At 71.3% G+C, this 57,671-nt stretch carries 53 protein-coding genes and 1 tRNA gene (1 of these 54 cut by a window edge); 21 read left to right on the forward strand and 33 right to left on the reverse strand.

The features are described 5' to 3' along the window. Positions 1-346: 346 nt before the first annotated feature. Positions 347-3,784 carry a transcription-repair coupling factor gene (mfd, locus tag E6G06_13175; protein ID TML90155.1) on the reverse strand — a complete coding sequence of 1,146 codons (3,438 nt, stop codon included), beginning with the start codon at positions 3,782-3,784 and terminating at the stop codon, positions 347-349. An 88-nt stretch (positions 3,785-3,872) separates the two neighbouring features. Between mfd and E6G06_13180 the strand changes: the two genes are divergently transcribed. Beyond that, entirely contained in the window at positions 3,873-5,129 is a 1,257-nt protein-coding gene (locus E6G06_13180; protein ID TML90156.1) for a hypothetical protein, read from the forward strand. Here E6G06_13180 and E6G06_13185 read toward each other — a convergent pair. Genes E6G06_13185 through glmU form a run of 4 tightly spaced genes read right to left on the reverse strand, consistent with a single transcriptional unit; the run spans position 5,110 to position 8,523 of the window. Next, on the reverse strand, positions 5,110-5,712 hold the full coding sequence (locus E6G06_13185) for an aminoacyl-tRNA hydrolase (GenBank protein ID TML90157.1): 603 nt from the start codon (positions 5,710-5,712) through the stop codon (positions 5,110-5,112). The two genes, E6G06_13180 and E6G06_13185, sit on opposite strands and share 20 nt — an antisense overlap. A gap of 3 nt (positions 5,713-5,715) precedes the next feature. Beyond that, positions 5,716-6,414 carry a 50S ribosomal protein L25 gene (locus E6G06_13190; protein TML90158.1) on the reverse strand — a complete coding sequence of 233 codons (699 nt, stop codon included), beginning with the start codon at positions 6,412-6,414 and terminating at the stop codon, positions 5,716-5,718. 32 nt (positions 6,415-6,446) lie between these two features. Continuing rightward, complete coding sequence (locus E6G06_13195) at positions 6,447-7,418, reverse strand: ribose-phosphate diphosphokinase (GenBank protein ID TML90159.1); 972 nt, start codon at positions 7,416-7,418, stop codon at positions 6,447-6,449. Positions 7,419-7,434: 16 nt separating this feature from the next. Beyond that, positions 7,435-8,523, reverse strand: coding sequence for a bifunctional UDP-N-acetylglucosamine diphosphorylase/glucosamine-1-phosphate N-acetyltransferase GlmU (glmU, locus tag E6G06_13200; GenBank protein TML90219.1), 1,089 nt, complete (start codon positions 8,521-8,523; stop codon positions 7,435-7,437). Positions 8,524-8,613: 90 nt separating this feature from the next. On the opposite strand from glmU, the gene E6G06_13205 reads away from it, so the two are divergent. Together E6G06_13205 and E6G06_13210 are read left to right on the forward strand one after the other, a co-directional pair. Further along, entirely contained in the window at positions 8,614-9,003 is a 390-nt protein-coding gene (locus E6G06_13205) for a response regulator transcription factor (protein ID TML90160.1), read from the forward strand. Between the two features lie 559 nt (positions 9,004-9,562). Beyond that, positions 9,563-10,150, forward strand: coding sequence for a hypothetical protein (locus tag E6G06_13210; protein ID TML90161.1), 588 nt, complete (start codon positions 9,563-9,565; stop codon positions 10,148-10,150). A 22-nt stretch (positions 10,151-10,172) separates the two neighbouring features. On the opposite strand, the gene E6G06_13215 is transcribed toward E6G06_13210, so the two are convergent. Continuing rightward, positions 10,173-11,831 carry a PAS domain S-box protein gene (locus E6G06_13215; protein TML90162.1) on the reverse strand — a complete coding sequence of 553 codons (1,659 nt, stop codon included), beginning with the start codon at positions 11,829-11,831 and terminating at the stop codon, positions 10,173-10,175. On the opposite strand from E6G06_13215, the gene E6G06_13220 reads away from it, so the two are divergent. Further along, positions 11,811-12,983 (forward strand): NAD(P)-dependent oxidoreductase, encoded by a 1,173-nt coding sequence (locus E6G06_13220; protein TML90163.1) that lies wholly within the window; start codon positions 11,811-11,813, stop codon positions 12,981-12,983. The two genes, E6G06_13215 and E6G06_13220, sit on opposite strands and share 21 nt — an antisense overlap. Before the next feature lie 29 nt (positions 12,984-13,012). On the opposite strand, the gene E6G06_13225 is transcribed toward E6G06_13220, so the two are convergent. Together E6G06_13225 and E6G06_13230 are read right to left on the reverse strand one after the other, a co-directional pair. Then, complete coding sequence (locus E6G06_13225; GenBank protein TML90164.1) at positions 13,013-14,590, reverse strand: hypothetical protein; 1,578 nt, start codon at positions 14,588-14,590, stop codon at positions 13,013-13,015. Positions 14,591-14,720: 130 nt separating this feature from the next. Continuing rightward, positions 14,721-14,796, reverse strand: a tRNA-Gln gene (locus E6G06_13230). A gap of 75 nt (positions 14,797-14,871) precedes the next feature. On the opposite strand from E6G06_13230, the gene E6G06_13235 reads away from it, so the two are divergent. Continuing rightward, positions 14,872-14,970 carry an AURKAIP1/COX24 domain-containing protein gene (locus tag E6G06_13235; GenBank protein TML90165.1) on the forward strand — a complete coding sequence of 33 codons (99 nt, stop codon included), beginning with the start codon at positions 14,872-14,874 and terminating at the stop codon, positions 14,968-14,970. Between the two features lie 26 nt (positions 14,971-14,996). Here E6G06_13235 and E6G06_13240 read toward each other — a convergent pair whose 3' ends face one another. The 7 genes from E6G06_13240 to ychF are packed head-to-tail and all read right to left on the reverse strand — an operon-like array spanning position 14,997 to position 21,080. Then, entirely contained in the window at positions 14,997-15,719 is a 723-nt protein-coding gene (locus E6G06_13240) for a 4-(cytidine 5'-diphospho)-2-C-methyl-D-erythritol kinase (GenBank protein TML90166.1), read from the reverse strand. Beyond that, positions 15,707-16,522, reverse strand: coding sequence for a 16S rRNA (adenine(1518)-N(6)/adenine(1519)-N(6))-dimethyltransferase RsmA (gene rsmA / locus E6G06_13245; protein ID TML90167.1), 816 nt, complete (start codon positions 16,520-16,522; stop codon positions 15,707-15,709). The genes E6G06_13240 and rsmA overlap by 13 nt, the downstream gene beginning before the upstream one ends. An 11-nt stretch (positions 16,523-16,533) precedes the next feature. Continuing rightward, the gene (locus tag E6G06_13250) at positions 16,534-17,289 is read right to left on the reverse strand and encodes a TatD family deoxyribonuclease (GenBank protein ID TML90168.1); all 756 of its coding nucleotides are present in this window, start codon (positions 17,287-17,289) and stop codon (positions 16,534-16,536) included. Continuing rightward, positions 17,286-18,791, reverse strand: coding sequence for a methionine--tRNA ligase (gene metG / locus E6G06_13255; protein ID TML90169.1), 1,506 nt, complete (start codon positions 18,789-18,791; stop codon positions 17,286-17,288). The genes E6G06_13250 and metG overlap by 4 nt, the downstream gene beginning before the upstream one ends. 4 nt (positions 18,792-18,795) lie before the next feature. Then, a complete protein-coding gene (rsmI, locus tag E6G06_13260; protein ID TML90220.1) occupies positions 18,796-19,623 on the reverse strand; it encodes a 16S rRNA (cytidine(1402)-2'-O)-methyltransferase in 828 nt (275 codons plus the stop codon). 4 nt (positions 19,624-19,627) lie between these two features. Then, on the reverse strand, positions 19,628-19,966 hold the full coding sequence (locus E6G06_13265) for a DUF192 domain-containing protein (GenBank protein ID TML90170.1): 339 nt from the start codon (positions 19,964-19,966) through the stop codon (positions 19,628-19,630). A 25-nt stretch (positions 19,967-19,991) separates the two neighbouring features. Next, positions 19,992-21,080, reverse strand: coding sequence for a redox-regulated ATPase YchF (gene ychF / locus E6G06_13270; protein TML90171.1), 1,089 nt, complete (start codon positions 21,078-21,080; stop codon positions 19,992-19,994). Positions 21,081-21,214: 134 nt separating this feature from the next. On the opposite strand from ychF, the gene E6G06_13275 reads away from it, so the two are divergent. The 5 genes from E6G06_13275 to E6G06_13295 all read left to right on the forward strand — a co-directional run bounded on the left by E6G06_13275 (position 21,215) and on the right by E6G06_13295 (position 25,005). Further along, entirely contained in the window at positions 21,215-21,814 is a 600-nt protein-coding gene (locus tag E6G06_13275; protein TML90172.1) for a VOC family protein, read from the forward strand. Further along, entirely contained in the window at positions 21,811-23,388 is a 1,578-nt protein-coding gene (locus E6G06_13280; protein ID TML90173.1) for a methylmalonyl-CoA carboxyltransferase, read from the forward strand. Before E6G06_13275 ends, E6G06_13280 begins: the two co-directional genes overlap by 4 nt. A gap of 14 nt (positions 23,389-23,402) precedes the next feature. After that, entirely contained in the window at positions 23,403-24,242 is an 840-nt protein-coding gene (locus tag E6G06_13285) for an enoyl-CoA hydratase (protein TML90221.1), read from the forward strand. Between the two features lie 114 nt (positions 24,243-24,356). Continuing rightward, on the forward strand, positions 24,357-24,659 hold the full coding sequence (locus E6G06_13290; GenBank protein TML90174.1) for a hypothetical protein: 303 nt from the start codon (positions 24,357-24,359) through the stop codon (positions 24,657-24,659). Further along, entirely contained in the window at positions 24,601-25,005 is a 405-nt protein-coding gene (locus E6G06_13295; protein ID TML90175.1) for a lysophospholipase, read from the forward strand. The genes E6G06_13290 and E6G06_13295 overlap by 59 nt, the downstream gene beginning before the upstream one ends. Here the strand turns inward: E6G06_13295 and E6G06_13300 are convergent. The 3 genes from E6G06_13300 to E6G06_13310 all read right to left on the reverse strand — a co-directional run bounded on the left by E6G06_13300 (position 24,988) and on the right by E6G06_13310 (position 28,121). Further along, positions 24,988-25,407, reverse strand: coding sequence for a TIGR03668 family PPOX class F420-dependent oxidoreductase (locus E6G06_13300; GenBank protein TML90176.1), 420 nt, complete (start codon positions 25,405-25,407; stop codon positions 24,988-24,990). The two genes, E6G06_13295 and E6G06_13300, sit on opposite strands and share 18 nt — an antisense overlap. Positions 25,408-25,576: 169 nt before the next feature. After that, positions 25,577-26,563, reverse strand: a complete 987-nt coding sequence (gene bioB / locus E6G06_13305) for a biotin synthase BioB (GenBank protein TML90222.1) — start codon at positions 26,561-26,563, stop codon at positions 25,577-25,579. Positions 26,564-26,702: 139 nt separating this feature from the next. Further along, positions 26,703-28,121, reverse strand: a complete 1,419-nt coding sequence (locus E6G06_13310) for an aldehyde dehydrogenase family protein (GenBank protein TML90177.1) — start codon at positions 28,119-28,121, stop codon at positions 26,703-26,705. Here E6G06_13310 and E6G06_13315 point away from each other — a divergent pair. Next, positions 28,120-30,564 carry a hypothetical protein gene (locus E6G06_13315; GenBank protein ID TML90178.1) on the forward strand — a complete coding sequence of 815 codons (2,445 nt, stop codon included), beginning with the start codon at positions 28,120-28,122 and terminating at the stop codon, positions 30,562-30,564. The two genes, E6G06_13310 and E6G06_13315, sit on opposite strands and share 2 nt — an antisense overlap. A 7-nt stretch (positions 30,565-30,571) precedes the next feature. Here the strand turns inward: E6G06_13315 and E6G06_13320 are convergent, their stop codons facing one another. From E6G06_13320 to E6G06_13335, 4 genes are all read right to left on the reverse strand, one after another. Next, positions 30,572-31,816, reverse strand: coding sequence for a M15 family metallopeptidase (locus E6G06_13320; protein ID TML90179.1), 1,245 nt, complete (start codon positions 31,814-31,816; stop codon positions 30,572-30,574). An 81-nt stretch (positions 31,817-31,897) separates the two neighbouring features. Next, positions 31,898-33,763: a zf-HC2 domain-containing protein gene (locus E6G06_13325; protein TML90180.1), complete on the reverse strand. Its 1,866-nt coding sequence runs from the start codon at positions 33,761-33,763 to the stop codon at positions 31,898-31,900. After that, complete coding sequence (locus tag E6G06_13330; GenBank protein TML90181.1) at positions 33,753-34,919, reverse strand: sigma-70 family RNA polymerase sigma factor; 1,167 nt, start codon at positions 34,917-34,919, stop codon at positions 33,753-33,755. Before E6G06_13330 ends, E6G06_13325 begins: the two co-directional genes overlap by 11 nt. Further along, complete coding sequence (locus tag E6G06_13335) at positions 34,828-35,655, reverse strand: crotonase (protein TML90182.1); 828 nt, start codon at positions 35,653-35,655, stop codon at positions 34,828-34,830. The genes E6G06_13330 and E6G06_13335 overlap by 92 nt, the downstream gene beginning before the upstream one ends. Positions 35,656-35,720: 65 nt before the next feature. Here E6G06_13335 and E6G06_13340 point away from each other — a divergent pair, with 65 nt between their 5' ends. Continuing rightward, complete coding sequence (locus E6G06_13340; GenBank protein ID TML90223.1) at positions 35,721-36,380, forward strand: NUDIX domain-containing protein; 660 nt, start codon at positions 35,721-35,723, stop codon at positions 36,378-36,380. A 19-nt stretch (positions 36,381-36,399) separates the two neighbouring features. On the opposite strand, the gene E6G06_13345 is transcribed toward E6G06_13340, so the two are convergent. Further along, on the reverse strand, positions 36,400-38,952 hold the full coding sequence (locus E6G06_13345; protein TML90183.1) for a hypothetical protein: 2,553 nt from the start codon (positions 38,950-38,952) through the stop codon (positions 36,400-36,402). A 55-nt stretch (positions 38,953-39,007) separates the two neighbouring features. Here E6G06_13345 and E6G06_13350 point away from each other — a divergent pair, with 55 nt between their 5' ends. After that, positions 39,008-40,180 (forward strand): amidohydrolase, encoded by a 1,173-nt coding sequence (locus E6G06_13350; protein ID TML90184.1) that lies wholly within the window; start codon positions 39,008-39,010, stop codon positions 40,178-40,180. Between the two features lie 7 nt (positions 40,181-40,187). Here the strand turns inward: E6G06_13350 and E6G06_13355 are convergent, their stop codons facing one another. Then, positions 40,188-41,501: a DUF3089 domain-containing protein gene (locus E6G06_13355; protein ID TML90185.1), complete on the reverse strand. Its 1,314-nt coding sequence runs from the start codon at positions 41,499-41,501 to the stop codon at positions 40,188-40,190. On the opposite strand from E6G06_13355, the gene E6G06_13360 reads away from it, so the two are divergent. Next, positions 41,449-42,375 (forward strand): catalase family peroxidase, encoded by a 927-nt coding sequence (locus tag E6G06_13360; GenBank protein ID TML90186.1) that lies wholly within the window; start codon positions 41,449-41,451, stop codon positions 42,373-42,375. The two genes, E6G06_13355 and E6G06_13360, sit on opposite strands and share 53 nt — an antisense overlap. A 19-nt stretch (positions 42,376-42,394) precedes the next feature. Here E6G06_13360 and E6G06_13365 read toward each other — a convergent pair whose 3' ends face one another. From E6G06_13365 to E6G06_13395, 7 genes are all read right to left on the reverse strand, one after another. Continuing rightward, positions 42,395-43,570 carry an aminotransferase class V-fold PLP-dependent enzyme gene (locus tag E6G06_13365; protein ID TML90187.1) on the reverse strand — a complete coding sequence of 392 codons (1,176 nt, stop codon included), beginning with the start codon at positions 43,568-43,570 and terminating at the stop codon, positions 42,395-42,397. A 42-nt stretch (positions 43,571-43,612) separates the two neighbouring features. Next, the gene (locus E6G06_13370) at positions 43,613-44,383 is read right to left on the reverse strand and encodes a hypothetical protein (protein ID TML90188.1); all 771 of its coding nucleotides are present in this window, start codon (positions 44,381-44,383) and stop codon (positions 43,613-43,615) included. Beyond that, a complete protein-coding gene (locus tag E6G06_13375) occupies positions 44,380-45,315 on the reverse strand; it encodes an ABC transporter ATP-binding protein (protein ID TML90189.1) in 936 nt (311 codons plus the stop codon). Before E6G06_13375 ends, E6G06_13370 begins: the two co-directional genes overlap by 4 nt. A gap of 119 nt (positions 45,316-45,434) precedes the next feature. Then, complete coding sequence (locus E6G06_13380; GenBank protein TML90224.1) at positions 45,435-46,388, reverse strand: pirin family protein; 954 nt, start codon at positions 46,386-46,388, stop codon at positions 45,435-45,437. Next, positions 46,346-47,260 carry an ABC transporter ATP-binding protein gene (locus E6G06_13385; protein ID TML90190.1) on the reverse strand — a complete coding sequence of 305 codons (915 nt, stop codon included), beginning with the start codon at positions 47,258-47,260 and terminating at the stop codon, positions 46,346-46,348. The genes E6G06_13380 and E6G06_13385 overlap by 43 nt, the downstream gene beginning before the upstream one ends. Next, positions 47,257-48,402 carry a serine hydrolase gene (locus E6G06_13390; GenBank protein TML90191.1) on the reverse strand — a complete coding sequence of 382 codons (1,146 nt, stop codon included), beginning with the start codon at positions 48,400-48,402 and terminating at the stop codon, positions 47,257-47,259. The genes E6G06_13385 and E6G06_13390 overlap by 4 nt, the downstream gene beginning before the upstream one ends. Continuing rightward, the gene (locus E6G06_13395) at positions 48,347-49,807 is read right to left on the reverse strand and encodes an acid--CoA ligase (protein TML90192.1); all 1,461 of its coding nucleotides are present in this window, start codon (positions 49,805-49,807) and stop codon (positions 48,347-48,349) included. Before E6G06_13395 ends, E6G06_13390 begins: the two co-directional genes overlap by 56 nt. A 103-nt stretch (positions 49,808-49,910) precedes the next feature. Here E6G06_13395 and E6G06_13400 point away from each other — a divergent pair, with 103 nt between their 5' ends. From E6G06_13400 to E6G06_13415, 4 genes are all read left to right on the forward strand, one after another. Continuing rightward, entirely contained in the window at positions 49,911-50,861 is a 951-nt protein-coding gene (locus tag E6G06_13400) for an MBL fold metallo-hydrolase (GenBank protein ID TML90193.1), read from the forward strand. Then, positions 50,711-51,448 carry a DUF1211 domain-containing protein gene (locus tag E6G06_13405; GenBank protein ID TML90194.1) on the forward strand — a complete coding sequence of 246 codons (738 nt, stop codon included), beginning with the start codon at positions 50,711-50,713 and terminating at the stop codon, positions 51,446-51,448. Before E6G06_13400 ends, E6G06_13405 begins: the two co-directional genes overlap by 151 nt. A gap of 89 nt (positions 51,449-51,537) precedes the next feature. Next, the gene (locus tag E6G06_13410) at positions 51,538-52,137 is read left to right on the forward strand and encodes a DinB family protein (protein ID TML90195.1); all 600 of its coding nucleotides are present in this window, start codon (positions 51,538-51,540) and stop codon (positions 52,135-52,137) included. A 135-nt stretch (positions 52,138-52,272) separates the two neighbouring features. Then, positions 52,273-53,544: a hypothetical protein gene (locus tag E6G06_13415; GenBank protein ID TML90196.1), complete on the forward strand. Its 1,272-nt coding sequence runs from the start codon at positions 52,273-52,275 to the stop codon at positions 53,542-53,544. Here the strand turns inward: E6G06_13415 and E6G06_13420 are convergent. Further along, positions 53,350-54,708, reverse strand: coding sequence for a HAMP domain-containing protein (locus E6G06_13420; GenBank protein ID TML90197.1), 1,359 nt, complete (start codon positions 54,706-54,708; stop codon positions 53,350-53,352). The two genes, E6G06_13415 and E6G06_13420, sit on opposite strands and share 195 nt — an antisense overlap. A 65-nt stretch (positions 54,709-54,773) precedes the next feature. On the opposite strand from E6G06_13420, the gene E6G06_13425 reads away from it, so the two are divergent. Further along, positions 54,774-55,103: a hypothetical protein gene (locus E6G06_13425; GenBank protein ID TML90198.1), complete on the forward strand. Its 330-nt coding sequence runs from the start codon at positions 54,774-54,776 to the stop codon at positions 55,101-55,103. After that, positions 55,097-56,806, forward strand: coding sequence for a DUF2156 domain-containing protein (locus E6G06_13430; GenBank protein ID TML90199.1), 1,710 nt, complete (start codon positions 55,097-55,099; stop codon positions 56,804-56,806). Before E6G06_13425 ends, E6G06_13430 begins: the two co-directional genes overlap by 7 nt. A 4-nt stretch (positions 56,807-56,810) precedes the next feature. Here the strand turns inward: E6G06_13430 and E6G06_13435 are convergent, their stop codons facing one another. After that, a complete protein-coding gene (locus tag E6G06_13435; protein TML90200.1) occupies positions 56,811-57,494 on the reverse strand; it encodes a response regulator transcription factor in 684 nt (227 codons plus the stop codon). On the opposite strand from E6G06_13435, the gene E6G06_13440 reads away from it, so the two are divergent. Continuing rightward, positions 57,487-57,671: the 5' end (the start) of a response regulator gene (locus E6G06_13440; protein ID TML90201.1), read on the forward strand. The gene runs 202 nt beyond the window's last position; only the first 185 of its 387 coding nucleotides appear in the window; it begins with the start codon at positions 57,487-57,489; the stop codon falls past the right edge of the window. The genes E6G06_13435 and E6G06_13440 overlap by 8 nt on opposite strands.

Here is a 57,671-nt window from a genome sequence, read left to right on the forward strand (position 1 = left end):
TGCTGGACGACGCTCTGGCGCGCCGCGGCGAGGGCCGACGCGTCGACCTTGAGGTTGCGTCGGGCGAGCTCGTCGCTCACCAGCCGGTAGAAGATCTCGCGCGTCAGCACACGCGCGACGAAGGTCGGGTCGAAGGTGCCCTTGCCCGTGCCGCGCACCTTCACCGGGGGCTGGCCCTGCTCGAGCAGCTTCACGTAGTCGCCGTTCTTGGTGATGGCGTCGAGCTCACCCTCGAGATCGCCCTGCGTGAGGCGCTCCTTGTTGACGGTGGCTGCATACGGCGCAACGGACCCGCACCCGACCATCACCACGACGGCGAGCGCGAGGAGAGAAGCGAAGAACTTGTTCACGGTGGCGTCGATGCTACTTGCTGGTCCACCAGTTGGCGCAGCAGGTCGACCAGAAAGGGCGCAGGGTCGGTGCCCGGGGGCAACGGCACGACGACCTGAGCGAGGTCCTCCTTGTAGACGGCCCCCTTGGCGAGGCGCGTCAGGCGCATCGTCTGTGAGGTCTTCAGCGTCAGCGGCAGGATGCGGGCCACGTTCTTGGCGACCGACAGCTCACGCACGCCCGTCCGGGCACACTCGGCGCGCAGACGAGCCACAGAGAGCAGCGCCTCGGCGGGCCCGGGGACGGGCCCGTAACGGTCGACCCACTCGGCGCGGATGTCGTCCACCTCCGCCTCCGTCGTAACCGCGGCGAGGCGGCGGTAGGCCTCGAGCCGCAGCTCTTCGCGCGACACGTAGTCCTTGGGCAGGTTGGCATGGACCGGCAGGTCGAGCTTCACCTCCGCAGGCTCACGGGGCACCTCGCCCTTCAGCTCGGCCACCGCTTCGGTGACCATCTGCACGTAGAGGTCGTAGCCGACCGCCGCGATGTGGCCCGACTGGTCGGCGCCGAGCAGATTGCCCGCGCCGCGGATCTCGAGGTCGCGCATCGCGATCTTGAAGCCCGACCCGAGCTCGGTGTGCTCGCCGATCGTCTTCAGCCGCTCGTAGGCCTCCTCGGACAGGGCGCGGTCCGGTGGAAAGAAGAGATAGGCGTAGGCGCGCTGACCGGCGCGTCCGACACGGCCGCGCAGCTGATGCAGCTGTCCGAGGCCCATCAGGTCGGCGCGATCGACGACGAGCGTATTCACGGTCGGCATGTCGATGCCCGACTCGATGATCGTCGTGCACACGAGCACGTCGTAGTCGCCCTCCCAGAAGTCGAGGACGACGCGCTCGAGCGTGCCCTCGTCCATCTGGCCGTGCGCGACGGCGACGCGCGCCTCGGGCACGAGATCGCGAAGTTGGCCGGCGACGCGATCGATGTCCAGCACCCGGTTGTGCACGAAGAAGACCTGCCCCTCGCGTAGCAGCTCGCGTCGGATGGACTCGGCCACCGCGCGTTCGTCGTACTCACCCACATAGGTCAGGATGGGCTGACGCTCCGCGGGCGGCGTGTTGAGCAGGGTGAGGTCGCGGATGCCCGTGAGGCTCAACTCCAGCGTGCGCGGGATCGGTGTGGCGGTCAGGGTGAGCACGTCGACGTCGGTCTTCAGCGCCTTCATCGCCTCCTTGTGGGTCACACCGAAGCGCTGCTCCTCGTCGACCACCAGGAGGCCGAGTCGCTTGAAGTGCACGTCGCCGCTCAGCAGGCGATGGGTGCCGATCACGACGTCGACCGTCCCGTCGCCCACCCCGTCGACCACCTTCTTCGCCTGGGCGGGCGTGAGAAAGCGTGAGAGCACCTCGACGCGCACGGGGTAGCCCGCGAAGCGGTCACCGAATGTGCCGTAGTGCTGTTGCGCGAGCAGGGTGGTGGGCACGAGCACGGCCACCTGCGTACCGTCCTGCACCGCCTTGAACGTGGCGCGGATGGCGACCTCGGTCTTGCCGAAGCCGACGTCGCCGCACACGAGGCGGTCCATTGGCACCGGTTCCTCCATGTCGCTCTTGACGTCGACGATCGCCTTGAGCTGGTCCGGCGTCTCCTGGTAGACGAACCCGTCCTCCAACTCGTGCTGCCAAGGCGAGTCCGCTGCGAACGCGTGACCGGGGGAGGTGATGCGGCGGCGGTACAGCAGCACCAGCTCTTGGGTCACCTCGCGCACCGCGGCTCGTACCCGGCTCTTGGTGCGCTGCCACTCGGAGCCGCCGAGGCGGTGCAGCGTCGGCGTCTCCCCGCCCGTGTAGTGACGCACGGCGTCGATCTGGTCGGAGGGCACATAGAGCTTGTCGCCGCCGCGGTACTCGAGCAGCAGGTAGTCGCGCTCCGCGCCGCTGATCGTGCGCTTCACCATCCCGCCGTACCGCGCGACGCCGTGCTGATAGTGGACGACGTAGTCGCCCGGCTGCAGGTCCTCGAAGAACCCGGTGCCGTCCTGGCTGCGCCGGGGGCGGGGCGGGCGATGGGCCCGCCGGCGGCCGGTGACGTCGCTCTCCGACAGCACGGCCAGCTTGGCCGCGGGCAGCACGAACCCGCGCTCGAGGGCCTCGACGACGATGCTCCCGCCGGGAGGCAGGCGCTCGCCGCGCTCGACCAACGGGAGCGCCACGCCTTCGTCGGCGAGCAGCTGGGCGAGGCGACCGGCGGAGCCCTTGCCGTCCGCCGCGACGACCACGCGGAAGCCGTCGGCCAGCAGCTCGCGGAGCTGTTTCGCCAGACGGGCACCGTCGCCCATCACCGGGTCCCATCCGCTTGCGGTGACGACTGCCGTGCCCGGGCCCTCCGGTGCGGTCGCGATCGTGCGGACGGGCGCATCGGTGTGCGTGAGCAGGCGGTCGAAGGGCAGGTGGAGGCGCGGCCAGTCGCCGTCGGGGCTCGCAGCCTTCGACGCGTGTGAGGTCGCGCCCCATGTCTGCGCGAGGGTCGCCGCCAGCGCGGCTTCTTCGTCGAGCAGCTCGGCCGCGCGATCACGCATGCGGCGCGGCTCCACCAATGCGACCTCGGCGTCGCGCCCCACCAGGTCGAACAGCACGTGCTCACCCTCGGTGAGCCATGGCAGCCACGACTCCATGCCCTCGAACGTGGCGCCCTCGGCCAGCCGCTCCCACTGCTCACGGCCCCACGGCTCGGCTCCGACAAGCCGCGCCGCCCGGTCGCGCACCTCGTCGGTGGACAGCAGCTCGCGGCACGGGAACAGCTCGATCCGTTCGACGTCGACCGTCGAGCGCTGATCGGTGACCGAGAACTCGTTCAGGCGGTCGACCTCGTCGTCCCACAGGTCGATGCGGACCGGCGCGGTGGCGGTGGACGGGAAGACGTCGACGATGGAGCCGCGCACCGCCACCTCGCCCCGGTGCTCCACCTGGTACTCGCGGCGGTAGCCGGCGGCGACCAGGACCGCCGCGAGCTCGGCCGGGTCGACGCCGCGCGCGCCGGGCTCGAGCACGACGGGCTCCACGTCCTCGACGTGCGGGCCCAGGCGCTGCACGAGGGCCCGCACGGGCGCCACGAGCAGCCGGGGCATGCGCGCCGGGTCACGCAGGCGCCACATCACGCGCAGGCGACGTCCCATCGTCTCGACGCTGGGGCTGACCCGCTCGAACGGGAGCGTCTCCCACGCGGGGAAGATGTCGACCTCGTCGGGGCCCAGGTAGGCACGCAGGTCGTGGGCGAGGCGCTCCGCGTCGGTGGTGGTCGGCACGGCCACGACGAGCGGGTGGTGGCCCGTCGCGCCCGAGAGCCCGGCGAGCACGAAGGCGCGCGCCGCCTCGGGGACCGCCAGCACCCGGGCACCGACGGCGGGCCCGGGCAGCTCGTCGGTGCGCAAGAGCTCGGGCAGGGACCGCAGGGGCATCGCACCGAGGCTAGGCGCCTGCCCTCCCTACCCCGGTGCGCCGCCCTCCCCGCTCAGGTCGCCGGGGCGGACCGTCGATCAGTACCCGGTGACGACGTGCAGCGTCTGCGGCGACGCCTCGGAGCTGGACTACGGCTACACGACCGTGAAGTCGGGGACGGGACGCGTCACGCGCTGCCTCACCTGCTGGAAGCGCCGCCGCGAGCGCCGTGAGCTCGCCACCGTCATGCTGCCCTTCGCCGCGATCGTGACGCTGTCGGTGCTGAGCGGGCGATGGCAGACCGCCCTGCCGACGATGCGCATCTACCCCGTGCTCGTGGCCGTGCTGTGGGCACACGAGCTCGGGCACGCGACCGTCGGACGGGCCCTCGGTCTCCGTGTCTTCGAGGTGGTGCTCGGAAGCGGGCCGCGGTTGGTGCGGGCGCGCGCCGGCCGCACCGACATCGAGGCCCGGCTGTTCCCCTTCGGCGGCCACACGGTGATGGTGTCGCCCCGTCCCGCGCCCGTGCGCCTCGCCCTCGGCATCGCAGCCGGGCCCTTCGCCAACCTCGCGGTCGCAGCCGTGACCCTGCTCGTGTGGCCGCGCTCGGGACCGTGGGTGGCGCCGCTCGTCATCGCCAACATCATCGTCCTCATCGGAAACCTCTGGCCCGTGCAGGTGGCCACCCCGCTGGGGCCCGTGCGCAGCGACGGCTCGGCCCTTGCCACGCTGATCCGCTCGCCGCGCCAACACCTCGACGACGCGGATGCGCTGCTCCGCGCGGCCGAGTCGCGCGCCGCGTGGGTGCGAGGGGAGGCGGACGCCGCGGTCGCGTGGGCCGAGGCCGGTCTCGCCGCCCACCCCGACCACCGCCCGCTGCGTCACTTCCTCACCGCCGCTCTCATCCGTGCGGGTGACATCGACGCGGCCCGCGACGAGCTGCGCGCGCAGCTGGCGCGTGACGACGTCGAGTCGCCCGAACGCGCCATGGACCTGAGCAACCTGGCGTGGGCCGACCTCATGAGCGGTGACCCCGCGTTGCTCGACGAGGCCCTTGTCGCGTCGGAGGAAGCCGAGCGCAGGCTCGCGTGGCACCCGGCGGTGAAGAGCACGCGCGGCTATGCGCTGATCGAGAGCGGCCGGGTGGAAGAAGGCCTCGCGCGCGTCCACCGCGCCTACGAGGCCCACACCGACCGCCGCGACCGTGCGACGTCGGCATGCATCGCGTCCATCGGCGCCATGCGCCGCGGCGACGTCGCCGAGGCACGCTCGATGCTCGTTACGGCGCGGCGTCTCGACCCCGCGTGCGATCTGCTCGAACGAGCGGCCGCCGAGGTCGAGACGGCTAACGCTCGCGTCGGTTGAAGCGATTCATGGCGGCTTCGGGCCCCTCGGCCAGGATCGCCTCGACCGCATCCGCAGCCTCCTCCACGACCACGTCGAGCTCCGTGCGCTCCGCCTTGCCCGGTCGCTTCAGCACGTGCTCGGCACCCTCCATGCGTCCCGGTGGCTTGCCCACGCCGATGCGGACCCGCAGGAAGTCGGTCGAGTGGAGATGGGCCCTGATCGAAGCCAGGCCCTTGTTCCCGGCCAGCCCCCCGCCCTGCTTCACCTGCATCCGTCCCACCGGCAGGTCGAGCTCGTCGTGGACGACGACGAGGCGGGCCATGTCGTCGACGCCGTGCCGCCGCACGAGCGGGGCGACGGCGAGCCCCGAGTCGTTGTAGTAGGTCTGCGGGAACGCGAGCGCCAGTAGGCGGCCGCCGACGCGCACCTCGGCAACCAGCGCGCGCTCCTTCCCCCGCTTCAGCCGGCCTCCATGGCGCGCGGCTAGGCGCCCGACGACGTCGGCTCCCACGTTGTGGCGGTGGCCTTCGTAGTCCGCACCGGGGTTGCCGAGGCCGACCGCGAGGAGATCGGCCGGCGTGCCGGTGCGCGACCGGAGCAGCGCTTAGCCCTCGCTGCCGCTCTCGGCCTTTTCGCCCTCGGCGGACTCGCCGGTCGCGCCGGCCTCGCCCTCGGCGGGCGCGGCACCCTCGGCGCCCTCCTCGAGTTCCGCCTCCTCGCCCTCCGGCACCTCGGGCACCTCTTCCACCCGCGGCGGCTGACCCACGGCGACGGGCTCGTCGGGCCCCTGCTCGGTCTCGACGCCGGCCGGCAGGCGCAGGTCGGCCACCCGGATGGTGTCGCCGATCCTGAGGTTGCTCACGTCGACCTCGATGTTGCCGGGGATGTCCGCGGGCTTGGCCCGGATGGTGAGGGTGAAGAGCGGCTGGTCGACGATGCCGTCCTCGTTGAGGACCTCGGTCGCCTCGCCCACCAGGTGCACCGGTATCTCCGCGGTCACGACCTCGTCGCGTCGCACGATCACGAAGTCGACGTGCGACACGTTGCCGCGCACGGGATGGCGCTGGAGGTGGCGCGCCATCGCGAGGTGCTTGGTGCCGTCGACGTCGAGGTTGATGAGCGCGTTGAGCCCGGACTCTCCCGTGAGCGCGGTGCGCAGCTGGCGACCGTCGACCGCCAACGGAACGGGATCGATGCCGTGGCCGTAGAGCACGGCGGGGACCTGGCCCAGCGAGCGCAGGCGCCGCGCCGGGCGGCTGCCGAGCGCGCGGCTCGAATCGGCGAGGAGGGTGACTTCTTCCATGAGCGCCGCAGTCTAGGGCACGAATTCGGGTGCTAGGACTGGTTCTCGCCGCCGAAGATCTCCGACACCGACGTGTCCTCGAAGACCGCGTCGACGGCGTCCGCGATGATCTTTGCCACCGAGAGCACCTCGATCTTGTCGATCTGCTTCTCGGGCGGCAGCGGCAACGTGTTGGTGATCACCACCCGCTCGATCGGCGAGTTCTTCAGACGGTCGGTGGCGGGGTCGGAGAGCACGCCGTGCGTGGCCATGGCCCACACGCACGTCGCGCCCCGCTCGGTGAGGATCTCGGCGGCCGCGCACAGCGTCGAGGCGGTGTCGATCATGTCGTCGACGATCACGCAGTGCCGCCCGTCGACGTCGCCGATGACCTCGCGCGCCTCCACGACGTTGTGCACGTCCTTGCGACGGCGCTTGTAGACGAAGGCGAGGTCGGCGTCGAGGTGCTGGCTGAAGCGCTCGGCCACGTTGATCCGGCCTGCGTCGGGCGAGACGATGGTGAGGTCGCCGTCGACCTCGCGGTGCAGGTAGTCGACCAGCACCGGCATGGCCGTCAGGTGATCGACGGGCCCGTCGAAGAAGCCCTGGATCTGGCCCGAGTGCAGGTCGACGCTGACGATGCGGTTGGCGCCCGCGGTGCGCAGCATGTCGGCGACGAGCTTGGCCGTGATCGGCTCTCGACCCGACGCTTTGCGGTCCTGGCGGGCGTAGCCGTAGAAGGGACACACGGCGGTGATGCGCTTCGCGGATGCCCGCTTGGCCGCGTCGATCATGATGAGCTGCTCCATGACCGCCTCGTTGACCGGGCGCGAGTGCGTCTGGAGGATGAAGACGTCGGATCCGCGGATCGACTCGCCGAAGCGGCAATGCAGCTCGCCGTTGGCGAACTGCGAGAGGTTGGCCTCGCCGAGCGTCACGTCGAGGTGGGCGGCGATCTCCTCGGCGAGCGGTGTATGCGACCGGCCCGAGAACAGCTGCAGGCGCTTCTTGGTGACGAGCTCCATGGTCGCCTCCCTCCCCTTAGTCGTCGCCGGCAGTTGCATTGTAGAACGGACCCGTACGTGCCCCCGGAGCGATTTGGCAGCCTGGTTCCAGGACGGCGAACGGACCGACCACCGCGTCGTCACCGATCTCCGCGTCATGGCCCACCGAATGGCTCACCACCGCGTTGCGACCGACCATGCAGTCGACCAGCCGCACGTCGGGCCCGATGCGGGCTCCCGCTCCGACCACCGTGCGCCCGTGCAGCATCGTGCCCGGGAACAGAGTCACGTCGGCCTGCAGCTCCACCGTGGCGTCGACGTAGGTGCGATCGGGGTCGAGCATGGTCACGCCCTGCCTCATCCATCGCTCGTTGGTGCGGCGCCGCAGCTCGGCCTCCGCCGCGGCCAGCTGCACCCGGTCGTTCACACCGGTGATCTCACCGGGGTCGTCGGCCACGACCGACGACACCTCGTAACCCGCGTCGTGCAGGACCTCGACGACGTCGGTGAGGTAGTACTCGCCCTGGTTGTTGTCGGGGCTCAGGCGCCGGAGCGCGGGCGCGAGCACGCTGCGGCGGAAGCAGTAGATCGACGTGTTGACCTCGTCGACCGCGAGCTCGCTCGGGGTTGCGTCGCCCTGCTCGACCACCCGCACCACCCGGTCGTCACGACCTCGGATCACGCGGCCGTAGCCCGTTGCGTCGTCGGGACGCGCAGTGAGCAGCGTGGCCGCGGCATCGCTCTCGCGGTGCGCCTGCACCAGGCGGGCGAGAGGCGTGTCGCCGGGAAGCACCATGACGTCGCCGTCGTCGAACGTGTCGTCCTCGGGCAGGGCGGTCATGGCGATGCCGGCTGCGTCGCCCGTCCCCCGCTGCCGGTGTTGTTCGACGAACTCGATGGGGAGACCCGGCGGGCCCTGCTCGAGCAGCGTCTTGGTGATGCGCTCGGCGGCGTGACCGACGACGACGACGGTGCGATCGATCGGCAGCTCGGACAGCGCGTCGAGGATGTGCAGCAACATGGCCCGACCACAGAGCACGTGCAGGGGCTTCGGCCGCTCCGACCTCATCCGAGTGCCCTCGCCCGCCGCCATGAGCACCACCCACAACGGCCGTCTCGCGCTCATGACTCTGTTCTACTGCGCGAATCGCCCCACCAGTGAGATGTCCGGGCGCTCCGCCTCAAGCGACCGCCGTGGCAAGTCGATAGAGCCGCCATGGGTGATCAGCCGCTTCGAGCCGTCCTCTGTGACGACGACGCCACCGTTCGCCACGTGGTGCGTGGCGTCGTCGAGGACTGTGGTTTCGAGGTGGTGGGAGAGGCCGCCCTGGCGCTGGAGGCTCTCGTGCTGGCGGAGATGACCAAGGCGCACGTGCTCGTGCTGGACCTCTCGCTCAAGGGCGTGAGCGGTACTGACGTGATCCCCGCAGTCAGGACGGCCGCACCCGGCACCCAGATCGTCGTCTACACCGCGTTCGACACGCTCGCCCGACTGGCCGAGGAGGAGGGGGTCGCGGACGTGGTGCGGAAGGACGAGCCCGAGAAGCTCGAGGCCGCGCTCCGTCGCGTTGCCGCAGAGCACGGGCATTTCGTCACGCACCCCTGAGCTGTCGCCCGCCGACCACGTGCCGGCGCCACCGAGTCGTTACCATGACACGGATGTCAGTGAAGAGCGTCTGCGAAGGGTGTGCCGAGGAGGTCGACCCGGCCGACCCAAGCCTGGTTCGGGCGGGGCTGTCGCGCGACGCGGCCCCGGATCCGGTCGACGACGAGCCCGATGTGCTGTTCCACGCACACTGCTTTCCGACCGACAACCCGGTGTGGGTCCGCCGTTAGCTCCAGCCGCCAGCTCCAAGGTGACCGGTCGCGTTGCGGCGAGCACTCCGAGCGAAGGGGTCGTCCGACCCATTGCTCGCCTGCCCCGACCACTGGATGCTGAGCAGGCAGTCCTCGCGGGCGGAGTGGGGGCGCTGCAGAAGGGGTGGCGGTCCGGGTCGGCGGGCGGGAGGGGGGTTCCTCTTGCGACCCGGACCACCTGCCCCGACCTGATCGCCGTCGCCGACGTATCCACAGCGTCCACAGCGATATCCCCAGGGCGCTCCACAGAGGCCGGGCGCTAGCTTCTCCTCGGCGGGACAGGACGCGAGGGTGGACGGGGAGGAAACGTGGACGATGGGGTGTCCGCGGCGCCCGATGGGGCGGCGCGCGTGGTGGTGCTCGCTGAACCGACGTGCAGCGCCCTCGGCCTGGCCGCATCGCGGCCGACCGCGCGGAGCGAGGTCGCCGCGGTGGCGCTGCGACTGCTCGACCCCGCGCCTCTCTCCGAGTTGGCCGACGGCTTGATCGAGTCGCTCGACGACCTCATCGTCGGCGTCGTCGAAGCCGTCGAGGAGTGCGTCCTCGCGCCGCCACCCGACTGCCCCAACCTACGAACGCGCGCCGAAGTCGAAGCTGTCTCCTGGGTCGACGACTTCATCGCCGACGACGCACCCGACGACCCTGACGCCGTCTCGCAACAGGTGATGTTCCAGCTCGCCTGCCTCGTGGCGGATGCCGTCGCCGACGCGGTCACCGTGCGCACGCACGCGGAGCACGGGACAACGAGCGTTCGCATTGCGGGCCGCGAGATGTTCGACCTTCGTCGCGTCGCCGACGACGTTCGTCGCGTCGTCGACGACCTTCGTCGCCGCGGCGTCGAGGCAGTGCGCTGGAGCCTCCAGCTCGCAACGCCGCTCCGTTGGCTCCACCGCTGAGGGCGCCGGCGGCGTGATCGCGTCAGCGGCGGACGTTCTCGAATCCTCGGAAGTTGCCGTTGAGCACCTGACCCGCTTTGGCGAGCAGCGCCGCCTCCGAGAACGGTTTGTCGACGAGCGCGACGCCAGGCTCGAGCCTGCCCTGTGAGGCGAGGACGGGTAGTGCGTAGCCGGACATGAAGAGCACTTCGATGTCCGGGCGGAGCTCGCGGACCCGCTCGGCGACTTCTTTTCCGAGCATCTTGGGCATGACGACGTCGGTGACGAGCAGGTGGATCTCACCCTCGTGCCGGGCGACGAGGGCGACGGCATCGGGACCATTCGCGGCGGTGATCACGCGATAGCCGTTGCGGGTGAAGATTCGTTCGGTCACCTCGCGGAGCGCTTCTTCATCCTCGACGACGAGAACGGTCTCTCCCTTCGGAGTGCGTTCGTAGGGCGCGGGCTCCTCGATCGACGCGGCGGCCTCGTCGGTCACCGGAAGCATCATGGTGAAAGTGGTACCGGCACCCGGTTCGGACTGGATGGCGATCGTGGCCTCGGCCTGGCTGACGATCCCGTAGACGGTGGCCAGGCCCAGTCCGGTCCCGGCGCCGTCGCCCTTGGTGCTGTAGAAGGGCTCGAAGGCGTGGGCGGCCACTTCGGCAGACATGCCGGTGCCGGTGTCGCTGACCCGAAGGCGCACGTACCGTCCGGGTCGCGCGGGTGATCCACCTGCCACCGACTCGGCGTCGACGGCAACGTTGGCAGTGTCGATGCGCAACGTGCCGCCGCCTGGCATCGCGTCGCGGGCATTGATCGCGAGGTTCACCAGCACCTGCTCGATCTGGCCCGGGTCGGCGAGGATGGGCCACAGCTGGTCGGGCAGCTTGATGACCAGCTCCATGTCCTCGCCGAGGGTCCGGCGGAGCAGCTGCTCGACGTCGGTCACCGCGTCATTGAGGTGGAGCACCCGCGGTTGAACCACCTCTCGGCGGGCGAACGCGAGCAGCTGATGGGTCAGGTCGGTCGCGCGTTTGGCCGCGCGCCGGATCTGCTCGACGTCACGTTGCACCCCCTCGCGCCGCCGCTCCCAATCAGGTGCCGACTCGACCGCGCCGGTCAGCTCCTCGGAGACGAAGGCGGAGTAGTTGAGGATCACCGCGAGCAGGTTGTTGAAGTCGTGAGCGACCCCGCCCGCGAGCCGTCCGAGAACCTCCATACGTTGGGTCTGCTGCAGGTGGGCTTCCAGCAGCGCTTCGTCGGCATCAGCCGCGAGCTTCCGCTCGTCGATGTTCGACCGATCTCGTTGTGACTCGGACCGTCGGTGAGAGACCATCACCGCGCCGACTACAGCGTTCGCGCTGTCGACGATCGCCGCGGTCGTGAGCGACACGGCGACCACCGATCCGTCCTTCGCCACCCGCGTCGTCTCGTACTGCTCGGCGGGGTCACCCCCCTCGACGATCCGACGGAGTGCCTCCGCCTCTTCCTCAAGCCTCTCCGGCGCGACGAGCACGTCGACGTTGCGGCCGATGACCTCCTCGGCTGCGTACCCGTAGAGGTCTGTCGCCGCGGGGTTCCAGCTGTTGATCACGCCGAGCGGCGTCGAACCGATGATCGCGTCGTGGGTTGATTCGAGGATCGCGGCCAACTTCGCGCGCGGAGCTGCTGTCCGCTTGTGCTTCGTCGCCTTGCTCATGCGCCGTCCCGCGGCCGCTCGCCAGGGCGTCTGCTGAGTGAAACGGCCGTCACCCAGGACGATTCCGGCCGGAGGGCGCGCGTGGACTGGACGACAGCGCCGGCTCGTTCCTCATGGTACCCGGCACAGACGCAGCCCTCGTCATTCTCATCCGGAGGAGCACGGCTTGGAAGGGGCTCGTCCGGGCGGGAGCCGAGCCGACCAGGCTGGGGAAGACTGCGCTGCGAAAGTCGACGACCGAAGCAGGCGCCCGAGAGGAGGCAGCATGGCACCGACCCAGAACCCGGTCGCGGTGCTCGGCATCGGCGCGATGGGCCACGGGATGACAACCAGCGCGTGCGCGCCGGCATCCCGACGATCGTCTGGAACCGCACGCCGGAGGCGACCCGAGACCTCGCCGAGCTCGGCGCGGAAGTCGCCGAGACCGCGGCCGACGCGGCGGGGCGAGCCGCGATCGTCGTCACGATGGTGACCGACGCCGACGCGGTGATCTCGATCGCCCACGACCAGGGCATGCTCGCCGCTCTCGCGCCGGACGCGATCTGGGTGCAGATGAGCACGATCGGCGTGGCCGGGACCGAACGCGTCGCGGCCCTCGCCGAGAGAGAGCGTCCCGACATCACGCTTCTCGACGCGCCGGTCTCGGGGAGCAAGGATCCCGCCGAGCAGGGCCGGCTGACGATCTTCGCGTCGGGGCCCGACGACGCCCGCGTGCGAGTCACTCCCCTCTTCGACGCGCTCGGCCAGCGCACGATCTGGGTCGGTCCGGTCGGGAACGGAGCACGCGTGAAGATCGTGAACAACACCTGGCTCGCGTTCGCGGCGGAAGCGGTTGCCGCGTCGGTGGCCCTTGCTCGCCGGTTGGGCCTCGAGGCCGAGACCGTTGTCGACGCGCTGGGCGGCGGTCCGCTCGTGTCCCTGTGGCAGGCAGCCAAGCTGCAGCGCATCGTCGAGGGCGACTTCTCGGCACAGTTCGCGTTGACGCTCGCGCTCAAGGACGTGCACCTCGCGCTCGAAGCTGCCGGCGAGGACCGATTCGCTGCGCTCGGCTGCCTGGCCGACGAATGGCAGCGAGTCGTGGATCAGGGGTTCGGCGACCAGGACCTCACGGTCGTGACGCGCGCGCTCGAACTGCAAGGCGGAACGGGATGACGCCGATCGGTCGGTCAGTGCCGCCCACGCTACGGGTGTTGCCGCGCGGCGCGGAGCACGGTGCCGCTCCTCTCGTGCACCACCTCACGAAGACGCAGCGCGTCGGTCAGCTGCCGTCTCGTCGGGGTGAAGGCGTTGTCGAAGTACACGACGATTCCGCCGCGCCGGGCCAGCCGTCGACGCATCCGCGCCAGCTGTGCGTCGAACTCCGAGTTGCGCCGAAGGCTGGACACATCACGATCGGAGGGCACGTCGAAGACGTGACGGCCCGTCAAGAGGTAGACCATGGCGGCGTCGTTCGAATAGATGACCTCGCCTCGCGGTGTTTCCCGAGCGGTGCGAAGCACCCGCGAGCTTGCCCAAGCCGGTCTCGTCACGGCGACACCGTTGATGCGAGCGGATCGACCCCATCGGACGGCTTCGGGAACGATCGGCGCCAGCGCAACGACGCACGCAATCGGGAGGGCGAGCCTCAGGCGACCAAGGCGCGATCGCATCGACATCAACTGGTGGAGCGCACTCGCGAGCAGCACGGCAACGACCGGCAAGGCCGGCGTCAGTATTCGCGGATAGTCGCCTGCGGTGGTCGCGTCCACGATCGCAGTAGCGAGTTCAACCAGTACGAGATAGACGACCAGCCAGACGACCAGAACGACGGCGGTCGCCCGGTGCGCGCCTCCGCGTCGGATCAGGGCGGCGACGGCCGCCACGAGGGTGACGCAGAGAACCAGACCGGCGATCCCCTGAGCTGAGCTCTCGGTTCCCACCAACCAGGATCCCAGCGTGTCGAGCATCCGCGACAGGTTCCGAAGCCCGGACGGATGGAACCCGAGAGATCGGTTGGCCGTGTCATGTACGACGAGGACGTTGTAGGCGATGAACGCGGCCAACGGTCCAAGTGAACCCACCAGGTACGCGACGACGAGCGTTGCTCTGCGGTGACGCGTCTGCGTGCGCGATCGCGCCAGCAGTATCGCGCCGGCAACCCCGTAAGCGACGCCGATGTAACGAGTCAAGGCCGCGAGCGACGCGAGAGTCGCGCTGGCGAAGAGCAGCTGTGGCCGCGCGTCGGCGAGGTACTTCATCAGCAGATACAGGCTCGCAAGACCGGCGACGATCATCACCGGCTCCGACATCGCCATGGCGTACACCGTGATGAAGCGCGTCGAGCCGACGACGATCAGTGAGGCGAAAGCGAGCGGCATCGCGGCCGACCTGCTCATCGTGCGACAGATGAGTGCGACCAGGATCAGGGTCGCGGCGAGCAGGCCGGTGTTCAACCAGCGCGCGTAACCGAAGACGTCGAGAGGCGTGATGGCGTGGCCTGCGAGAAGGAGCGGATAGAAGGGCGGATAGCGCGTCAGCGGAGTGGCGAGCGATTCACCGAAGGGCAGCGTGAGACCCTTGCCATGGAGCAATCCCCTCGCCGCGCCGATATACGCGGCACTGTCCTCTTGCAGGCCGACGCCTCGGCGAGTCGCGATGAGCTGAAGGAGAACGGCCACCAGGACGCCGGCGCCCGCGACGGCCACGAGCAAGTGACGTTGTCTCGCGTAATCATCGACCACGAGGGCCGTCTGGTCCGTCGGCGTTGTCTTGCTCAGCACGGTCGCGTGAGTCTCACTCAGCAGTCACCCGAGATCCGCGGTTGGAACGATCCGATGTCATGGGTCGAGCGGTCCGCCTGAAGGCTCGGGGAATCGCGGTGTCGCTGACGTGCACTCCTTCTCGCTGGCCTTGCTGGCGGGGCAGGGCTCGAACCTGCAACCTCTTGATCCAAAGTCAAGCGTTCTGCCTGTTGAACTACCCGCCAGGGCTGTCGCGGGCCCCAGCGTAGGACAGGGGGTCTCGGCGCCCGCTTCCTCGCCCCGCTACCCTGACGCCGGCCATGGGATCGCTGATCAAGAAGCGCCGCAAGCGCATGCGCAAGAAGAAGCACAAGAAGATGCTGAAGGCCACGCGCTGGCAGCGCCGGGCCGGCAAGTAGGCGCCCGGGAGCACCACCGACCGCCCTCAGGGGCGGTCGGTTCGCGTCACGACCGCCCCGACGACGTCGGGGAAGGCGCCCTCGACGAACCACGTCGACCCGCTCCCGGCCAGTTGCGGCGTCTGCCCCGTGGCGTCGCCCAGCCGGTCGCGCCACTCGGCCAGCCCCGGCTCGACGGCGAGCGCGGCCGGCTCGAGGTCGTTGGGGCCGTCGGCGGTGGGCCCACCGAGCTCGTCCCAGCGGCGGTAGACCGCCGACGTTTCGACCGACAGCGGCGGGGTGAGGAGCGTGAACTCGCGCAGCTCGAAGGGCAGTGGCTCGACGATCTCGCCGATGCCCTTCACGCGGGCGCGCCCACCGACGAGGCAGAAGGGAACGTCGGCGCCGAGTGACGCCGCCAGGAGCAGGTCGTCGCACCCGGCCCAACGCAGCACCGCCGCGGCGTCGGCGGAGCCGCCACCGAGCCCGGCACCGACGGGAATGCGCTTCTCGAGCCGGACGTGCGCGGTGCGGTCGACCGCGGCGAGGGCGCGGGGCACGAGGTCGAACGAGGCGCGATCGAGGCCGACCGCGTCGAGCCCGACGACATCGAGCCCCACCACGTCGAAGCCCACGCCCTCGGAGAACGTCAGCACGTCGGCGAGGTCGATCGTCGTCATCTCCGCCTCCAGCCGGTGGTAGCCGTCGTCGCGCACGCCGGTGACCCGCAACGACGACGTGAGCTTCGCCAGCGCCCTCACCCGTTGCATGCCGCCAGCCTGCCCCAGTCCTCGATCGACAGCTCCTCGGCGCGAGCTTCCGGACGGATGTCCGCGCACGCGAACCCGCTCGCGTCCACCGTCCCTGCCAACGCCCGGCGCAGCATCTTGCGACGCTGGCCGAAGCCCTGGTCGATCAACGCGAACAACCGGCGACGGTCGATGCTCGCGTCGACGGCCGGAGTCGACCGCCGGTCGACGCGCACCAATGCCGACTCGACGTTGGGCCTGGGCACGAACACCGTCGCAGGCACCGAGCCGACGACGGTGGCCGTGGCCCAGAAGGCCACCTTCACGGAAACCGCGCCGTAGGCCTCGTCACCGACGTGAGCGGCGAGACGTTCGCCCACCTCGCGCTGCACCATCACGAGCATGTGCTCGATGGTCGGCACCTGCTCGAGCAGGTCGAGCACGAGCGCGGTGGCGACGTTGTACGGCAGGTTGGCGACGAGTCGCCAACGGTGGTCAGCGAGCAGCGCCGCCCAGTCGATGCGTCGGGCGTCGCCCTCGACGACGGTGACGCCCGCGGGCTCGACAACACGTCGCAGCACAGCCACGAGCTGGGGGTCGGTCTCCACCGCGGTCACGGAGGCGCCGGTCTCCGCCAGGGCCAGCGTGAGCGAGCCCAGCCCGGCCCCGATCTCGACCACCCGATCGCCGGTACCGACGCCCGCCAGGCGGGCGATGCGGCGGACCGTGTTGGGGTCGACGACGAAGTTCTGGCCGAGGGCCCGCCGCGGGCGCAGACCGTGCTCGGCCAGCAGGTCGACGACCTCCCGGCGCGAGAGAGTCACGCCACCATCGCCTACCGCTGGGCCAGGTCGAAGACCCGTTCGGTGTTGGCCCAGGTCGCCGCCTCGACCTCGGCGACGTCGACCCCACGCGCCGCGGCCACCGCCGAGCCCACGATCGGCACGAGGGCGGGGCGGTTCTGCTCACCGCGATGAGGCACCGGGGCGAGGAAGGGCGAGTCGGTTTCGACGAGCAGCCGATCGAGCGGGCACAGGGCCGCGGCCGCGCGCGGGTCGTGCGCGCCCTTGAACGTGACGATGCCGCTGAACGACAGATGGCCCCCCACGTCGAGGGCACGCCGCGCCTCGTCGGGCCCGCCGGTGAAGCAGTGGAACACCGTGCGGTCGGGGACGCCCTCGGCGGTGAGGATCGCGAACGTGTCGTCCCATGCCTCTCGCGTGTGGATCACCAGGGCGAGGCCGCGCTCGTGGGCGAGGCCGATCTGGGCCGCGAAGGCCGCGCGCTGCACATCGCGCGGCGAATGGTCGTAGTGGTAGTCGAGCCCGCATTCGCCCACCGCCACCACCTCGGGCTCGGCGAGCAACGCCACCAGGGTGTCGACCCCCTGCTGCGCATCATGGGGATGGAGCCCGACGGTGGCCCACACCCGATCGTGGGAGCGTGCGTTGGCGATGGCCGCGCGCGTCTCCCCCGCATCGGTGCCGATCGCCACCAGCAGGGTCACGCCCGCAGCCTGCGCGTCGGCCACGAGCGCGGCGGACTCCTCGGCCGCGGCGGGCAGGTGGCAGTGGCTGTCGGCCCAGCTCACGCTTTGATGCGCGGGAAGAGCGGTGCGCCCTTCTCGACCGTCAACCCCCCGGGGTACTGACCCCAGGTCGCCGATCCGGGAAGGCGCGCGTCGGATGGCGACCCGACGAGCCCGATCCGCCGCCACACCTCCTCCGCCGACGCGGGCACTGCCGGCCACGCGAGGACGGCCACGATGCGCAGCACCTCGAGCGCGTCGCCCATCACCGTGTCGACGGTCGCGCCGGGGTCGGCCTTCCAGGGCTCGTTGGCCTCGAGGTAGGCGTTGGTCTCGCGGATGAGACGCCAGGTCGCGTCGAGCGCATCGCTCGGCGCCACCCGCCCCCAAGCGGCTGCGGCCGCCGCGTAGGCGTCGGCCGCCATGGGGGCCAGCGGGCTGGTGGCCGATGGCGCGGGTCCCACGCCCGCGCACTTGCTGCCGACCACGGTGGCCACGCGCGACAGGAGGTTGCCGAGGTTGTTCGCCAGGTCGGCGTTGTAGCGGTCGACCATGCGCTCGTATGAGAAGTCGCCGTCGGGCCCGAACTGCTGATCCCGCAGGAAGTGGTAGCGGAAGCCGTCGACGCCGAAGTCGGCGACGAGGTCGGCGGGCGCGATCTGGTTGAGCCGGGTCTTGCTCATCTTCTCGCCGCCAACCATCAGGAAGCCGTGCACGAAGACGTGGCGGGGCGGCGTGATGCCTGCAGAGAGGAGCATGGCCGGCCAGTAGACGCAATGGAAGCGCAGGATGTCCTTGCCGATGATGTGGTTGACGGCCGGCCACCAGGCGTCGAAGCGGTCCGGGTCGGTGCCGTAGCCGACGGCGGTGGCGTAATTGATGAGCGCGTCGTACCAGACGTAGGTGACGTGGCTCTCGTCCCATGGGATCGGGACGCCCCACGTGATCGACGTGCGACTGATCGAGAAGTCCTGAAGACCGCCGCGGATGAGACCGAGCGCCTCGTTGCGCTTGCCCTCGGGCTGCACGAAGTCCGGGTGCGCGTCGTACCAGTCGAGGAGCGGCTGCTGGTAGCGGCTGAGCTTGAAGAAGTAGTTCTCCTCCTTGACCGGCTCCACCGGCGTGCCGTGGATGGGGCACATGCCGTCGACCAGATCCGCTTCGACGTAGTAGGCCTCGCAAGACACGCAGTAGAGGCCCTCGTACGTGCCGAGCTCGATGTCGCCGCGGTCGTACACCGCCTGGAGCAACTGCCGGACGGCGCGGTGGTGGCGGGGCTCGGTGGTGCGGATGAAGTCGTCGTAGGCGATGTCGAGCAGCCGCCACGCCTCCTTGAAGCGCTCGCTCGTGCGGTCGGCCATCTCCTTGGGCGCCAGGCCCCGGGACTCGGCCGCCCGTTGGATCTTGAGGCCGTGCTCGTCGGTGCCGGTGAGGAAGAAGACGTCGTCGCCGAGCAGGCGGTGCCAACGGCACACGGCGTCCGCGATCACCGTCGTGTAGGCGTGGCCGATGTGCGGCACGTCGTTGACGTAGTAGATGGGAGTCGTCGCGTAGAACCGGGCCACGCGCTTACCGTACGCCGAGGGCGATCTGGTAGACGTGCCGTTTTGGCAGTCCGAGGCGCCCGGCCACCGCCGCGATCGCGGCCTTCTTGTCGGCGCCCGCGTCCAGCTCCGTCCGGAGCGCGGCCTCGACCACGTCGTCGGCGGGCGGGCCCGGAGGCGGGACACCGTCGATCACCAGCACGTACTCACCGCGCGGCTCGGCCGCGAGGTGTGCCGCGGCATCCCCCAGGGAGCCCCGCCAGGTCTCCTCGTGCAACTTCGTGAGCTCGCGGACGATGGCGACGCGCCGGAGCGGCCCGAGCGCGCCGCAGAGGTCGGCCACCGTCCGGCGCACCCGGTGGGGCGCCTCGTAGACAACCGTCGTACGCGCCTCGGTGCGCAGCGCCTCCAGCCGGGCGGTACGCGCCGCTCCCTTGCGGGGCAGGAAGCCTTCGAAGCAGAAGCGACCCGTCGGTAGGCCGCTGACGACGAGGGCGGCGATGAGCGCGGACGGGCCCGGCACGACCTCCACCCGATGGCCGGCGGCCGCGGCCGCCGCCACCAGACGCACGCCCGGGTCGGAGATGCCCGGCGTGCCCGCGTCGGTGATGACGGCGATGCGCGAGCCCGCGTCGAGCAGGCCGATCACGTCGCGCACCCGCGCGGCCTCGGTGTGGTCGTTGACGACGACCAGACGGGGGGTCTTGATGCCCGAATGGGCGAGCAGCTGTCGGGTTCGGCGGGTGTCCTCGCACGCGATGACGTCGGCCCCGCTCAACGCCTCGACGGCGCGCGGAGACAGGTCGCCGAGGTTGCCGATCGGCGTGGCCACGAGCACCAGACCCGCGGTCAGGTTGTCAGCCCTTGATCTCGAGCTGGTCGCCGGGTAGGAGGCGCCAGCGGCCGAACGCCCCCGCCTCGGCCTCGATGACACAGGTGGCGCGCGGCCGAGGCAGGCCGACGCGCCAGGGTCGCATCTCGACCACCGACGCCACGACGAAGGTCTCGCCGTGACGGCGACAGAAAGCCACATCGACCGGAAAGCGCATGCCGAACGTGTGCACCGACCGGCAGGGCCGAAGCAGCAGGGCACCGTCGACACCGTCGCGGCCGCGCAAGCCGCGGAAGCGCGCGCCGAACGTCTCGGCGACGTCCAGCGCCGCCAACACCTCGCCGTCACGGATCAGCCAGGCCACCTTCGACCTTCCTCGTACACAGAACTCACACGTTGAAGCGGATCTCGAGCACGTCGCCGTCGGCGACCTCGTAGTCCTTGCCCTCCACCCGCAGGCGGCCCGCTTCCTTGGCCGCGGCCCAGGAGCCGAGCCCGAGCAGCTCGTCCCAGCGGATCACCTCCGCGCGGATGAAACCGCGCTGCAGGTCGGAGTGGATGACGCCCGCGCATTCGGGGGCCTTGGCGCCGGCACGGAACGTCCAGGCGCGCGACTCCTTGTCGCCCGTCGTGAGGAACGTGCGCCGGCCGAGCAGGAGGTACGCGGCGCGCACGACGCGTGACAGGGCGCCCTCGCCGAGCCCGAGCCCTTCGAGCAGCTCGGCCCGTTCCCCGGAATCGAGTTGAGCCGCCTCCGATTCGAGCTGCACGCTGACACCCAGCACCTCGGCCGCGTCACCGAGCTCCGCGGCCACCGGCTTGACGATCGCGTCCGCCCCGTTCAGCGCCTGGGTGACCTGGTCGTCGCCCAGGTTGACCACCGCGAGCACCGGCTTGTTGGTCAACAGGAACGCGGGGCGCAGCGCGGTGCGCTGCTCGGCCGTGAGCGACGAGCGGTACACGGGCGTGCCCCCGTTCAGGACCTCGAGCGCGGCTTCGAGCGCCGGCACCTCCGCGGCCGCGTCCTTGTCGCCCTTTGCCGCCTTGCGGCGCCGGTAGAGAAGGCCCTCCACCGACGCCACGTCGGCCAGCACCAGCTCGAGCTCGAGGGTGTGGAGGTCGTCGAGCGGATCGTGACCCCCGACGATCTCCTCGCTCTCGAACGCCCGCAACACCAGGATCACCGCGTCGACCTCGCGGATCCCGGCGAGGAAGCGGTTGCCGAGGCCCTCGCCCGACGACGCGCCCGCGACCAGCCCGGCGATGTCGACCAGCTCGACCGTCGCGTGCACGACCTTCTTCGACTTCGACATCTCGGCCAGCGCGTCGAGGCGGCTGTCGGCGACGCGGGCGATGCCCACATTGGTCTCGGTGGTCGAGAAGGGATGGGAGGCGACGAGGGCGTTGCCGCCGGTGAGCGCGTTGAACAGCGCGGACTTGCCCGCGTTCGGCAATCCCACGATGCCCAATCGTTCCATTGGGGCCAGGGTAATCGCGTGCACTACGGTCTCCTCCGCCATGTCGAAGAAGACGAACAAGCGCAAGATCCGGGCCCGACGCAAGAAGGCCAACCACGGCAAGCGTCCCAACGTCGGCCGGCGCTGAGGGCGGCATCAGGCTCGACGGGCTCGTCTTCTCCGACGAGCCCGAGCGGTGGGAGCAGGTGGGCTTCACCGTCGACGCCGCAGGCAACTGCCTGATCGGCGACGTGCGCCTCGTGGTCGAGGGGGGTCACCAGGGCCTGTGCGCGTGGTCGCTCGACGGTGTCGACTCCGGGGGCAGCATCGACGGTCTCGCCAGCCACCGGGCCGTCGGCGCGCCGCACGCGGCGGGAGCCGTCGGGCGCGCTCACCCGAACGGCGTGGTGGCGATCGACCACGTCGTGGTGACGTCACCCGACCCGGCCCGCACGGTCGATGCCCTGCAGGCCGTCGGCCTCGAGCCACGTCGAACGCGCGACCACGGCACCATGCGCCAGGTCTTCTTCCGACTGGGCCCCGTGATCCTGGAGCTCGTCGGCCCCCCTGCGCCGGACGGCGACGGCCCCGCCCGCTTCTGGGGAATCGCGTTCACGGTGACCGACCTCGACGCCACCGCCCGCTACCTCGGCGACCGGCTCGGCACCGTCAAGGACGCGGTGCAGCCCGGTCGCCGCATCGCGTCGCTGCGCAAGGAGGCAGGCCTCGCCTTGCCGATCGCGTTCATGTCATGAGCGAGCCGCGCGAGGACCGGCAGGACGCAGACGGATGGGAGCCCGAGGTCGAGGAGCTGCGCCGGCGCGAGGCGATGGCGCGCGAGATGGGCGGGGCCGAGAAGGTGGCGCGTCAGCACGACGCGGGTCGCCTCACCGTGCGCGAGCGCATCGACGCGCTGCTCGACGCGGGCTCGTTCCACGAGGTCGGCGCGCTGGCCGGGCGCGCCACCTACGAGGGCGCCGAGCTCACGGAGTTCCGACCCGCCAACTTCGTGATGGGGAGGGGACGCATCGACGGGCGGGCGGTCGTCGTCGGCGGCGACGACTTCACCGTGCGGGGCGGCGCCGCCGACGCGTCGATCTTCGCCAAGCAGGTGCACGCCGAACGCATGGCCCACGATCTGCGCCTGCCGCTCGTGCGCCTGGTCGACGGCACGGGCGGCGGGGGCTCGGTGAAGTCGCTCGACACCCTGGGCCGCACCTACGTCCCCTACAACCCGGGCTGGGAATGGGTCGTCGACAACCTCGGCACCGTGCCGGTCGTCGCGCTCGCGCTCGGTCCCGTCGCGGGGCTCGGCGCGGCGCGCGTCGTCACCAGCCACTACTCGGTGATGGTGCGCGGCGTCGCGCAGGTGTTCGTGGCCGGGCCGCCCGTGGTGGCCCGCCTGGGCGAGACCGTCGACAAGGAGGGACTCGGCGGCAGTCAGATCCACGTCCGCAACGGCGTGGTCGACGACGCGGTCAACGACGAGCACGAGGCGTTCGCCCGCGTGCGCCGCTTCCTCTCCTATCTGCCCGCGTCGGTGCACGGGCTGCCGCCGCGCGCCGTGTGCGACGACGACCCCGACCGTCGCGACGAATGGCTCGTCGACGCCATTCCCCGCGACCGGCGCAAGCCATACAAGGTCCGGCCGATCATCGACGCACTCGTGGACCGCGGCTCGTTCCTCGAGCTCGGGCGCGAGTTCGGCCGTCCCGCGGTCACCGGGCTCGCCCGCCTGTCGGGTTGGCCGGTGGCCGTGCTCGCCGGCGACCCCTACCACTACGGCGCGGGCTGGACCGCCGACGCGGCGCAGAAGGTGACGCGGTTCGTCGACCTGGCCGACACCTTCCACCTGCCGGTCGTACACCTCGTCGACCAGCCCGGGTTCGTGATCGGCGCCGCGGCCGAGCGCGCCGCCACCATCCGCCATGGCGCGCGCACGCTGGCCGCGATCTACCAGGCGCGGGTGCCGTGGTGCGCGGTGATCCTGCGCAAGGTCTACGGCGTGGCGGGCGCCGCCCATCAGAACGCGGCCCGGCTGTCGTACCGCTACGCGTGGCCGTCGGGCGACTGGGGCTCGTTGCCTCTCGAGGGCGGGATCGAGGCCGCGTTCAAGGCCCAGCTCGAGCAGGCCGACGACCCGGATGCGCTGAAGGCCGAGATCGAGGCGCGCATGAACCTCGTGCGCTCGCCGTTCCGCACCGCCGAGTCGTTCATGGTCGAGGAGATCATCGATCCCCGCGTCACACGTCCGCTGTTGTGCGACTTCGCCGAGCTGGCGGCTCCCCTCCGCGAGCCCGGGCCCGTCGTCAGGATGATGCGACCGTGACGCCCGACGAGGCCGTGACACAGCCGCGAGGGAGCGACCCGTTGCTCGTCAACCGGGCGGACGGAATCGCGGTCGTGACCCTCAACCGACCCGAAGCGCGCAACGCGCTCAACGTCGAGCTCTTGCGTGCCCTTCCAGCGACCATCGCCGAGCTCAACGCCGACGACGACGTGGCCGTCGTCATCCTCACCGGTGCCGACCCCGCGTTCTGCGCGGGTCTCGACCTGAAGCAGCTGGGGTCCACCGGCGACAACTTGTCGGGGGGCGGACAGGGCGTGGCGGCGACACCCTTCCCCGCCGACATGGTCAAGCCGGTGATCGGTGCCGTCAACGGGCCGACGGTCACCGGCGGCCTGGAGCTGGCGTTGCACAGCGACTTCCTCATCGCGAGTGAACGCGCCCGCTTCGGCGACACCCACGCCCGGGTCGGTGTCGTGCCGGGATGGGGCCTGTCGGTGCTGCTGCCGCAGGCGGTGGGCGTGCGCCGGGCGAAGGAGATGAGCCTCACCGGGCGTTTCCTCACCGCTCAGGAGGCGCTCGAGTGCGGGCTCGTGAACCACGTGGTGCCCCACCACGAGCTCCTGCCCACGGCACGCGCGCTCGCGGCCGACATCGTCGGCGCGGAGCAGGACGCGGCACGCGCGCTCCTCGCCGAGTACAAGCAGACATCTGCCACCACCGTCACCGAGGGTCTCGAGATCGAGGGCCGGCTCTTCCGCGAGTGGTCGCGTCGCAAGTTCGACCCTGACGCGGTGGAACGGCGGCGGCAGGCGATCGTCGAGCGCGGTCGGTCGCAGTCCGCCACCGGTGGCACACGCCGGCCGGCCGAGCCCACGCGTGACCCGGCCCCGTGACTTTTCGCCTACCGTCGACGTGATGCAGTGGATCGGTGAGCCGAAGATCGAGATGGGAGTCATCGAGCGGCGGTTCGACGTGGACGTCGACGGCCGCATCGTGCCCGGGCTCGTGTGGACGCCGGAGGCCGCGACCGGCCCGCGCCCGCTCGTCCTGATCGGCCACGGCGGGTCGCTGCACAAACGGGTGGCGTACGTCGTCCATCTCGCCCGCCACATGGTGCGCCATCACGGATACGCGGCAGCGGCCATCGACGGCCCCAACCACGGCGACCGGCGGCCCGACGGCGGCCGCGACCCGATGCTGGTGTTCAGCGAGTTCCCCACCGAATGGTCGCGGCCGGCGAGCACCGACGAGATGGTCGCCGATTGGCGGGCCACGCTCGACGCGTTGCGCAAGTGCAGCGACGTCGGTGACGGCACGGTGGGCTACTGGGGGCTCTCGATGGGCTCGATCTACGGTCTTCCGTTCGTCGCCGCCGAGCCTCGCATCCAGGTGGCGGTGCTCGGGCTGCTCGGGCTGGTCGGACCCACGCGTGCCCGGCTGGAAGCCGATGCCCGCACGCTGACCTGTCCCGTGCTGTTCCTCCAGCAGTGGGACGACGAGCTCTTCAAACGGCAGCCCGTGCTCGACCTGTTCGACGTCATCGCGTCACCCGACAAGCGCCTCCACGTGCAGCCCGGCGCGCACGCCGCCGTCCCCCCGGAGGAGTTCCAGCACTCGGTTGACTTCCTCGTGAAGCACCTAGGTTCCTGTTCCTGATCCGCTGCCCGACCACCACTGCGTCGACTCCATCCTCACCCGTATGAACGGCCCACGCGGCGGGCGGTCGCGGTACTGCGGGTACTTCGCGGTCAGAGCGTCACGGCCCCGCTCGTCGTCGTCGAGCACGAGCGCCCGCCCGCGCACCATCACCCACCACAGACGGGTCCAGTCGTCGTCGTAGTGGTCCACGAGCACCGTGACGTCGGGATGGACGGCGATGTCGTCGAGGCGCCGGAGCCGAGTGGTGCTCTTGGGCTTGTGGTCCACGGCGGAGTGCAGCGTCTGGCCCGCGACGGCGAAGCAGAACGGCACCACGTGGGGACGCCCGTCGGACCCGACGGTCGCCAGGTGCCCGACGGGGGCGGCGGCCAGTCGCCGGTGGGCCTCAGCCCGGTCCATGGGCGACCTCGCCGTGGTCGCGGCAGCGGGCCGAGTAGGAGGCGGGCCTGACCTGTACGGCGAGGCGCCGCCCGCACGCGTCGCAGAACCGGGGCGGATCGAGCCGGCGCCGGCACCGTCCGTCGCACTCGGGTGACGGCCGCCCGCACCCGCTACAGAACACAGCCCCTCAGAGCACCTTCGACAGGACACCCACGGGCATGCGCAGGTCTTCGAGCATCCGCAGGTCCTCGTCGGGCGCGCGCCCGAGGGTCGTGAGGTAGTTGCCGACGATCAGCGCGTTGATCCCCGACGTCATGCCCATGGCCTGGAGATCGCGCAGCGTCACCTCGCGCCCCCCGGCGTAGCGCAGGATGACGTCGGGAAGGGCGAGCCGGAAGAGAGCGATCCACCGGATCGCCTCGAGCGGCTCGACCAGCGTGCGCTCGCCCAACGGCGTGCCCGGCCGCGGGTTGAGGAAGTTCAGCGGCACCTCGGCGGGCTCGACGTCGCGGAGCTGACCCAACAGCTCGAGGCGTTGGGCATCGGACTCGCCCATGCCGAGCAGCACGCCGCAGCACAGCTCCATGCCGACGTCGCGCACCAACCGGCACGTCTCGAAGCGCTCCTGCCAGGTGTGGGTCGTGCAGATGGACCCGAAGAACGATCGGGCCGTCTCGAGGTTGTGGTTGTAGCGGTGGACACCTGCAGTTGCGAGCGCTACCGCCTGTTCACGGGTGAGTATCCCCGCGCTCACGGCCACGTTGAGCCCGGTGCGGTCGCGCACCACGGGCACGGCATCGAGCAACTGGCGCATCACCCGCGCGTCGGGACCGCGTATCGCGAGCACGATGCAGAACTCGGACGCGCCCAGACGCGCGGTCTCCTCGGCCGCGCGCGTCAGCTCGTCGGGGTCGAGGAACGGAGTGGCCTTCACCGGCGACTCGAAGCGCGCCGACTGGCTGCAGAAGTGACAGTCCTCCGGGCAGCCACCGGTCTTGGCCGACAGGATGCCCTCCACCTCGACCTCGGGCCCGCACCATGCCAACCGCACCTCGTGGGCCAGCGCCGCCAGCGCAGGCACCGACTCGGGCGGGAGCGCCGCCAGCGCGACCAGCTCGTCGGGCTCGAGCTGTCGGCGCAGGTCGATCAGGGCGTCAGCGGCCGTGGACAGCAGGGCGCGGGCGTTCACGGCCGCGGACCCTACCGTCCCACCCGAACCGGGCGCCTCGGTAGGCACTCGGGCCTCTGCTTCGTGTCGTAGAAAGCCGTACTCAGGACGGCTGACTACGACAAGAAGGCCGGGCGGGCGCCCGTCAGAGCTGCAGCGACTTGGTCTCGAGGAACTCCTCGAGCCCGTAGCGCCCGAGCTCGCGGCCGAGGCCCGACTGCTTGAAGCCCCCGAACGGAGCCATGAAGTTGAACCCGCCGCCGTTGATGTCGACCTGGCCGGTGCGCAGGCGACGGGCGATCGCCTTGGCCCGCTCGGGGTCGCCCGACCACACGGCGCCGGCCAGCCCGTACACCGTGTCGTTGGCGATGCGGACCGCATCGTCGTCGTCGTCGTACAGGAGGATCGAGAGCACGGGACCGAAGATCTCCTCCTGGGCGATCGTCATGTCGCTGCGCACGTCGGCGAACACGGTCGGGCGCACGTAGTAGCCGGTGTCGAGCCCCTCCGGGGCGTCGACGCCGCCGGTCAACATCTTCGCCCCCTCGTCGATGCCTTTGCGGATGTAGCCGCGGACCCGGTCGCGCTGCGTGTCGGACACGAGCGGGCCCAGCCTGGCCGTGTCGCCGAAGGGGTCTCCCGGTGTGAGGCTCTCAGCCGCCCTTACCGCGATCTGGGCGGCTTCATCCTGCTTCACGCGCGGCACGAGCATGCGGGTCCATGCGGTGCAGGTCTGACCCGAGTTGAGGAACGCGTTGTTCACTCCCGCAGTGACCGCCTGCTCGAGGTCCGCGTCGTCGAGGATGACGTTGGCCGACTTGCCCCCGAGCTCGAGCGCCACCCGCTTGATGGTCTGCGCCGCGAGCTCCGCGACGCGCTTGCCGGCACGCGTGGACCCGGTGAACGACACCATGTCGACGTCGGGGTGCGAGGCGATGGCCTCGCCCACCACCGGACCGCGACCCGACACGAGGTTGAAGACGCCCGCCGGCAGCCCGACCTCGTCTGCGATCTCGGCCAGGATGAAGGCGTTGAGGGGCGCCACCTCGCTCGGCTTCAGCACCACCGTGCAGCCCGCGGCGAGCGCGGGTGCGACCTTGGCGACGATCTGGTGCAGCGGGTAGTTCCAGGGTGTGATGCAGCCGACCACGCCGACCGGCTCGCGCACGACCACCGAGTTGTTGACCTGCTCCTCGAACGGGAACTCCTCGAGGATCTGCGCGTAGGAGCCCATCACCGCCGTAGGCAGGCCCGCCTGGATCAGCTGCGACAGCCGCATCGGCATCCCCACCTCGCCGGCGATGGTGGTCGCGATGTCGGCCATGCGCGCTCCCAGCCCCTCGGAGAGCCGCTGCAGCAACTTGCCGCGCTCCTCCTTCGCGGTCTGTGACCACGCGGGGAAAGCGTTGCGGGCCGCGACGACGGCCCGATCGACGTCCGCGGGGATGCCTTCGGGAACGCGGCCCATGACCTCCTCGGTGGAGGCGTTGATGACGTCGATGCTGGCTTTACCGGCCGACTCGACCCAAGCGCCGTCGATGTAGAGCTTCTCGTAGGTCTGCATGGGCCCATTGTCTCCCACACGGGGAACCATCGCAGGCCCCGGAACGTCTACCCGTGCGAGAATGCCTCGCCCGAGGGGCACTGCGACCGCGGTCGCCACAACAGAAAAGGGGGGGAGCCGCATGTCCGGCTCGAGCTTCCGTCGTCTTCCGTGCGTCATCGCCGTGGCGATGCTCACCCTCGTGCTGGGCGCCGCTCCGGCCTCCGCCACCCTCGCCCCGTGGGGCGGACAGCTGAGCTTCCACCCGTCGCTTCCCGCGGCACCGCCGCCGAAGGTGACCGCGAGCCCGGCGACGAACCTCCTCGACCGCCAGCTCACACGGGTGCGCGCCGCCGGCTTCAACCCGGGCTCGAACGTGGTCGTGCAGGAGTGCAAGGTGAAGGTGCCACCGACGAGCGACCCCGCGTTCTGCGACCGCGGCACGTCACAGTTCACGCGCGCCGACTTCACCGGCGCCGTCGACGCGAGCATCCCCGTCCACCGTGTGGTCAGGGTGGCCAACGGCCGTGCCGACTGCGTCACTACGCCCAACGGGTGCGAGGCGCGGGTGATGGCGACGGCGTACTACGGCGATCCCGTCCCGGGTGGCGAGTCGGGTGCCGCGTCGATCGCCTTCGACCCCTCGGTCGCGCCGCCGCCACCCCCCTCGCTCGCCGTCGACCCCACGACCGGCCTGGCCGACGGCCAGGTCGTGCACGTCACGGGCGCAGGCTTCACTCCGGGCGCCGAGGTGGCGGTCCTCCAATGCCGTGGGGAGGTGGCCAAGACCCGGAGCCCCAACGACTGCGACTTCAACACGCTGCGCTTCGTACCCGCCGGCGCCACCGGCGCGTTCGCCACCGACCTGACCGTGCACGCGAGGCTGAGCACGGGCACGGGTACCGTCGACTGTGTGACCGCGACGCTGAAGTGCGTCGTGAACGCCGCAGCCATCAACGACTTCAACGAGTCGGCCGCCGTCTCCGTGTCCTTCACGGGCACGGCGCCTCCCCCGCCCCCGCCGGCCACGGTGGCGGTCGCGCCGAGCACCGGCTTGGTCGACCGCCAGTTCGTGCAGGTGACGGGCTCGGGGTTCCCCGCCGACAACAGCGTGGAGATCGTCGAGTGCAAGGCCAAGAACCCGCCGTCGGACGACTTTGCGCTGTGCGACTTCTCCGCCTCCACCTACTCGTACGCGGACGGCACGGGTCACACCAGCGCGGCCCTCACCGTCAAGCGCGTGATCACGATCAAGCAGGTGCGCGTCGACTGCGCGCTCGCCGCGAGCGGGTGCGAGGTGCGGGCCATCCCGTACGCGGGTACGCCGGCCCGGGCGCCGATCGCGTTCGACCCGTCACAACCACCACCGCCGGCCCCGACCGTCGTCGCGCTTCCCAACCAGGCGCTGGTGGACCGCCAGCAGATCGACGTCGACGGTGCGCACTTCACTCCAAACACGCAGGTCGGCGTCATCGAGTGCCGCGGTGACGCCGTCAGCCCGACCGGAGCGGGCTGCGACTTCTCGACGCTCCGCTACGCGCCGACCGACGGCTCGGGCGCGTTCGCGACGGCGCTCAGCGTACGCCGCGTGCTTCATACGTCGACGGGCCGGTACGACTGCGCGCTCGAGGCCAAGGGCTGCACCGCCGGCGCCGGGACGCTCTCGAACTACGGGGAGAACGCGTCCGCGCCGCTGACGTTCGACCCGGCCGTTCCTGCCCAGCGGTCGACGCTGGCCGCGACGCCCGGCACCGGGTTGGTCGACCGTCAGCTCGTGCGCGTCACGGGCACCAAGTGGACACCGCTGACGACGCTGTTCGTCCAACAGTGCAAGGTCAAGGACCCGCCGACGCGCGATCCCCGCTATTGCGACCCGTCGACCACGACCCTCACGCAGGCCGACATCGGTGGGGGCATCAACGTCACGACGGAGGCCCACCGGACGATCTTCACCGTCAATGGCCGCGTCGACTGCGCGACCACGGCGAACGGCTGTCAGCTGCGTGCGACCACCGGCTACCCCTACGGTGGGTCGAGCACGGGCGACACCGCCGTCGCCAACCTCGCGTTCGACTCATCCGTGGCGCCACCGGGGCCGCCGGGGGTCCGGGTGGAGCCCGGGCAGCTCGCCGACCACCAACTGGCCTTCGTGCTGGGGTCGAATCTCCCACCGGGCGCGTACCTCGAGGTCGAGGAATGCCGCTCCGGCTTCGACGGCAGATGGTGCGACGAGAGCACCGCGCAGTTCGTCCGGACCGACATCGCCGGGGGCTTCGGTATCGCGGTCGGTGTGAAGCGGACGCTGGCGACGGAGTCCGGCGCGGTCGACTGTCTCCAGGGCTTCGGTTGCGAGATGCGCGCGTCCCTGCAGAGCACCGCCTTTCCCGGTGGCGGCACCGTCATCCTGCCCGGTCCGGGCTGGTCGTGGCTCCCATCGGGAACCGCGCTCCCGCCGCCCGGCTAGTGCCGGGCTACCCGCTCGGGGGCAACCGGAGGAACTCGAAGTGGGCGGGGTCGGGCACGAGCCAGTGCCCTCCCCAGGTGAAGCCCCATCGCGTCATCACGTCGACGAGGCGGGGGTCCTGCGCCGAGACGATCTGAGTGGGGTTCTTCGCATAGTTGAGGTCGACCGCCGCGCCCCACGCGTGCCGCGACAGGTCGCCGCCCTCGACGATCCGCACCGGGTTCCAACATCCCTCGAAGGAGGCCACCACGAACGCGAGGTGGCGCCGCTCGAGCTCGCGCATCGCTCCGTCGAGCGCCGGGAGCAGGTCCTTGTGACAGCGCAGCCGGCCGAGGATCGGATCGTCGCGGCTGACGAGGTTGGCCCGCTCCCAATCAGGGTCGATCACGATCGTCTTCCCCTCTCCCGGGCGGAAGGCGAATTCGCCGAAGCGCGCTTTGAGGAAGACCTGCGCGAGCACCGCGTCGCCTTGCCGGAAGAACGGCGTCTCGCCCGGGCCCCGGAAGCGAACGGGCAGCGCGGCCTCCACGGTGCCCCGGATCGCGACCTCGATGTGCGTGCGGTCGCCGTCGTAGGCCACGAGGAGGTAGCGGGGAGTGGGGAGCTCCGTCGACGCGCCCGTCCGCGTGAACGCCACCTCGGCGGCGCCGATCACCGAGTCGTCCACGATGCCCGCCACCGTCACCCGTCGCCCTCCGGCGAGCTCGAGGGTGGCGCCGGCGTGGACGCGTCGCAGCCGCGCCGAGGTGGTGCCGAGCAGGACCTCGTCGGCGCGCAGGTGCTCGAACACCGGACGCACCGTCGCCGGCACGAACGGGGCGAACGTGGCGGGGTCGAACGCCATGCCGTCGAGGGGGATCACGAAACCGGGTCGGGGCTGGTCGACGATGCCGCCGCCGGCATCCCACGAGCGCGTCATCGAGACGAGCCCACCGTTGACGCTGGTCACTCGCTCGACACCGGCCAGCGGGGCGACGCGCGCAGCCATCGTGTCGGGCAGGCGCGTCGGCGTCCACACGAGCAGCACCCGGTCGCGCGGCTCGGGCACCGGCGCGGCGTGGGTCGGGCCGACCGGCACCGGCGACACCGGGCGCAACGACGACGACGGGGCGCGCTGCGCCCGTTGGGCGGAGGCCATGCACGCCGCACCGAGCGCGACGCCGGCGACGCCGGCGATCGCCCTCCACGTCCACCTCCGGAAGCGCCCGCTCCCGTGAGCTGCGCTCCTCGCTGCGCTGCGATGCTCGCTCATCGGTTCACCGTCCTCGTTCCTCGGACGCTGCACCGATCTGCCACATGGGACCTGCGCTCCTCGCTTCGCTGCGGTGCTCGGTCATGGGCCGCGCAGATGGTCGGAGACGCCGAGCAGCTCGTCGAGCGCCAGGGTGGTGCTGCGCAGGCTGATGACCATGCCCGCCTCCACCCACTCGAGCTCTCCGGTCGACGGCTGGTAGCGCCCGACCGTGTCGCGCACCTCGACACCGCGCACGTCGGGGTCGAGCGGCGGCACGAGGGTGTCTCCCGGCGCCTCGGTCAGACGGAACCCGCGGGCGCCGGCGCCGGCGTAGTCGAGCGTGACCACCCGGTCGTCGATGCGCAGACCCGGCGCGCGGAAGCCGTCCAGGCCCGACACCACGAGCAGCCCGGGCAGCACGGCCGTCGCGTCGGTGACCGTGCCCGTGCCCGCCGCGGCCCACGCGCCGGAGACGGGCAGTCCGTGCACGCCCAGCGACGCGGCCACGGCGCGAAGGTCGGTCTCGTCGACGCTTCCTTCCACCACCACGTCGATGCCCTGGCCGTGTAGCGCGACGCGATCACCTCGCTCACCCAGGTACGCCACGCCGGCCTCGCCGAGTTGCACCGGGCGCACGACGTCGCCCAGGTCGTCGAAGAGCGCACCGTCGGTCGACGCACGCGTGGCACGCACCTTCACCCACGACCGCCCGTCGGTCCACGTGCGCACGCCGACGGCGGTCGCGCCCGGTGGCGTGACGATGCCCGACCGGTAAGCGCGCATCCCGGCGGGCACGTGGGAGGGGACGGGCACGATGGTCGCGGGAACCGATCGCGCGACGAAGCCCGCGTCGCGCGTGGGCGCGTCGTTCGGCGCGGAGGGAAAGCTGTTCGGTGGCAGCCGGCGGTTCACCGAGACCCCGGACAACGACACCTTCAGCAGCACGCGGCCGGGCGGGTCGCGGTACCCGCGCTCGGCCGCCCAACGGCGGCGCACGGCATCGGTGGTCGGCCGCACGACGAGCTCGAGCGGCACGAGGTGGTCCTTGTCGAGCCACACCTCCACGTCGTCGCCGGGGTAGAGCTCGCGCCAGTTGCCGACCGACCGCAGCCCGCTGAGGATCGGTGTCACCTCGGCGACCGTCGTGCGCAAGCCGATCGCCGACCGCCCCGCCACCGTGCCCGTCTGCAGTCGGGTCGTGCCCGTCGGCACGCTGAAGCTGCGCGCCGGCAGGACCACGTCGAGCGGCGCCGGGCTGTCCTCCGCGAACGGCTCCCGTCGGGTGAGGGCACGCAGGCGCGGCTGGTTGAGCGAGCACCCCGGCTGGAGCTGCACCGGGCAAGCGCCCGGCCCGTGCGACCACCACCGTCCCTCGGTGATGACGAGGTCGGTGTCGTTGGCGCGCCAGCGCGACGACGGGTAGCGGGTCTCGTCGGTCATCCGCAGACCGACCGACTCGGGCGCCCGGTAGCGCAGGGTCCCCCGGAACGTGCGCGTCGCTACGTCGGGGTGCCAGCCGCGCTCGACGATACGAACGTCGGCGGCGAGCGTCTCCAGGGTGCGTTGGGCCTCCAGCACACGCGCGCCGAGGTCGGCGGCGACCACCTCTGCGGGACGGTTCACCGCCACGATGCCGGCGCCGATCAGGGCACCGGCGACGAAGGTCGCAACCAACGGGACCGGCACGAGCCGCCACGCCATTCGCCGGCGAGACCGACGCGGCCGGTGGGGTCGGCGGGGCGTGTCGGTCGTGGTGGAGATCGCATGCAGCACGCGCGGGGCGACGTCGGGCATCTCCCCGACGACCTCGACACGCAGCTGGCGGCGCACGTCTCGCCATACCCGTTCCTGCGCCGCACACCCGGGGCACCCCGCCACATGAGCGCGCAGCGCGGCGGTTTCGTCGTCGGTCAACGACTCGTCGAGCGCGACGGAGAGCTGGAGACGGACGCGTTCACATCTCATCTGCCCGCTCCCCGACCGCCAGCCACGCGGCCATGCGTTGACGAGCCTGTGCGACCCTGCTCTTGACGGTCCCCTCGGGGACGCCGAGCACCTGCGCCACCTCGCGGTAGCGAAGGCCGAGCACCTCCACGAGCAGCAGCGACTCGCGCAACCTCACGCTGAGACAGCTGAGCGCGGCGACGATGTCGGCCCCGCTGTCCGCGCCCGCCACCACGCTCGGCGGCGGCACGAGGCGGGCCAGACGCTCCTGACGGGCCCGGGCCCGGAGCGCATCGACTCCCGCGTTGCGGGCGACCTGGAACACCCACGTCGAGAAGCGCGACCGGTACCGGAAGGTCTGCAACCGCTGGAACACCCGCAGGAACGTCTCCTGGGTGACGTCCTCGGCCAACGCGGCGTCGCCCAGCAGGTGCCGCAGGAAGCGCCAGACCTGGGCCTGATAGGCGCGGACCAGCTCCTCGAACGCGACCGGGTCTCCGTCCGCGGCAGCGCGGACGGTGCCCGGATCGGGCTCGTGCACCCGGCTGCTCCTCCCTGTCGGCGGGTTCGACGGACCCGCTCCGTGTGAGCATCGTGGCCAAACGCGTCTCTGTCCACCGGGATGCGACGACGCGCGCGACGCGAAAGTTCGACTCTGCAGGCGAGGTCGGGTACGTTGCGTGTGAGCGCGAACGCGAAAGCGACGCGATCGAAGGGCGGGGGGAACGTCGGGTGGCCACGAAGCGATCGACTCAGGCCGGAGTGACGGCCACGGACGGTCGGTGACGTCACCCGCATGAGGATCCTTGCGTTCATCCTCGCCTGGACCGCGATCTCCGTACCGATCGGCGTGCTCGTCGGGCGCGCGCTGACCGGGCGGCGGCCGGCCGGCTGAGGGTCCGGCCGCGCGACGACCCAGGGCGCGACAATGCCGGTTGGACGGGGGAAGGCGGCTCGCCAACCCCTCCGGGCCAACGCCCTTTGGCCGGTTGACCTTTCCCCGTCCGTCATCCCCTTCGACAGAAACACCCGTCGGGTGGAACCAAAGTTTGCGCTCGCCCCCTACGGGCCCGGCGGCGCGCGCCTCAGTCCAAGCCCTGAGGCCAGTCGCCCGGCACCCGCTGCCGCCAGTGCGGCGGGCGTCGCTCCACGAACGCCGACGCGCCCTCGCGCGCATCACCCGCGCCCATGACGTAGCGGTGGAACTCGGTCTCCATCCGGCCCACCGCGTCGCGATCCGCATCCGACCACAGCAGCCGCTTGCTCAGCGCGACCGACAGCGGAGCGGTGTGCACCGCGATGTCGTTTGCCATCGCCAGCGCGGCCGGGAGGACATCGGGCGCGCGAAGCGCCCGGGACGCGATCCCGAGATCGACCGCCTCGCGTCCTGAGAACGTCCGGCCGGTGAGGAGCAGCTCGGTGGCGCGCGCGAACCCGATGGCCCTCGGCACCGTCCAGTGGGCATGCATGTCGGGGAGCACACCTCTCCGCACGTGAAGGAACCCGAGGGTGGCGTCCTCGGCCACGACGCGGATGTCGCATTGCATGGCGATGGTGAGGCCGATGCCGACGGCGTGACCGTTCACCGCGGCGATCACCGGCTTGCGCACCTCCCACGCCGCGGGCCGGACCGGCGAGGCGGTGAAGCCCTCACCCGGCGCGGCGAAGGTGTCGCCGGCGCCGCCGAGATCGGCGCCCGCGCAGAAGGCGCGCCCCGCACCCGTGACGACGACTGCGCGGACGCCGTCGTCGCCGTCGCACGCCGCGTAGGCGCGTCCGAGCGCGGCGCCCATGCGACCGGTGAAGGCGTTGAGCCGGTCGGGACGGTCGAGCGTGAGCACCGCGACCTCACCCACGCGCTCGACTCGCACCTCATCGGCGGGTCCCTGGGCGTCGGAGCCGTGCCCGCTCATGCGGGAGGTCATAGCCTCGCCCCGTGGCGGACACAACATCCTCGAACCCGCCCGGCCCGTCGCCGATCCCCGCAGCCACGGTGATCGTCGCCCGCGACGGTGACGGTGGCCTCGAGACGCTGTTGATCCGTCGCAACACCGCGCTCGAGTTCGCCGGCGGGATGTGGGTGTTTCCGGGCGGGCGCATCGACCCGGGCGACTACCTGGCGGAAGCGCCGCACGACGAGGCGACCGCCGCCCGCCGCGCCGCGGTGCGTGAGGCGGCCGAGGAGGCGGGCCTCGTGCTCGACGAGGCCGATCTGGTGCCGTTCTCGCACTGGACCGCGCCGCCGATCTCGCCGAAGCGGTTCGCCACGTGGTTCTTCCTCGCCCCGTGCCCCGCCGTCACGCCGGTGATCACGATCGACGGCGGCGAGATCCACGACCACACGTGGATGCGGCCGGCCGACGCCATCGCCCGTCGCGAGGCCGGTGAGATCGACCTCGCCCCGCCGACGTGGATCACGCTCCACCGCATGGCCCGCTCGCCCGGTCTGTCGGCCGCGTTGCTCGACGCCCGCAGCCACGAGCCGGAGCGCTTCGAGACCCGTTTCTCACGCGTCGACGACGGCGTGGTCGCGGTCTACGAAGGTGACGTCGCGTACGACGGGGGCCCGCTCCACGGACCGGGGCCGCGGCACCGGCTCTGGATGGTCGCGTCGGGCTGGCGCTACGAGCGCGACTGACGCTTTCGGGTTTCAGCCCTCAGTCCAACAGCACGCTGCGCAGGCGGTGGGGCTCGACGGTGAGACGGATGCGGTCGCCCTCGAGCGCGACCTCACCGTCGTCCGCCGGGCCTTCGTCGAGGCGCACCGGCCGGACGGCCGACACCGCGAAGCCGAGGTCGACCACCGCTTCGACCACCTCGTCGGTCGGGTTGAGCACCCGCAGCACGATGCCGTCGCCGCGCTCTGCCGGTTTGAGCGCGGACAAGACAATCGCACCCGGCGACAGCGTCAGCAACGACCGGCCCGCAGCCAGCAACGGGCCGGCCGGCCCCGCCGGGACGGCGCGCAGCCCGAGCTCGACCGCGCGTGCGAGCGAGGGATCCGGCGCCGGCACCAGCGCCAGCGCCGCGTGCACGGGGCCGAGGCACTGGGCCCCGGGCGCGGGCAGGCCCGGGCCCGCGGGAACCGGCCGGGTGGTGAGGTCCATGCGCGCCAACCAGCCCAGGCCCCGCACGAGCGTGAGCGCGATCGTGCCGTCGGGCGACACCTCGGCCTCGTAGAGACCGGGCGCCACGACCACGAGGCCGTTGGCCGCCACCCAGCCCTGCTGGGGGAACGTCGTCGGCGCGGGATGGACCCACGCGCTGTCGTCGGGTGGCAACGACTCGCGCGTCGTCACGTCGAACGTGGTGGCGGCGGTGAAGCGCGCGACCGGCCGCCCCGTCGGGAACAGCAGGCGTAGGCGATGGTCACGCGCGGTGTTGTCGACGCGCAGGCGCAGGTCGACGCGCTCCACGCCGGCCATCACCCGGGCCTCGGTGACGATCGTGAGCCCGACCGTCTCGCTCGATCGAGCCGCCCGCGACTCGTCGAGGCGCGCGGGAACGTCGAAGACCCGCGTAACGACAAGATGCTCGATGCCCGCCGGGTGGCGGTACCGGTCGACCCGCGTCGAGGCCAGCGCGGCGCCGGGGTCACCGCCGACGGGGTCGAAGTCGTAGGTGTCGCCCCGGTCGCCGCGATCCTCGACGGCCGTGAGACCGGTGAAGCGCGCATCCCCGAGCCGAACGTCGAGCGTGCCGTCGTCGGCCGCGCTCACCTCCACGCCGCCCCACCCGATGTCGCGGCCACCGTCGTGCTCGTCCGGAGCGGCGGGGCCGGGCGCCAGCCGGTACCGACGCCACCCGAAGGCGGGGATGTCACGCGCCACGAACTCGACGTCGACCGCGGGGCTCTCGGTCAGCATCCGCACCCGGTGCGGGCTGTCCGTCACGACCATCCGGGCGGGCGCGCCGTCGACGACGAAGCCGTGGTGCGCCGACGACGCGAGCGCGAACGGGTGCACGTCGAGACCGGCCTGGGTTACCTGGTAGAGCGGGAAGCCGTCGAGCTCGAACCTCACCACGTCGGTGCGCACGCGGGGTGAGGGGTTGAAGACGGCGATGTCGAGCTCGCTGGTCCACGGCACCCGGCGCTCGGCGCCGAGACCGGCCAGGCGCTCGAGCACGCGCGCGGTCGTCTCGCCGGCGAGCTCGTGGGCTTCGTAATAGCGCGCCTCCATCTGCTCGTGCACGCGGTCCTGTGAGCAACCGCAGATCGAGTCGTGTGCCTGGTTCTGCAGCAACGCCCGCCACGCGCGCCGGAGCGCGGGCCGTTCGTCGGGACAACCCAGCCGCCTGCCTATTGCAGCCCACGGCTCCGCCCATCCCTCGAGCCCGGCCTCCGCGTCGCGGTTCCGCCGCTTCAACCCGAGTCGCGCCGACCAGGTGCCGGGCAGGAGGTTGGCGACCCGCGCACCCACCAGCTCACCGGTGAACGTCGGAGCGGGCCCGTCCGGCGCGACGACGTCGAGATCGTCGAGCAGGCCGCGGCGCACCGTCCACCCCGTCGCCGTCGCGAGCGCGCGTGCGACGTCGCCGGTCGTCGTGTCGGGTGGCGAGTGGTCCATGCCGTTCATCAGCACCACCGGCCCGTGACCGTCAGGAGCCAGGCGCGAGGCGAGCCGCGTGAGCCGGGCCACCGCGGCGTCGGTGTCCTGCGGAAGTGACGACGCCGCGAAGTACCCCTCGGCCAGATGGTGCGCGACGACCGCGGTCCCGTCGGGCGCGACCCAGCGGTACACGGGCCCGAGCGCGTCGATCTCGGCGCCGTTGCCGCGCCAGTAGACGAACGGGCCCAGCCCGAACCCGGCGAACAGCTGCGGGAGCTGGGCGGGATGGCCGAACGAGTCGGGCGTGTACGCGACCCGGGAGGCCGCTCCGATCGTCGCCGCCACCCTCCGGCCCTCGAGCAGGTTGCGCACGTGCGCCTCACCCGACGGCAGGAGCGAGTCGGGCTGCACGTACCACGGCCCGACGGCGAGCCGCCCCGCCCGACACGCGGCCTCGAGCTCGGCGCGCCTACCGGGACGGACGTCGAGGTAGTCCTCGACGATCACCGACTGGCCGTCCAGCAGGAACCGCCAGCCGGGGTCGGCCGCCAGGAGGTCGAGCACCCGGTCGACGGTGTCGACCAGCCGGGCGCGGAACGCCTGGAACGTGCGGTACCACTCTCGGTCCCAGTGCGTGTGCGAAACCAGCAGACAGTCCATGGCCGTGATCCTCGCACCCGCCCCGGCCGCGCCCGGCCCGTGGTAGACGGGAGGGGTGAGCGACCGTGCATTCGACGCCGACAACCACTACTACGAGGCACTCGACGCGTTCACCCGTCACCTCGACCCTAAACTCGGGCCTCGCATCATCCAGTGGGCAGACGTGGGGGGCCGCAAGTACCACGTGATCGGCGGACGCGTGAGCCGCGCCGTCGTCAACCCCACGTTCGACCCGGTGGCCAAGGCGGGCGCGCTGGCCGAGTACTTCCGGGGCAACGCGTCGGGAAGGCGGCCGCAGGAGTACCTCGCCGTCCGCGAGCCCATTCGTCCCGAGTACCGAGACCGCGACGCGCGGCTGCGGGTGATGGACGACCAGGGTGTCGACCGCATCTGGCTGTTCCCCACGCTCGGGATGATCTACGAGGAGCTGCTGGCCCACGATCCCGAGGGCGTCGCGATCATGTACCGCGCCTTCAACCGCTGGTTGTCGGAGGACTGGGGCTGCAACTACCGCGATCGCATCTTCGCCGCGCCGTACATCTCGCTCGCCGACATCGACGCCGCCGTCGGAGAGCTCGAACGGGCGCTGGCCGACGACGCCCGGGTGGTCTGCATGAGGCCTGCGGCGCCGACCACCGCACGCGGGCAGCTCCCGCCGGCGCACCCCGCCTTCGATCCATTCTGGGCGCGCGTCGACGAAGCCGGCATCACCGTCGTGGTCCACGCGGGCGACAGCGGCTACCCCTCCAACGGCTACGCGCCCGATGGATTCGCGGCCACCTTCGAGGGCGCCAACCGGCCGTCGGTCAAGATGCTGAACATGGAGCGGGCGATCTACGACTTCCTCGCTTCTCTTGTGTTCGACGGGCTGTTCGCGCGCTTCCCCAACGTCCGCATCGCGTCGGTGGAGAACGGGTCGGAGTTCCTGCGCGATCTGTTCCGCAAGCTGCGCTCCGCGTCCCGCAAGCTGCCCGGGTTCTTCGCCGAGGACCCCGTCGAGACGTTCCGGCGTCACATCTGGGTGAATCCGTTCTGGGAGGACGACGTCAACGAGGTCGTCGAGCTCATGGGCGCGGACCGGGTGATCTTCGGCTCGGACTGGCCCCACATCGAGGGCATGGCGCAGCCCCTCGACTACGCGGTCGAGTTGAAGGCGTTCGACGACGCGACGCAGCGCCTCATCCTGCGGGACAACGCGCTCGAGCTCAACGAGCGGCGTCCGGCCTGACTGCGCGTCAGTGCGCCGCCCGCCAGGCCTTCGCCTGGCGGCCCACCAGATCGATCAGGTTGCCGAGCGCGACGTTGACGTCGACGAGGTGCATCCCCCATTGCGCGGTGAGGTCGCCGCCGATGTCGTCGACGCGAGGGCCGGGATCGGGATGCACGGTCAGCTGCAGGTATGAGAACGGGCCTGCGTCGACGCAGGCCGACGACACGAGGCCGGGCAGGGCGACGAATGGCGTGGAGATCGCAGGCGGGTTGGCGACGCCCGCGGCGAACACGCGGAACACCCGGCCGATGAGCTGGGCGGTGTCTCTCGCGTCGAAGTACGACACCAACGGGCCGCTGCCGCCACCGAGGCTGGCCGGGTTGGTGCACAACGCCCGCTGGCCCGGCTCCCGCACGCGTCCGAAGAGCGAGTCGGCCGGGGGCGGCGACGTCGAGCGGAACGAGGAGTAGGTGATCACACAGCCGACGTTGGACGATGCGCGACACGCAGCAACGTGCTTGAACGAACCGCCAACGTCCTTCCCGGCGGGCACGCCGACCGCGCTGCCCAGCAGCAGGCCCGAGATCAAGCGGTCGCGCAGCTTCGGGTTGGGGTCAATCTCCTCGGCGATGAGGCGGCGCAGGTGGCCGGCGCCCTGCGAGTGCCCGATGAGCACGAACGGCCGTCCTCCGTTGAGGTGGCCGAGGTAGTAGCGGAAGGCGTCCAGCACGTCGGCGTACGCGATCCCGCTGTAATCGACGTTGGCGTTGGAGGGGGCCGTGAGCGTGCGCTGCCGGTAGAGCGGTGCGTAGATCCCGCACTCCTTGCCGAACCGGGCGGCCTGGGTGCGGACGGTGAAGGTCTCCTCCGTGTACTTGCCGTCGAACGCCGCGTTGCCTTCGGCACCGAGCCGGACGGTCGGGTACACGTAGAAGCAGTCGAATGCCGGCCGCTTGGCCGGGACGAACGGCTCCGGGGTGAGCGTGCCGTCGGCCGCCACCACCGTCGCGTCGAGGTCGCCGCCGCAGCGGTTTCGGACGAGGTCGGGGCGACAGAGCCAGTGCTCGACGGACGCGTAGACGTCGCTCTTGTACCCCGGGAAGAAGATCTCCGCTCCCCCGCGGCGAGATGCCGCACTCGTGGTCGGCCCGGCCGCGCCGCCGTTGCTGCTCGAGCACGCGGCGGCGAGCAGCAGGGTGCCCAGGACGACCGGGACGACGCGTCGCACGAGCACGATCGCAAACGGTAGCCGCCTGTCCCGGCCGAACAGCCTAGGCTCGCCGATCGTGGCCGATCTCAGCGATCGTCTCGTCGATGCTCTCCACACGATGTACGGCACCCACCCGGGTCACCGTGCCGCGCACGCCAAGGGGATGCTGTGCGCGGCAACGTTCACGGCGACGCCCGCGGCCGCCGAGCTCAGCCGGGCCGAGCACCTCCAGGGAGCTCGGTTGCGCGCCCACGTGCGCTTCTCCAACGGCAACGGCGACCCCGGCGTCCCCGACGGCACCCGCGACGGGCGCGGTGTCGCGGTCAAGGTCTACCTGCCCGCCGGGGGCACCACCGACATCGTCGGGCTCAGCCTGCCGACGTTCTTCGTGCGCACACCCGAGGACCTGCTGGCTTTCAACGAGGCGCGCCGGCCCGATCCGGCCACCGGCCAGCTCGACATGGAGAAGGTCGGCGCGTTCCTCGCCGCGCACCCCGAGACCGTGCCGGCCGTGACCGCGGCGATCACGGCCCCGATGCCGGAGAGCTACGCCCGCCTGACCTACCACGGCATCCACGCCTTCAAGTTCGTCGCCGCCGACGGGTCGTCCCGCCATGCGCGCTGGCACCTCGTTCCCGACGACGGCGACGCGTCGATCAGCGACGACGAGGCCGCGGCGCGCGATCCCGATTACCTGCAGCAGGAGCTGGCCGATCGCCTCGCGACGGCACCGGCCGGGTTTCATCTCGAGCTCGAGCTCGCCGAGGCAGACGACGCGGTCGACGATCCCACCGCCGTCTGGCCCGAGGGACGCACCCGCGTGCGCATCGCCCGGGTCGAGGTCACCGGCCTCGCCTTCGACCGCGAACGCGACGGCGACATCCTCGTGTTCGACCCGACGCGCGTCCCCGACGGCATCGAGCTCACCGCCGACCCCATCCTCCACGCCCGCTCGGGCGCGTACCGGGTGTCGGTGGCCCGGCGCACCGCCGCCCCGAGCTGAGCCGACCCTACGACCCGCGTCAGCGAGCGAGGCCCCGGACCCCGTCGCAGAGGGCGCCCAGCTCGTCGTCGGTGTTGTAGTAGTGCACTGAGGCCCGGACCAGGTCGCCCGGCGGGCCGTCGGGGCCGGCCAGCAGGGCGTGCTCGTGCCAGGCGACCCACGTGTTGATCGCCTGTTCCCGCAACCTCCGGCGCACCTCGACCGCCGGTAGCGACCCGACGGAGAAGGTCACGATGCCGCAGAGCCGCCGGCCACGATCGTGCACCGCCACGCCGGGGATGGTGGCGAGCTCGGTCCGGAGCCGGGCCGCGAGCCCGGACACCCGCGCCTCGATGGCCTCGATCCCGACTTCGAGCGCGTAGTCGACGGCCACACCGAGCCCGATCTTGGCCGCGTAGTTCGACTCCCAGCTCTCGAAGCGACGGGCGTCGTCGCGCAACTCGTAACGATCGGGTGCCGTCCAGCGCGCCGCGTGCACGTCGAGCAGCGGCGGCTCGAGTCGCTCGATGACCGAAGCCCGTGTATAGGAGAAACCCGTGCCGCGCGGCCCGCGCAGGAACTTGCGCCCCGGCGCGGCGAGGATGTCGCATCTCAGCTCGTCGACGTCGACCCGCAGCTGACCCACCGACTGGCACGCGTCGAGCAGGAACAGGGCGCCGGCATCGTGCGCGATCCGGCCCACCTCCGCCGCCGGGTTCACCAGTCCGTTGTTGGCGGGAACATGGGTGAGCGCTATCAGCTTCACGTCGTCGTCGACGCGCGTGCGAAGCGCATCCACGTCAATCTGACCGTGCTGATCGTCGTCGACGACCTCGATGCGCGCCCCGGTGCGGGCGGCCACCTGCAGGAGCGCGATGACGTTGCTCACGTATTCGCTGCGGCCGGTCAGCACCCGATCGCCCGGCCCCAGGCCGACCGCGTAGAGGGCCATGTCCCAGGCGCGGGTGGCGCTTTCGGCGACGGCGATCTCGTGCGGCTCCGCGCCGATGAGCCTCGCGAGCGCGTCATAGGTGTGCTCGACGCGCGACGCGGCCTCCTCGGCCGCCTCGTACCCGCCGATGCCGGCTTCCCGTTCGAGGTGCCCGATCATCGCCTCGAGCACGGGGCGGGGCGCGAGCGCCGCACCCGCGTTGTTGAGATGGACGACGCGGCCGCAGCCAGGGGTGTCCGCGCGGGCTCGCTCGACGTCGATCAAGGGCTGCCGCTCACCGGTCAACCGTAGGCGCGCCCGACGCGCTCAGTCGGACGAGCCGCTGAGCCGCAGGTGCCCCAGCCGCCATCCCGACAGCGTCAGGCAGACGAGCGTGATCACCACGAGCTGCGCCGCTGCTCCCCACCCTCGGGCCAGGCCGTCGCGCACGAGGTCGGAGGGGACGTCGGTGAGCCCGCCGAACACCGCGAACGCCAGCCAGCGCGGCGACAGTTGGGCGACGCTGACGAGCGCAGTGGCCACGAGGCTCTCGCCGAGGAGCACGACTCCGAGCGACCACACCGTCGCGCGCCGGGTGGCGCAGCCGAGGAGCACGAACACCGCCACATACGCGCAGGCACCAACGACCGTCGCCGCCGCCGCAGCCGCCGCCGCCTCGGGTACTCCGGCCACCACGGCCGCGAGGGCGAAGGCGGGGACGATCGTCACCCACGCGACGAGGGTGCCGGCGGCCCAACGGGCGACGGCGATCGTCCGGAACGGAACCGGTGACAGCCACGTGAAGGGCAGCGTGCCGGCGCGAACCTCGGCGCCCATGACCGCGTCACCGATGACGAGGCACGCGATGGGCAACAGCAAGCCGAACAGGCCGTGGTCCGCGACCCGGGCGAAGCCTTCGGACGCGGTGCCGTGGTCGGTCCGGGCGAGCAGGCCGAAGAGAATCGCCATGGCGCACGGCAGGAGCAGGCCCCAGCGGCGCTTCCGCGGAAAGCACGCACGCAGCGCGAACCCGGTGACCGCGATCGCGGGTCTGCGGGCACGGGAGCTGCGCGCCTCCGCTTCGCTCTGCTCACTCATCGCACGAGCTCCCGGAACAGGCTCTCGAGCGAGTCGTCGAGCGGCCGGACCTCGGTGAGGCGGATGCCCATCTCACGCGCGATGCGCGGCAGGGCGACGGCCACGTCGCGCGCCCGGTTGGTGGCGATCACCGCCTCGCCGTCACGCACCGACGCCCCGGCCACGCTGTCGAGGTCGAGCAGCGCGGCGGCCAGACGCCGGGCGCCGTCGGCCCGGATCAGGACCTGACGCGGTCGGTCATCCATCGCGTCACGGATGGCGCGATGGCTGCCGGCCGCCGCGAGGCGGCCCTGGATCACGACGATGACCCGGTCGGCCAGGCGCTCGACCTCGTGCAACACGTGACTGCTCACGATGACCGTGCGGCCCTCGGCGCCGAGGCGACGGAAGAGCTCGATGAGGTTCGCCCGCTGCACGGGATCCGCGCCGTTCAGCGGCTCGTCGAGCACCAGGACGTCGGGGTCGGTGACGAGCGCGGCGGCCACCTTCGTGCGCTGGCGCATGCCCTTGCTGAACTTCCCAACGGCACGATCGGCGACGTCGAGGAGACCGACCGTCGCGAGGGCGCGCTCGGGGGCTCCGCTGTCCGCGACCCGATGGAGGTCGGCGATGTAGTGCACGAGCTCGCGCGCGCTCACCGAGCCGGGTACCGCCTCGTCCTCGGAGACGAGGGCGATGCTGCGCTGCACGGCGCGATCGCGACGCGGGTCGCCACCCGCCACGCGCAGCCGCCCCGAGTTCACGGGCAGCAACCCGGTGATGGCGCGCATGAAGGTCGTCTTCCCGGCACCGTTGGGGCCGAGCAGGCCGGCCACACCCGGCCCGAAGGAGCACGACAGCTCGGTGAGCGCGACCTTCGGCCCGAACCACACCGACACCTCCGTCGCCTCGACGGTGGCGTCCGGCACGAACGCGGGATCCGCCGCGCTCATCGAGCTGCGCTCCTCGCTGCGCTGCGGTGCTCGCTCATCGGTTCACCGTCCTCGTTCCTCGCCCGGTGTACCGGCCTGCCACATGGGAGCTGCGCTCCTCGCTGCGCTGCGGTGCTCGCTCATCGGTCCTCCCAGCGGTAACGGACGAAGAGAACGACGAGCGCCACGGAGAGCACGGCGGCGTAGGTGCCCACGGCGAACAGCCCGCCTTTCGCAACACCGCCGAGCGGGCCCTCGGGGTCGAGATGGCCGAGGAACAGCAGATCGCGCAGGTGCAAGGGGAGCGCCGCGAGGTCGATGAGCCCGGCGACGCTCCCCTGGTTGAACTGCTGCGAGGTGTCTCCGACGAGGATCGCCGAGACGGTCGCGGTGGCGAACATGAGGCCGATGAAGACCGCGGCAGCCACGATGCGACGGCCGGTCAGCGACGAGATGGCCAGCACGATCGCCGCGTAGTAGATGGCAACGACCGCGACCGCTGCAGGAACCTGCCAAAGCACCTCGGCGTTGTCGCGCAGGTAGTCGAGCGCGCGGTCGCGCACCAGCATCTGGCCGCCGAAGAGCACGATCTGGGGGATGACGCCGAAAGCGAACACGATGGTTGCGATCGCGCCGAGCTTCGCCGCCACGTAGTCCGCACCCGTCAACGGGCGGGCGAACAGCAGCGGCAACACCTTGTTGCGGCGGTCGGGACAGAGCACGTCGGGCCCCGTGAGCGCCACGAACAGGAGGAAGAGTGAGCTCGAGACGACCACGTAGTCGCGATACGTGATGAACTCGAAGCCGATCGGTGGGCTGTCGCGCGTGACGTACCCGATGCCGACGTTGACCACGGCGGGGATCACCGCGACGCCGAGGAGCAGGAACGGCGCGACCTTCTGGCGCCACGGCCGGCGCAGCCCGAGGGCGCGGCGCACCGACACGCGGAACAGGGCGAGCCGGACCGCGCGACGGCCACCCCGTGGGCCGTCGTAGGGCCGGTAGCCGCGGTCGTAGACGGCTCCACTCGTGGCGCCACTGGTTGTGGATGTCACGGGTGCCCCGCGGCGGTGAGGAACACGTCGTCGAGCGATCGGAAGCGGTTGCTGAGTCGGTGCAGCGGCAACCCGAGATCGGCGATGGCGTCCCGGATCGTGTCGACGTCGTCCACCGCGGTGACGGTGACCTCGACGGTGTCGTCGACCACGGTGGCGTTCATGCCCCGTGCGACGAGCGCGGAGACGAGCTCGCCCCCGCGATCGCCGACGTCGACGACCACCATCCCGGTCCGTTGCACGAGGCCCTCGGTGGCGCCGGCGACGACCAGCGCCCCGCCGTCGATCATCACGACGTTGTCGCAGACCTGCTGCACGTCGTCGAGCAGGTGCGTCGCCAGCAGCACCGAGATCCCGAAGGTGCCGACGCGTGCGACCAGCGCCAGCATCTCCTCCCGGCCGGTGGGGTCGAGACCGGCGGTCGGCTCGTCGAGCAGCAGGAGTTGGGGGTCGGCCACGAGCGCCTGGGCCAGCTTCGTGCGCTGACGCATGCCGGTGGAGAAGCCCGCGATCGGCCGGAAGCGCGCCTCGTCGAGGCCCACGAGGTCGAGCACGTCGGATGCCCGTTGGCGGGCCGCGCGCGGGGGTAGGCCGCTCAGCTCGGCGAAGGTGGCCGCCACGTCGGCGGCGGTCTGGTCGAGAGGCAGGCAATCGTGCTCGGGCATGTAGCCGATCGTCGATCGCACCCCGATCGGGTCGTCGTCGACCGCGTGGCCGCCGACCTCGAGCCGACCCGACGTGGCACGCCCGAGCCCCAGCAGCAGCCGGAAGAACGTCGTCTTGCCCGCGCCGTTGGCTCCGACCAGGCCGGTGCGCCCGTGCGGGATGTCGACGGTGAGGGCGTCGAGCGCGGTGACAGACCCGAAACGCTTCGTCAACGCGGTCGCCCGGACGAGCGGCTCGACTGTCACCCACCGAGTATGGCGTCCCCCGCGGCAAAGGCCGCAGTGACCGCCGCCCGCCACTCGCGGAGCTGTGGGTAGCGGTCGCTGGGAGTCTTGCCCAGGCGCACCACGACGAGGTCGAGGCCCGGGCACACGAGGATCGACTGGCCCTCGTACCCGCTGGCCTGGAACGACCCGTGCCCGTCGCCGACCACCCACCAGTGCGCCCCGTACAACGACCCGTCCTCCGGGTCGACCGACCGGGGCCGCCGGCCGTGGTCCACCCAACCGTCCGGCAGCACTCGTCGGCCGTCCCAGACGCCGTCGCGCAGGTAGAGGTAGCCGAACCGGGCGAAGTCGCGAGCCGTCGCGTGGACGTACGACGACGCGACCCATGTGCCCGCTGCGTCGAGCGTCGGACGGGCCGACTGCGCGCCGATGGGATCGAAGAGACGTTCGCGCAGGAACCGGCAGTAGCGGTCACCGAAGCCGACCTCGCGGTCGACGATGGCCGACACGATGTTGCTGGAGCCGCTCGAGTAGTTGAAACGGAGACCGGGAGCCGCGATCGCGGGGCGGTCGGCAGCGAAGGCGGCCACGTCGTCCTTGCCCGCGCCGAACAGCATCTCGATCACGTCGGAGGCGCGCGCGTCGACGTAGTCCTCCGCGAAGTCGAGGCCGTCGCGCATCTCGAGGAGGTCCTGCAGCGTGATCGTCCGCCGGGGGTCGTCCGGGGCGGCCCACTGCGGGACGGGCGCCGGCGCGTGGGTTTGCACCCGCCGCTCACCCACGAGGACGCCGACTACCGCGTGGAGCATCGATTTGGCCATCGACCACGACAGCAGCGGCGTGTCCGGTCCGACGGGCTCGTCCGCTCGATCCCAGTGCTCGATGACGCCGCTGTAGCGCTCGGCTACGAGCCGGCCCCGATGGATCACGACGACGGCATACGTGAGCGACAGGGGGCCGCCAGCATCGAATGCGGCGTCGAGGAGCGGCGCGAGGTCGACGCCGCGCGGGATGGGTCCCTCCGCCCAGTCCGGCGCGGGCCACGGCGACCCCTCCGGCTGTCCGGGCAGGGGCACGAGCGTCACCACCCGAGCCCTCGTCGACTCAAGGCTGTGACCGGCGCTCGTCGACGAGACGCGAGCGGCGCACCTTGCCGGCATCGTCGCGCACGGGCTCGTCGACCCGCTCGAAGCTGCGCGGAAGCTTGTAGCGCACGAGCCGCGACTCGAGGTGGGCGCGCAGGTCGTCGACATCGAGATCGGGAGGGGCCTGGACGATCGCGTGGACGCGCTGACCCAGGTCGTCGTCGGGCAGACCGATCACCGCGCTCGACGCGACGTGCGGGTGCTCGTCGAGCGCGGCCTCGACCTCGGCCGGGTACACGTTGGAGCCACCGACGAGGATCATGTCGGCGCGGCGATCCGCGAGATAGAGGTAGCCGTCCTCGTCGACCCAACCGAGGTCGCCGAGCGACTCCCACTCGCCGCGCGAGCGCGCTTCGGCGCCGATGTAGCGGTAGGTCGGGTCCGTGCCCGCCAGGCGCCGCAGGAAGACCTCCCCGACCTCGCGCGGCGGCACCTCGGCGCCGTCGTCGTCGAGGATCCGCACGTCGCCGTTGATCGGCCGCCCCACCGAGCCCCGCCGCTCCATCCACTGCGTTCCGGTGATCACCGTCGTCACCTGCGCCTCGGTGCCCGCGTAGAGCTCCCAGATGCGCTCGCCCCCGAGCCATTCGATCCATGCCTCCTTCAGCCACGGCGGGCACGGCGCGGCAAGGTGCCACACGGTCTCCAGCGACGAGACGTCGAAGCCCGTCCTCACGGCCTCGGGGAGACGCCAGATGCGGCTCATCATCGTGGGCACCAGATAGAGCCACGTGGCCCGGTGCGCCTCCACCTGCTCGAGCGTGCGGAGCGCGTCGAAACGCGGGAGCACGACCAGGTGACCGCCGGCCATGAGCGCGTGGAACGCGGAGACGAACGGACCGTTGTGGTACAGGGGCCCCGGCATCAGCGCGGTGCTGGTGTCGTCGAGGCGCCAGAAGGCCATCTCGAGCCAGTTCACCAACCCGGGCCGGCCCGCCACGATCAGCTTCGGCCGGCCCGTGCTGCCCCCCGACGTCGGCGCCTTCCATGCCGGCGAGACGCGGTCGGGCAGTGGGCCGTCGTCGTCGGCCTCGTCGACGAGCGTCTCCGCGCTCACACACGCGCGGCCGGCGACCTCACCCGGCTCGGCCCGGACGACGAGCGCGGGCTCGGCGAGCGCGACGATCGCCTCCAGCTCTGCCGCCGGGAGCCGAGACGACACCGGCTGAGGCGTGGCCCCCAGCTTCCAGCAAGCGACACAGGCCTCCACGAACGCCACGCCGTTGGGCAGGCCGATGGTGACGAAGCCACCCTCGCGGACCCCGCGCGCCTCGAGCGCGCGCGCGAGGCGGTTGCTGCGACGGTCGAGCGCGGCCCAGGTGCGGGTGTCGTCGTCGCACGAGACCGCTGGCGCATCCGGTCGCTCGTCGGCCAGCCGGCGCACCCGCGCGCCGAGTGAGACCACCTCGTCCGAGATCATGGGCCCTCCGTGGTTCGCGCTCGTTCGCCACCAGGATGCTCGATCGCAGCCTGCTCCCGCTTGGGCGTCGGGGACCATGTGCGGATCGCGTAGCGTTCCCGCGATGTCGGCCCCCACCGCCAACGGCCACCCGGACGACCACGGGCTCCCGCCGCCCGAGACGATCGAGGTGGCGAACGGGGTGTTCGCGTACGTCCAGCCGGACGGGAGCTGGTGGATCAACAACACCGGGTTCCTCGTCGGCGCCGACTCGGTCACCGCGATCGACGCGTCGTCGACCGAACGGCGCACCCGGGGCTTCCTGGACGCGATCGGGCGCGTCAGCCCACGGCCGGTGAGGACGCTCGTCAACACCCATCATCACGGCGACCACACCAACGGCAACTGCCTCTTCGGGGACGCGACCATCGTCGCTCACCGCAACTGCCGCGCGGGCGTGAAGGAGCAGCGCATCGGCGGCCTGGAACCGGTGTTCGGCGAGGTCGAGTGGGGCGAGCTCACGATCTCGCCCCCGACGTTGACGTTCGCCGAGCAGGTCGAGTTGTGGGTCGACGACCTCGGTGCCGAGGTGCGCCACATCGGCACGCCCGCCCACACCACCGGGGATGCCGTCGTGTGGCTCCCCGAGCACCGCGTTCTCTTCACGGGCGACCTCGTGTTCAACGGTGGAACGCCGTTCGTCCTCATGGGCTCGGTCGCGGGATCACTCGTCGCCATCGAGCGGCTCCGGCGCTACCAGGCGACGACCATCGTGCCCGGCCACGGTGCCGTCTGCGACCCCCGGCACCTCGACGCGATCGACGGTTACCTGACCTTCGTGCAACGGCTCGCGGCCGAGGCGAAGGGCGCGGGGGTGCCGCCTCTGCAGGCCGCGCGCGAGGCAGACCTCGGCGCGTACGCCGAGTGGCTCGACGCCGAGCGGCTCGTCGGCAACCTGCACCGCGCCTACGCGGAGCTCGACGGCCAACCGCTCGGCTCGCCGATCGACATCGTCAGCGCCTTCATCGACATGATCACCTACAACGGTGGGCGTCCACTGCGCTGTCTCGCGTGACGAGCGCGCGGCTCGAGGCGTTCAGTGACGGCGTGTTCGCCGTCGCGATCACACTGCTCGCGTTGGACCTGGCGGTGGCGGGCCCGGGTCATGGGTCACTCGCGCATCAGCTCGCAGATCATTGGCCGTCGTTCGTCGCCTACGTCGTCAGCTTCTTCGTCGTCGGCATCACATGGGTCAACCACCACGCCCTGGTCGACACCTTCGTCAAGGTCGACCGGAAGCTGCTGTTCCTGAACCTGGTGCTGTTGCTGTTCGTGGTGGCCATCCCGTTCGCGACATCCACCATGGCGACGTACCTCCGCGGCGGTGGCGACGACGCGCACCTCGCGACTGCCCTCTACGGAGTGGTCCTCGAGGGCATGGGCGTGAGCTTCGCCGCGATCTTCGTCTGGTCGCTCCGACGGGGCCGCCGAGCCGTTCCGTTGCCCGAAGACGCGGTCCGCACCGCCGTCCTCCGCTTCGGCGTGGGATCGATCGCCTACCTGGTTGCCATCGGCGTCGCGTTCTTGAGCGCACCCGTGTCCCTGGCGATCATCGCGGGGCTCGCGGTGTACTACATGTTCGAGCAGACGCCGGCGACGTGAGTCGCGGCACCTTCGACGACCCGGTAACGACACTAGATGACAGGGTCGAGGGTGCATGCTGAGCTCGAACCCGACGAACGGAGATCGACATGCCCGGACAGGCTCCCCCGGCGACCGACGAGCGTGAGCTGCTCCTCGCCTATATCGCCCAGCAGCGCGACGGAGTGCGCAACGCGGCGTACGGGCTCACCGACGAGCAGGCCCGCCTGACGCCGACGGCCGGCACGCTCAGCATCGGAGGGCTCGTCAAGCACGTCGCCGCCATGGAGCAGGGCTGGATCGACATCGTCCTCCAGCGCGACCGCGGCGGCTCGGACGACCGCGAAGCGGCCTACGAGGACAACTTCCGCCTCGCGCCGGACGAGACGCTCGCGGAGGCCCTCGCCCGCTTCGACGCGGTCGCGAAGGAGACCGAGGCGGTCGTCGCCGGGATCGACCTCGACCAGCCCGTCCCGGTCCCCAAGGGTGTTCCGTGGTTCCCCGACGACGTCGAGGCCTGGTCGGCGCGGTGGGTGCTGCTCCATCTCATCGAGGAGATCGCGCGGCACGCGGGCCACGCCGACATCGTCCGGGAGTCGATCGACGGCGCCCAGATGTACGAGCTCATGGCGGCGGCCGAAGGCTGGCCCGCCACCGACTGGCTCCAGCCGTGGGCAGGGCCACCGCAACAGACCCCTTCCGTTCCCTGACCGATCGCGTCGTCAGCGCGTCGAATGGGCTGTTCGGGCTCTCATCTCGTTCTCAGACACGGAGAGCGACGATGTGGTCGTGGGCGAAGGTGCGCCTTGCCACGACACGGCTGAATCGATCGAGGGAGGACTGGGATGAACACCTCGATCACCGCAGCGCCGTTCGTCGCCGGGCTCGCCGTCGTCACCTTCGGAATGATCTTCGTCGCCATCTGGGTGGCCCATGCACGCCTCCTCCGCTTCCTCGCGGCCACGGTGGCATTCGTGCTCGTGCTCACCACCGCCGGGGCGGCGGTCAACGCGTACTTCAACTATCTGCCAACCGTCGCCACGCTCTTCGGACAGCGGGCCCAGGATCAGGCGTCGAGCGCGCAGGTGGGCGAGCTCGTTGCCGCGTCAGCGAAGCCCACGCACGGGGTCGTCGAGAAGGTCTCCATCCCCGGACTCGTTTCCCACTTCGATGCCCGGCCCGCGCAGGTCTACCTGCCGCCCGCGTGGTTCGCAGTGCCGCGTCCCCGACTACCGGTGCTCGAGCTGCTGCACGGGACCCCGGGGACACCCGAGGACTGGACCCGCGCCGCCGGGGCGGACGTCGTCGCGGACAATTGGGCCGCCACCCACGACGGATGGGCGCCGATTCTCCTCCTGGTGGATGAGAACGGCTCGTTCACGGCGGATACCGAGTGCGCCAACGGAGTGGCGGGGAGTGCAGAGACCTATCTGGCCGTCGACGTCCCTGCCTGGGCGGTTGCCAAACTCGGTGCGGACCCGGAGCGCGTGGCGTGGGGGATCGGGGGCAACTCCGAGGGCGGCTACTGCGCGATCACCCTCGCGCTCCGCCATCTCGATCGCTACAGCCTGTTCCTCGACTTCTCCGGCCTCGACCATCCGACGCGTCGAGGCGGTGCTCTGCACCTCTTCGACGGGTCTCGTGAGGCGCTCGAAGCCCACACCCCGCGCTTGATCCTGCGCCATCACCACCACTGGCAGCCGCGGCTGGCGGGCTGGTTCGAGGTCGGTTCGGCGGACGGAGGCACCACGCGATCGATGATCGCAACGGCGGCACTGTCCCGGGCGGACGGCATCCAGACGCACCTCGTCCTGCGGCGCGGGGGCCATCACACATGGCGAGTCTGGCGGGCCTCCTTCGCCGACGCGCTCCCGTGGGCGGCGACCCGTCTCACTGCGGCGAGCGGGGCCCCTCCGGGAGTGCTACGGATCGGCCCGCGGCAGCCGCACGCGCACCACGGCGCCGCCCAACGGTGCACCGTTCGCAGCCTCCACCGTCCCACCGTGGGCACGCACCAGCGCAGCGACGATCGCCAGCCCAAGCCCCGTCCCGCCCGCGCCTCGACCGCGTGCCGCGTCGGAACGGGTGAAGCGGTCGAAAACGACCGGCAGCAGTAGGGCGGCAAAACCGGGCCCGTCATCGCTCACGACAATCTCGACGGCGCGGCCCGAGCACCCGATCGTCACCCAAACCCGGTTGAGCGCGAAACGGCGGGCGTTGGTGAGGAGGTTCGTCATCACCTGCTCGAGGCGAAGCAGATCGGCGTCGACCGCGGCATGGTCACCTTCGATCTCGACCTCGGGCGGGCCTGCGGCAGCCAGCCGCTGCGCCATCCGCTCCGCGACGGCGTACGCATCCACGCGGTCTCGACGCAGCGGGAGGTCGCCGCTGGTCGATCGGGCCAGCACAAGCAGATCTTCGGCCAGGCGTCCGAGCCGCTCGGCCTCTTCCAGGGCGCTGCGGAGCGTCCGCTCGGTGTCCTCTCGCGACCCGGGTTGTGCCAGGGCCAGCTCCAGCTCCCCCCGCAGGATCGAGATCGGCGTACGCAACTCGTGGCTGGCATCGTCGACGAACGCCTTCTCGCGCGCGAAGGACGCCTCCATGCGTCCGAGCATGGTGTTGAGCGTTCGGCCAAGGCGCGCGATCTCGTCGTCACCGGGTGGCTGACGGAGACGCCGCCCGGGTTCGGCAAGCGAGATGGTGTCCGCTTCCGCGGTCATGCGCCCGACGGGACGCAGTGCCTCGTGGGCGAGGAGCCAACCCCCGACCGCGAGCACGGTGATCAGCGTCGGCCCGACGACGACGAGGATGAGTGCCAACCGGTCCTGGGCCCTCCGCACCGTCTCCAGCGAGGTGCCGACCACGACAACCGCGGTCGCCGCGCCGGTCCGCTCGGGCACCGCGAGCAGCCGGGCGTCGGTGCCGAGCCCGGGCACCGCCCGGTCGATTGTGATCCGTCCGGCGCGGGCGCGACGGAGCTCCTGCGCGCCGAGGAGCCGGCGACCTCGGACCGTCGGCGAGGACGCGAGGATCCTGCCCGTCGAGGCGACGACCTGCGCGAAGGCGTCCTGCTCCGGCACCGCCTGACCCCGCGCGCGGTACACGGCGACAATGTCGTCGGCGCGTCCTTCGAGCCCGGTGTCGATGGCCGAGTTGAGCTCGGCGTTCAGGTTGTGCCAGAGCAACAGCGCCGTCAGCAGCAGCGTCATGGCCGACCCGGCCGCGAAGAGGATGGCCAGGCGACTGCGCAGGGAGATGGGCCGCGGACCGGCGAACCGCATGCGCCCGATGGTACGGAGGATTGGCTCTCATCGAGGTCTCATCCGGCCGTGACCATTCTGGTCCGGTGACGTCCGAGGCCGACCTTGTCCCGCTCGACGACCCCGAGTCTCTCGCCGAAGCGAGTGACACCGCTCGCATGAACGGCGAGGCGCGCGCGGCCGCGCGGCTGCGGTTGCGACTGCTGCGGGACATGCTGGCCGTCCGAGATCAGATGACGCGGGTGCTCGAGCTCGCGGATGTCGGCCGCGCGTCCATCGTTCGCGAGCTCGAGGACGACCTGATCGAGCAGCTCATCCGGCCCACGCCCGGCGCTCCGAACCTGACCGAGCAGGTACGCGCCGTGCTCGACGCGCAGGCCGCGCTCGTGATGGGTGTGATCGGTACGACGTGTTGAGCCGCGGACTCACGGACCTCACGCGCCTACGTCGCCTCCGCCGGCTCGGCGCCCTCGCCATCGCCGCCGCCGGGCTCGTCAACCTCGTCTCCGCGACGACGCCGCCGTTGCGCGACCGCCTTCGCTTCGTCCGCCACCTCATCCCGCTCGAGGTTCCCCAGGCGGCTGCGGCGCTCGTGGCGCTGGCCGGCCTCGGGCTCCTCCTGCTGTCGCGCGGGCTTCGCCGCGGGCAACGCCGCGCCTGGCGCCTGTCGATCGTGCTGCTCGCCGGTTCGGCGCTCCTGCACCTCGTCAAGGGAGCCGATCTCGAGGAGGCGGCCATCGCCGCGCTCGGGGCGGCGTTGCTCGTCCACAACCGCGACGCGTTCCGCGTGGCCTCGGACCGCGGGTCGGCCCTCCGGGCCTTTGTGGCGCCGGCGATAGGAGCGGCCGTCGCCACGCTCGTCGGCACGATCACCGTCGAGGTGTGGTCGCAGTCGCGGACGCGACCTCCCGTGGCACGGGCGTTCGTGGCGGTGGTGGAACGGCTCGCGGGTCTGCACACCGTCGCACTCGCCGATCGAGTCGGAGACTTTCTCGATCCCGCTCTCGGTGCGATCGGCTTCGGCCTCACCCTCGGCGCCGGATGGCTCATCCTGCGGCCCCTCGCCGCCCGGCGCCGCGGCACGGACGACCTCGCTCGGGCCCGCGCGATGGTGCGGCGCCACGGTGGCGACACTCTCACGTACTTCGCGCTACGGGATGACAAGCGGCATTTCTTCTTCGGCGAGACGATGGTGGCCTACGCCGTGTTCAACGGTGTGTGCCTCGTCTCACCGGATCCCGTCGGACCGGCCCACGAGCGCGCGGCCGCGTGGGCCCGGTTTCGCGCGTACGCAGACGCCCACGGCTGGTGTGTCGCGGTGCTCGGCGCAAGCGAGGCCTGGCTGCCCACCTACCGGTCGGCCGGGATGCGGGACCTCTACGTCGGCGACGAGGCGATCGTCGACGTCCACCGGTTCTCTCTTGCCGGCGGACGGGCCAAGGGCCTGCGTCAGGCGGTGAACCGGGTGGCGAACCACGGCTACCGGGTCGAGTTCTTCGACCCGGCCCGGGTGAGCGCCGAGCTCGAGCGCTCCCTGCGCGCGATGACCTGCGAGAGTCGGGGAGGCGACGCCGAACGCGGCTTCTCGATGACCCTCGGCCGGCTCTTCGACCGTCGCGACCAGGGTCTCCTGCTCGCCGTGGCCTTCGGGCCCGACGGGGTACCCGCCGCGTTCTGTCACTACGTACCTGCCGCCGCCCTCGAGGGGTACTCCCTCGACCTGATGCATCGGACGCGCGGCGATCACCCGAACGGTGTTCTCGACTTCGTGCTGGTGTCCACGATCGAGGAGCTCCGCTCGCGCGGCATGCGGGTCCTCGGGCTCAACTTCGCCACGATGCGAGCCGTCCTCGCCGGCGAGTCGGGCGACGGCGTCCCCCAGCGGCTCCAGCGTTGGCTCCTGCGCCGCCTGTCGGAGTCGATGCAGATCGAGACGCTGTGGCGCTTCACCGCGAAGTACCAACCCGAATGGGTGCCTCGCTACGTGGCCTACGACGGTCTCGAGCACGTGCTGCCGGCCGCGCTGGCAATCGCCCGGGCCGAGTCCTTCTGGGAGCTGCCGGTGGTCGGGCGGTTCCTCGTTCCGCCGGCACAGCCGCCGGTCGGCGTCGAGGCGTGAGTGATCAGCCCCCGCCGGCCGCCTTGTGGAGGCGATAGCCCGCGCCCCTGACGGTCTCGATCGTGTCGAGGCCGAAGGGCCGGTCGATCTTCGCACGCAGGTACCGGACGTAGACGTCGACGACGTTGGACGTGCCGTCGTAGGCGAAGTCCCACACGTGCTCGAGGATCTGGGTGCGCGAGAGCACCTCGTGGGGGTGACGCATGAAGTACTCGAGCAACGAGAACTCCTTGGCCGACAGCTCGATCGCCTCGCCGTTCCGCTGGACCTCACGGGTCGCGGGGTCGAGCGTGAGGCCGTCGACCTCGAGGACCGATGGGCGTTCGACGGGCCCGCGCCGGATGACCGAGCGCACCCGGGCGAGCAGCTCGCCGAAGGCGAACGGCTTGACGAGGTAGTCGTCTGCCCCCGCGTCGAGCCCCGCCACGCGGTCATCGACCGCGTCGCGTGCGGTGAGCATGATGATCGGGGCCCACCGACCCTTCTGCCGCAGCCGGTGGCAGACCTCGAAGCCGTCGGGCGGCGGGATCATGGCATCGAGGACGATCGTGTCGTACGAGTACTCATCCGCGGCCCAGAGCGCCTCGGCGCCATCGCGCGCGACGTCGACCGCGTATCCCTCGCGCTCCAGCCCGCGCTTGAGGAGGCTCGCCATCTTCGGCTCGTCTTCCACGACGAGGATGCGCACTGTGCTCGAGCCTAGGAGTTCCGGTTACGTTCTGGTCGTCGACGACGACACCAAGCTCGCGGATGTGATGGTTCGTGGGTTGCAGCGTGGGGGTTACGAGTGCAGTGTGGCGGGCTCCGGCGACCAGGCGCTCTGGGCGGTACAGGGGCGCCGCCCGGACGTGATCGTGCTGGACGT

The sequence above is a fragment of the Actinomycetota bacterium genome (genome assembly GCA_005888325.1).
GTDB lineage: Bacteria > Actinomycetota > Acidimicrobiia > Acidimicrobiales > AC-14 > AC-14.

Excerpts from the sequence above, each read along its gene's own strand:
- mfd (TML90155.1), bottom strand. The coding sequence starts at position 3,784 with ATGCCCCTGCGGTCCCTGCCCGAGCTCTTGCGCACCGACGAGCTGCCC.
- E6G06_13190 (TML90158.1), bottom strand. The coding sequence starts at position 6,414 with ATGGAAGAAGTCACCCTCCTCGCCGATTCGAGCCGCGCGCTCGGCAGC.
- E6G06_13195 (TML90159.1), bottom strand. The coding sequence starts at position 7,418 with ATGGAGCTCGTCACCAAGAAGCGCCTGCAGCTGTTCTCGGGCCGGTCG.
- glmU (TML90219.1), bottom strand. The coding sequence starts at position 8,523 with ATGAGCGCGAGACGGCCGTTGTGGGTGGTGCTCATGGCGGCGGGCGAG.
- E6G06_13205 (TML90160.1), top strand. The coding sequence starts at position 8,614 with ATGGGTGATCAGCCGCTTCGAGCCGTCCTCTGTGACGACGACGCCACC.
- E6G06_13215 (TML90162.1), bottom strand. The coding sequence starts at position 11,831 with ATGAGCAAGGCGACGAAGCACAAGCGGACAGCAGCTCCGCGCGCGAAG.
- E6G06_13235 (TML90165.1), top strand. The coding sequence starts at position 14,872 with ATGGGATCGCTGATCAAGAAGCGCCGCAAGCGCATGCGCAAGAAGAAG.
- E6G06_13240 (TML90166.1), bottom strand. The coding sequence starts at position 15,719 with ATGCAACGGGTGAGGGCGCTGGCGAAGCTCACGTCGTCGTTGCGGGTC.
- ychF (TML90171.1), bottom strand. The coding sequence starts at position 21,080 with ATGGAACGATTGGGCATCGTGGGATTGCCGAACGCGGGCAAGTCCGCG.
- E6G06_13280 (TML90173.1), top strand. The coding sequence starts at position 21,811 with ATGAGCGAGCCGCGCGAGGACCGGCAGGACGCAGACGGATGGGAGCCC.
- E6G06_13295 (TML90175.1), top strand. The coding sequence starts at position 24,601 with ATGGTCGCCGATTGGCGGGCCACGCTCGACGCGTTGCGCAAGTGCAGC.
- E6G06_13300 (TML90176.1), bottom strand. The coding sequence starts at position 25,407 with ATGGACCGGGCTGAGGCCCACCGGCGACTGGCCGCCGCCCCCGTCGGG.
- E6G06_13315 (TML90178.1), top strand. The coding sequence starts at position 28,120 with ATGGGCCCATTGTCTCCCACACGGGGAACCATCGCAGGCCCCGGAACG.
- E6G06_13310 (TML90177.1), bottom strand. The coding sequence starts at position 28,121 with ATGCAGACCTACGAGAAGCTCTACATCGACGGCGCTTGGGTCGAGTCG.
- E6G06_13320 (TML90179.1), bottom strand. The coding sequence starts at position 31,816 with ATGAGCGAGCATCGCAGCGCAGCGAGGAGCGCAGCTCACGGGAGCGGG.
- E6G06_13325 (TML90180.1), bottom strand. The coding sequence starts at position 33,763 with ATGAGATGTGAACGCGTCCGTCTCCAGCTCTCCGTCGCGCTCGACGAG.
- E6G06_13330 (TML90181.1), bottom strand. The coding sequence starts at position 34,919 with ATGCGCGCGAGGGCGCGTCGGCGTTCGTGGAGCGACGCCCGCCGCACT.
- E6G06_13335 (TML90182.1), bottom strand. The coding sequence starts at position 35,655 with ATGAGCGGGCACGGCTCCGACGCCCAGGGACCCGCCGATGAGGTGCGA.
- E6G06_13345 (TML90183.1), bottom strand. The coding sequence starts at position 38,952 with ATGGACTGTCTGCTGGTTTCGCACACGCACTGGGACCGAGAGTGGTAC.
- E6G06_13370 (TML90188.1), bottom strand. The coding sequence starts at position 44,383 with ATGAGTGAGCAGAGCGAAGCGGAGGCGCGCAGCTCCCGTGCCCGCAGA.
- E6G06_13375 (TML90189.1), bottom strand. The coding sequence starts at position 45,315 with ATGAGCGCGGCGGATCCCGCGTTCGTGCCGGACGCCACCGTCGAGGCG.
- E6G06_13390 (TML90191.1), bottom strand. The coding sequence starts at position 48,402 with ATGCCGGCAAGGTGCGCCGCTCGCGTCTCGTCGACGAGCGCCGGTCAC.
- E6G06_13395 (TML90192.1), bottom strand. The coding sequence starts at position 49,807 with ATGATCTCGGACGAGGTGGTCTCACTCGGCGCGCGGGTGCGCCGGCTG.
- E6G06_13400 (TML90193.1), top strand. The coding sequence starts at position 49,911 with ATGTCGGCCCCCACCGCCAACGGCCACCCGGACGACCACGGGCTCCCG.
- E6G06_13410 (TML90195.1), top strand. The coding sequence starts at position 51,538 with ATGCCCGGACAGGCTCCCCCGGCGACCGACGAGCGTGAGCTGCTCCTC.
- E6G06_13415 (TML90196.1), top strand. The coding sequence starts at position 52,273 with ATGAACACCTCGATCACCGCAGCGCCGTTCGTCGCCGGGCTCGCCGTC.
- E6G06_13420 (TML90197.1), bottom strand. The coding sequence starts at position 54,708 with ATGCGGTTCGCCGGTCCGCGGCCCATCTCCCTGCGCAGTCGCCTGGCC.